55 protein-coding genes (2 of these 55 cut by a window edge) are annotated in these 57,671 nt (G+C 41.3%); 25 read left to right on the top strand and 30 right to left on the bottom strand.

From position 1 onward, the window contains the following. On the top strand, positions 1 to 314 hold the 3' portion of the coding sequence (locus ACQ76V_RS05405; protein ID WP_440999456.1) for a TspO/MBR family protein. The gene continues 157 nt to the left of window position 1, outside the view; 314 of the gene's 471 nt are visible here — the last part of the coding sequence; its start codon lies off the left edge, out of view; its stop codon occupies positions 312 to 314. Positions 315 to 326: 12 nt separating this feature from the next. Next, the gene (locus tag ACQ76V_RS05400; RefSeq protein WP_440999455.1) at positions 327 to 1,490 is read left to right on the top strand and encodes a lycopene cyclase family protein; all 1,164 of its coding nucleotides are present in this window, start codon (positions 327 to 329) and stop codon (positions 1,488 to 1,490) included. Here the strand turns inward: ACQ76V_RS05400 and ACQ76V_RS05395 are convergent. From ACQ76V_RS05395 to ACQ76V_RS05345, 11 genes are all read right to left on the bottom strand, one after another. Next, complete coding sequence (locus ACQ76V_RS05395) at positions 1,487 to 2,572, bottom strand: AI-2E family transporter (protein ID WP_440999454.1); 1,086 nt, start codon at positions 2,570 to 2,572, stop codon at positions 1,487 to 1,489. The two genes, ACQ76V_RS05400 and ACQ76V_RS05395, sit on opposite strands and share 4 nt — an antisense overlap. 26 nt (positions 2,573 to 2,598) lie before the next feature. Next, positions 2,599 to 3,309, bottom strand: coding sequence for a PIG-L deacetylase family protein (locus ACQ76V_RS05390; protein ID WP_440999453.1), 711 nt, complete (start codon positions 3,307 to 3,309; stop codon positions 2,599 to 2,601). Between the two features lie 108 nt (positions 3,310 to 3,417). Next, positions 3,418 to 4,155, bottom strand: a complete 738-nt coding sequence (locus tag ACQ76V_RS05385) for an ABC transporter ATP-binding protein (RefSeq protein WP_440999452.1) — start codon at positions 4,153 to 4,155, stop codon at positions 3,418 to 3,420. Positions 4,156 to 4,162: 7 nt separating this feature from the next. Beyond that, positions 4,163 to 5,542, bottom strand: a complete 1,380-nt coding sequence (locus tag ACQ76V_RS05380; RefSeq protein ID WP_440999451.1) for an efflux RND transporter periplasmic adaptor subunit — start codon at positions 5,540 to 5,542, stop codon at positions 4,163 to 4,165. Between the two features lie 17 nt (positions 5,543 to 5,559). Further along, entirely contained in the window at positions 5,560 to 6,936 is a 1,377-nt protein-coding gene (locus tag ACQ76V_RS05375) for a TolC family protein (protein ID WP_440999450.1), read from the bottom strand. A 109-nt stretch (positions 6,937 to 7,045) separates the two neighbouring features. Beyond that, positions 7,046 to 7,435 (bottom strand): hypothetical protein, encoded by a 390-nt coding sequence (locus ACQ76V_RS05370; protein WP_440999449.1) that lies wholly within the window; start codon positions 7,433 to 7,435, stop codon positions 7,046 to 7,048. A 6-nt stretch (positions 7,436 to 7,441) separates the two neighbouring features. Then, complete coding sequence (locus ACQ76V_RS05365; protein ID WP_440999448.1) at positions 7,442 to 7,879, bottom strand: phage holin family protein; 438 nt, start codon at positions 7,877 to 7,879, stop codon at positions 7,442 to 7,444. A gap of 1 nt (position 7,880) precedes the next feature. Beyond that, a complete protein-coding gene (locus ACQ76V_RS05360) occupies positions 7,881 to 8,093 on the bottom strand; it encodes a hypothetical protein (protein WP_440999447.1) in 213 nt (70 codons plus the stop codon). A gap of 70 nt (positions 8,094 to 8,163) precedes the next feature. Further along, entirely contained in the window at positions 8,164 to 9,417 is a 1,254-nt protein-coding gene (locus ACQ76V_RS05355) for a glycosyltransferase (RefSeq protein ID WP_440999446.1), read from the bottom strand. Between the two features lie 13 nt (positions 9,418 to 9,430). Next, positions 9,431 to 10,654 carry an ABC transporter permease gene (locus tag ACQ76V_RS05350; protein WP_440999445.1) on the bottom strand — a complete coding sequence of 408 codons (1,224 nt, stop codon included), beginning with the start codon at positions 10,652 to 10,654 and terminating at the stop codon, positions 9,431 to 9,433. 1 nt (position 10,655) lies between these two features. After that, the gene (locus tag ACQ76V_RS05345; protein ID WP_440999444.1) at positions 10,656 to 11,897 is read right to left on the bottom strand and encodes an ABC transporter permease; all 1,242 of its coding nucleotides are present in this window, start codon (positions 11,895 to 11,897) and stop codon (positions 10,656 to 10,658) included. A 144-nt stretch (positions 11,898 to 12,041) separates the two neighbouring features. Between ACQ76V_RS05345 and bshB1 the strand changes: the two genes are divergently transcribed. Beyond that, on the top strand, positions 12,042 to 12,785 hold the full coding sequence (bshB1, locus tag ACQ76V_RS05340) for a bacillithiol biosynthesis deacetylase BshB1 (protein ID WP_440999443.1): 744 nt from the start codon (positions 12,042 to 12,044) through the stop codon (positions 12,783 to 12,785). Between the two features lie 45 nt (positions 12,786 to 12,830). Here the strand turns inward: bshB1 and ACQ76V_RS05335 are convergent, their stop codons facing one another. Beyond that, the gene (locus tag ACQ76V_RS05335) at positions 12,831 to 13,655 is read right to left on the bottom strand and encodes an inositol monophosphatase family protein (protein WP_440999442.1); all 825 of its coding nucleotides are present in this window, start codon (positions 13,653 to 13,655) and stop codon (positions 12,831 to 12,833) included. 47 nt (positions 13,656 to 13,702) lie between these two features. After that, on the bottom strand, positions 13,703 to 15,766 hold the full coding sequence (dnaG, locus tag ACQ76V_RS05330; protein ID WP_440999441.1) for a DNA primase: 2,064 nt from the start codon (positions 15,764 to 15,766) through the stop codon (positions 13,703 to 13,705). A 199-nt stretch (positions 15,767 to 15,965) separates the two neighbouring features. Here dnaG and sucD point away from each other — a divergent pair, with 199 nt between their 5' ends. Then, positions 15,966 to 16,841, top strand: a complete 876-nt coding sequence (gene sucD, locus ACQ76V_RS05325; RefSeq protein WP_440999440.1) for a succinate--CoA ligase subunit alpha — start codon at positions 15,966 to 15,968, stop codon at positions 16,839 to 16,841. A gap of 624 nt (positions 16,842 to 17,465) precedes the next feature. On the opposite strand, the gene ACQ76V_RS05320 is transcribed toward sucD, so the two are convergent. Beyond that, the gene (locus ACQ76V_RS05320; RefSeq protein WP_440999439.1) at positions 17,466 to 19,001 is read right to left on the bottom strand and encodes an N-acyl-D-amino-acid deacylase family protein; all 1,536 of its coding nucleotides are present in this window, start codon (positions 18,999 to 19,001) and stop codon (positions 17,466 to 17,468) included. A 161-nt stretch (positions 19,002 to 19,162) separates the two neighbouring features. On the opposite strand from ACQ76V_RS05320, the gene ACQ76V_RS05315 reads away from it, so the two are divergent. From ACQ76V_RS05315 to ACQ76V_RS05295, 5 genes are all read left to right on the top strand, one after another. Beyond that, a complete protein-coding gene (locus ACQ76V_RS05315) occupies positions 19,163 to 19,489 on the top strand; it encodes a hypothetical protein (RefSeq protein WP_440999438.1) in 327 nt (108 codons plus the stop codon). 83 nt (positions 19,490 to 19,572) lie between these two features. After that, complete coding sequence (locus ACQ76V_RS05310) at positions 19,573 to 20,751, top strand: hypothetical protein (RefSeq protein ID WP_440999437.1); 1,179 nt, start codon at positions 19,573 to 19,575, stop codon at positions 20,749 to 20,751. Between the two features lie 40 nt (positions 20,752 to 20,791). Continuing rightward, entirely contained in the window at positions 20,792 to 21,727 is a 936-nt protein-coding gene (locus tag ACQ76V_RS05305) for a metal ABC transporter substrate-binding protein (protein ID WP_440999436.1), read from the top strand. A 116-nt stretch (positions 21,728 to 21,843) separates the two neighbouring features. Further along, the gene (locus ACQ76V_RS05300; RefSeq protein ID WP_440999435.1) at positions 21,844 to 22,662 is read left to right on the top strand and encodes a metal ABC transporter permease; all 819 of its coding nucleotides are present in this window, start codon (positions 21,844 to 21,846) and stop codon (positions 22,660 to 22,662) included. A 172-nt stretch (positions 22,663 to 22,834) separates the two neighbouring features. Continuing rightward, positions 22,835 to 23,404: a DUF4168 domain-containing protein gene (locus ACQ76V_RS05295; protein WP_440999434.1), complete on the top strand. Its 570-nt coding sequence runs from the start codon at positions 22,835 to 22,837 to the stop codon at positions 23,402 to 23,404. A gap of 75 nt (positions 23,405 to 23,479) precedes the next feature. Here the strand turns inward: ACQ76V_RS05295 and ACQ76V_RS05290 are convergent, their stop codons facing one another. From ACQ76V_RS05290 to ACQ76V_RS05275, 4 genes are all read right to left on the bottom strand, one after another. Then, a complete protein-coding gene (locus tag ACQ76V_RS05290; RefSeq protein WP_440999433.1) occupies positions 23,480 to 24,691 on the bottom strand; it encodes a sensor histidine kinase in 1,212 nt (403 codons plus the stop codon). Further along, positions 24,688 to 25,749 carry a cobalamin B12-binding domain-containing protein gene (locus ACQ76V_RS05285; RefSeq protein ID WP_440999432.1) on the bottom strand — a complete coding sequence of 354 codons (1,062 nt, stop codon included), beginning with the start codon at positions 25,747 to 25,749 and terminating at the stop codon, positions 24,688 to 24,690. Before ACQ76V_RS05285 ends, ACQ76V_RS05290 begins: the two co-directional genes overlap by 4 nt. Positions 25,750 to 25,762: 13 nt before the next feature. Beyond that, positions 25,763 to 26,062 carry an antibiotic biosynthesis monooxygenase family protein gene (locus ACQ76V_RS05280; protein ID WP_440999431.1) on the bottom strand — a complete coding sequence of 100 codons (300 nt, stop codon included), beginning with the start codon at positions 26,060 to 26,062 and terminating at the stop codon, positions 25,763 to 25,765. A gap of 165 nt (positions 26,063 to 26,227) precedes the next feature. Beyond that, a complete protein-coding gene (locus ACQ76V_RS05275) occupies positions 26,228 to 26,749 on the bottom strand; it encodes a nuclear transport factor 2 family protein (protein WP_440999430.1) in 522 nt (173 codons plus the stop codon). Positions 26,750 to 26,891: 142 nt separating this feature from the next. Between ACQ76V_RS05275 and ACQ76V_RS05270 the strand changes: the two genes are divergently transcribed. The 7 genes from ACQ76V_RS05270 to ACQ76V_RS05240 all read left to right on the top strand — a co-directional run bounded on the left by ACQ76V_RS05270 (position 26,892) and on the right by ACQ76V_RS05240 (position 33,243). Further along, a complete protein-coding gene (locus tag ACQ76V_RS05270; protein WP_440999477.1) occupies positions 26,892 to 28,067 on the top strand; it encodes an MFS transporter in 1,176 nt (391 codons plus the stop codon). Positions 28,068 to 28,344: 277 nt separating this feature from the next. Beyond that, positions 28,345 to 29,214, top strand: a complete 870-nt coding sequence (locus ACQ76V_RS05265) for an LEA type 2 family protein (protein WP_440999429.1) — start codon at positions 28,345 to 28,347, stop codon at positions 29,212 to 29,214. Between the two features lie 29 nt (positions 29,215 to 29,243). Then, positions 29,244 to 29,714: a methylated-DNA--[protein]-cysteine S-methyltransferase gene (locus ACQ76V_RS05260; RefSeq protein WP_440999428.1), complete on the top strand. Its 471-nt coding sequence runs from the start codon at positions 29,244 to 29,246 to the stop codon at positions 29,712 to 29,714. 138 nt (positions 29,715 to 29,852) lie between these two features. Further along, a complete protein-coding gene (locus tag ACQ76V_RS05255) occupies positions 29,853 to 31,451 on the top strand; it encodes an amidohydrolase family protein (protein ID WP_440999427.1) in 1,599 nt (532 codons plus the stop codon). Positions 31,452 to 31,562: 111 nt separating this feature from the next. Beyond that, on the top strand, positions 31,563 to 32,027 hold the full coding sequence (locus tag ACQ76V_RS05250) for a hypothetical protein (RefSeq protein ID WP_440999426.1): 465 nt from the start codon (positions 31,563 to 31,565) through the stop codon (positions 32,025 to 32,027). Between the two features lie 18 nt (positions 32,028 to 32,045). Continuing rightward, complete coding sequence (locus tag ACQ76V_RS05245) at positions 32,046 to 32,630, top strand: PepSY domain-containing protein (protein WP_440999425.1); 585 nt, start codon at positions 32,046 to 32,048, stop codon at positions 32,628 to 32,630. 256 nt (positions 32,631 to 32,886) lie between these two features. After that, positions 32,887 to 33,243, top strand: a complete 357-nt coding sequence (locus ACQ76V_RS05240; RefSeq protein WP_440999424.1) for a (2Fe-2S) ferredoxin domain-containing protein — start codon at positions 32,887 to 32,889, stop codon at positions 33,241 to 33,243. Between the two features lie 9 nt (positions 33,244 to 33,252). Here the strand turns inward: ACQ76V_RS05240 and ACQ76V_RS05235 are convergent, their stop codons facing one another. The 5 genes from ACQ76V_RS05235 to ACQ76V_RS05215 form a co-directional block, all read right to left on the bottom strand. Further along, the gene (locus ACQ76V_RS05235) at positions 33,253 to 33,609 is read right to left on the bottom strand and encodes a hypothetical protein (protein ID WP_440999423.1); all 357 of its coding nucleotides are present in this window, start codon (positions 33,607 to 33,609) and stop codon (positions 33,253 to 33,255) included. Between the two features lie 20 nt (positions 33,610 to 33,629). Continuing rightward, a complete protein-coding gene (locus ACQ76V_RS05230; RefSeq protein ID WP_440999422.1) occupies positions 33,630 to 36,593 on the bottom strand; it encodes a PAS domain-containing sensor histidine kinase in 2,964 nt (987 codons plus the stop codon). A 20-nt stretch (positions 36,594 to 36,613) separates the two neighbouring features. Further along, a complete protein-coding gene (locus ACQ76V_RS05225) occupies positions 36,614 to 38,050 on the bottom strand; it encodes an ATPase domain-containing protein (protein ID WP_440999421.1) in 1,437 nt (478 codons plus the stop codon). 225 nt (positions 38,051 to 38,275) lie between these two features. Continuing rightward, positions 38,276 to 38,491: a hypothetical protein gene (locus tag ACQ76V_RS05220; RefSeq protein ID WP_440999420.1), complete on the bottom strand. Its 216-nt coding sequence runs from the start codon at positions 38,489 to 38,491 to the stop codon at positions 38,276 to 38,278. Between the two features lie 294 nt (positions 38,492 to 38,785). Continuing rightward, a complete protein-coding gene (locus tag ACQ76V_RS05215; RefSeq protein ID WP_440999419.1) occupies positions 38,786 to 39,424 on the bottom strand; it encodes a LuxR C-terminal-related transcriptional regulator in 639 nt (212 codons plus the stop codon). Between the two features lie 393 nt (positions 39,425 to 39,817). Between ACQ76V_RS05215 and ACQ76V_RS05210 the strand changes: the two genes are divergently transcribed. Next, positions 39,818 to 40,783, top strand: coding sequence for a threonine ammonia-lyase (locus tag ACQ76V_RS05210; RefSeq protein WP_440999418.1), 966 nt, complete (start codon positions 39,818 to 39,820; stop codon positions 40,781 to 40,783). 27 nt (positions 40,784 to 40,810) lie between these two features. Next, complete coding sequence (locus tag ACQ76V_RS05205; RefSeq protein ID WP_440999417.1) at positions 40,811 to 41,989, top strand: FAD-dependent oxidoreductase; 1,179 nt, start codon at positions 40,811 to 40,813, stop codon at positions 41,987 to 41,989. 4 nt (positions 41,990 to 41,993) lie between these two features. Here the strand turns inward: ACQ76V_RS05205 and ACQ76V_RS05200 are convergent, their stop codons facing one another. Together ACQ76V_RS05200 and ACQ76V_RS05195 are read right to left on the bottom strand one after the other, a co-directional pair. Continuing rightward, positions 41,994 to 42,332: a hypothetical protein gene (locus ACQ76V_RS05200; protein WP_440999416.1), complete on the bottom strand. Its 339-nt coding sequence runs from the start codon at positions 42,330 to 42,332 to the stop codon at positions 41,994 to 41,996. Continuing rightward, a complete protein-coding gene (locus ACQ76V_RS05195) occupies positions 42,329 to 42,715 on the bottom strand; it encodes a MerC domain-containing protein (RefSeq protein WP_440999415.1) in 387 nt (128 codons plus the stop codon). The genes ACQ76V_RS05200 and ACQ76V_RS05195 overlap by 4 nt, the downstream gene beginning before the upstream one ends. A 179-nt stretch (positions 42,716 to 42,894) precedes the next feature. Here ACQ76V_RS05195 and ACQ76V_RS05190 point away from each other — a divergent pair, with 179 nt between their 5' ends. Further along, the gene (locus tag ACQ76V_RS05190) at positions 42,895 to 44,772 is read left to right on the top strand and encodes a CocE/NonD family hydrolase (protein ID WP_440999414.1); all 1,878 of its coding nucleotides are present in this window, start codon (positions 42,895 to 42,897) and stop codon (positions 44,770 to 44,772) included. Positions 44,773 to 44,867: 95 nt separating this feature from the next. Here the strand turns inward: ACQ76V_RS05190 and ACQ76V_RS05185 are convergent, their stop codons facing one another. After that, positions 44,868 to 45,350 (bottom strand): hypothetical protein, encoded by a 483-nt coding sequence (locus ACQ76V_RS05185; RefSeq protein ID WP_440999413.1) that lies wholly within the window; start codon positions 45,348 to 45,350, stop codon positions 44,868 to 44,870. Positions 45,351 to 45,529: 179 nt separating this feature from the next. Then, entirely contained in the window at positions 45,530 to 47,494 is a 1,965-nt protein-coding gene (locus ACQ76V_RS05180; protein ID WP_440999412.1) for an aconitate hydratase, read from the bottom strand. Positions 47,495 to 47,728: 234 nt separating this feature from the next. Between ACQ76V_RS05180 and ACQ76V_RS05175 the strand changes: the two genes are divergently transcribed. From ACQ76V_RS05175 to ACQ76V_RS05165, 3 genes are all read left to right on the top strand, one after another. Further along, positions 47,729 to 48,022 (top strand): HU family DNA-binding protein, encoded by a 294-nt coding sequence (locus tag ACQ76V_RS05175; RefSeq protein ID WP_440999411.1) that lies wholly within the window; start codon positions 47,729 to 47,731, stop codon positions 48,020 to 48,022. Then, on the top strand, positions 48,012 to 49,742 hold the full coding sequence (locus ACQ76V_RS05170; protein ID WP_440999410.1) for an HU family DNA-binding protein: 1,731 nt from the start codon (positions 48,012 to 48,014) through the stop codon (positions 49,740 to 49,742). The genes ACQ76V_RS05175 and ACQ76V_RS05170 overlap by 11 nt, the downstream gene beginning before the upstream one ends. A gap of 70 nt (positions 49,743 to 49,812) precedes the next feature. Continuing rightward, the gene (locus tag ACQ76V_RS05165; RefSeq protein ID WP_440999409.1) at positions 49,813 to 50,133 is read left to right on the top strand and encodes a Dabb family protein; all 321 of its coding nucleotides are present in this window, start codon (positions 49,813 to 49,815) and stop codon (positions 50,131 to 50,133) included. 54 nt (positions 50,134 to 50,187) lie between these two features. Here ACQ76V_RS05165 and ACQ76V_RS05160 read toward each other — a convergent pair whose 3' ends face one another. Further along, entirely contained in the window at positions 50,188 to 50,985 is a 798-nt protein-coding gene (locus tag ACQ76V_RS05160; protein WP_440999408.1) for a gamma-glutamyl-gamma-aminobutyrate hydrolase family protein, read from the bottom strand. After that, on the bottom strand, positions 50,978 to 51,976 hold the full coding sequence (locus ACQ76V_RS05155; protein WP_440999407.1) for an amidoligase family protein: 999 nt from the start codon (positions 51,974 to 51,976) through the stop codon (positions 50,978 to 50,980). Before ACQ76V_RS05155 ends, ACQ76V_RS05160 begins: the two co-directional genes overlap by 8 nt. Positions 51,977 to 52,171: 195 nt before the next feature. Between ACQ76V_RS05155 and ACQ76V_RS05150 the strand changes: the two genes are divergently transcribed. Continuing rightward, positions 52,172 to 53,467 carry an amidohydrolase family protein gene (locus ACQ76V_RS05150; protein WP_440999406.1) on the top strand — a complete coding sequence of 432 codons (1,296 nt, stop codon included), beginning with the start codon at positions 52,172 to 52,174 and terminating at the stop codon, positions 53,465 to 53,467. 81 nt (positions 53,468 to 53,548) lie between these two features. Further along, positions 53,549 to 54,760: an amidohydrolase family protein gene (locus tag ACQ76V_RS05145; protein ID WP_440999405.1), complete on the top strand. Its 1,212-nt coding sequence runs from the start codon at positions 53,549 to 53,551 to the stop codon at positions 54,758 to 54,760. A 96-nt stretch (positions 54,761 to 54,856) separates the two neighbouring features. Here the strand turns inward: ACQ76V_RS05145 and add are convergent, their stop codons facing one another. Beyond that, positions 54,857 to 55,846 carry an adenosine deaminase gene (gene add / locus ACQ76V_RS05140; protein ID WP_440999404.1) on the bottom strand — a complete coding sequence of 330 codons (990 nt, stop codon included), beginning with the start codon at positions 55,844 to 55,846 and terminating at the stop codon, positions 54,857 to 54,859. 217 nt (positions 55,847 to 56,063) lie between these two features. On the opposite strand from add, the gene abc-f reads away from it, so the two are divergent. Continuing rightward, on the top strand, positions 56,064 to 57,671 hold the 5' portion of the coding sequence (gene abc-f, locus ACQ76V_RS05135; protein WP_440999403.1) for a ribosomal protection-like ABC-F family protein. Its footprint extends 285 nt past the window's final position; the window shows 1,608 of its 1,893 coding nt (coding positions 1–1,608); its start codon is at positions 56,064 to 56,066; its stop codon lies off the right edge, out of view.

Genomic DNA, 57,671 nt, shown 5'->3' with positions numbered 1-57,671 from the left:
GGCCAATCCTGTATGTAATGATGGGGACGTCAGCCTGGCTTGTTTGGCGAAAGGATTCAGTTTCCTTATTAGATTATGAATTCAAATGGTTTTTTGTGCAACTCATCCTAAATGCATTATGGTCTTGGCTATTTTTTGGGAAACACTATATTTCAACGGGCTTGGCTGAAATTTTACTCCTTTGGGTAGCCATTGCTTTCACCCTTCTTCTCTTCTGGAGAAAAAGCCAACTGGCAGGGCTGTTACTTGTACCCTATTTACTTTGGATTAGTTATGCTTCAGCCCTGAATTTTGCAATCTGGCAACTTAATTAATCACCGGATTTTATGCAGTCGTATGACTACATCATAGCAGGTGCAGGTGCATCAGGGCTCTCTCTTGCCTGGAAAATGCTGCATTCACCGTTGTCAGAAAAAAATATGCTCATCATTGATCAATCGCTAACCCCGACTAATGATAAAACCTGGTGTTTTTGGGATGCCACTGATCCTCCCTTTGCTGAGTTGATTTATCGGAAATGGAATAAAGCAGAGGTAAATACTTTTGACAGCCGAACTATCGAATTGCTAAATACATACACTTACTACTGCCTGCGAAGTATTGATTTTGGGAGACATATTTTGAGCAAATTGAAAAATCATCCCAATTTCGATCTGCTCGAAGGCTCAATTACAGACTTATCATTCAACGAGAGAAATCCCATCCTGCACACGGATTCCGACTCATTTAAAGCAGAGTATATTTTTCAAAGTTGTTTTGATCCATGGAATAATACTGGTGATCAGCCCCGACATCCGCTTTTGCAACACTTCGTAGGCTGGGAGATTAGCACATCAAAACCAGTCTTTGATGAAGATGTCTTTACCTTAATGGATTTTGACCAAACGTTTGAAGATGGCATAGCTTTCATCTATCTGTTGCCCTGGTCTCAAACATCTGCGCTTATTGAATACACCATTTTTTCGGATACATTGCTTGATAAAAAGAAATACGAGGAGAAGATATCTTTATATTTAAATAACCGATTTAATCTGAAACCGGTTGATTATACTATCGAACGAAAGGAATTCGGAAAAATCCCGATGGCAGATCGCCCACATAAACCGTGGTATAAACCAAATATTTTAAATCTCGGTACGGTTGGAGGGGTCACCAAGCCTTCTACCGGTTACACATTCAAGCGTATCCAACAACAAACTGACGCAATTGTCAAGGATTTGTTATCCTCTCGCGAAATTCGACCTCAGCCTATTTCCCGAAAGCGATTTCGAGCGTACGATCTCTGGCTGCTACAAATCATTGATCGACATCCCAAGGATGCATTGAGGGTTTTTAATCACCTATTTCAAAATAATTCACTGGACAAGGTGTTCCAATTTCTTGCCGAGGAATCTTCTATAAAAAACGATTTAAAAATAATGAGCAGTGTTCCCAATATCCCTTTCTTGAGAGCCATTTGGGAAACCTCCAATCGACTTAAAGAAATTTAATCGCCCTTGCTCTCCGTTTTTATTTCAGCAGTTTGATATTCAGTGCGATTGCCCAGCAAATACCCATATGGTTTCAATCCATCAACCTGATCAAAAACACATTTCAAAATTCCCAATAGCGGTACAAAAAGTATCATCCCTGAAATACCCCACAGCTGTCCCCCAATTATAAGCGCAATTAATGCCATGAAGGGATTAATACTTACTTTTGAACCAATAACATTGGGCGTAATAAAATTTCCTTCCAAAAATTGAACAACAGCAAATACTGCTACCACCCCTATAGGATTCAGTAATGAGTCAGTGAATAAAAGTGCAAAAACAATGGCAGGAAGGCTTCCCAAGATAATTCCTATGTATGGAATAACTGCAAGAATTGCCGCAAAGGCCGCAAAAAATAGTATATGATCGATGCCAACAATCCATAATCCTATTACATTTAAAATCGCCAAAATGGTGACTACGGTAATCATGCCTACTATATAATTCTGTGTCACACTTTGGATGTTGTCAATTACAGAATCAATGGCATCATTATTTCCCTCAACAGCAGAGTGTAAAAATGTGCGATACATTTTCTTGTAATACATCATGAAAAACACAAAAAATGGTAACAGTCCTACGGTCGTGAACACACTTGTTGTAGCACCCAATACCGTGCTGATATATTCTCCACTTTTATTGATAGCCGTTTCGAGTCCCCGTTCTAAAAATTGTACTTGCCGGTCGGGTGATAGACTAAATGTGGATTCAAAAAACTGTATCAGATCATTACTCAATGTCTGTAGCTTGGCATTGGCTTCGGGAAGGCGATCGGCGAACTGAATAAATTGTATCGAAAGCAGCGACATAATACCGCCCAAGATCACTGCGATTAATATAATACTGGTTATGATGGCCAGAACACGATTAAATTTATAACGCTCCAGCCATGCACTTATAGGCTCTAACATCATAGCTATAAGAGCCGCAAATGCGAGAGGCATTAAAATAAATTTTCCATATGAGAGAACAACGAACAACAAGATGATCCCAAGTACTATTGTTGTCCCTTTCAACCAGATTGGAAAATCTCTTTTCATCAGTCGCTTAACATCAGCAATTAGTATTATGCATCTAAGTGATCTCCTAAATCAGTAAGCGGCGGGTCAAAATCTTCTTGAAAAATTTCGAAGGGAACCCGATACCCTACCTCTTCTTTTACATTGCTATCTTCAATCACCTTTTGATACGTTTCGTAGCAATCAAGAGCTGATAAAAACTTTTGATAGTCTTCTTCATTAGCTTCAATCCAGCAATCAATGTCGCCCTGTTTTGATGAGGTTAGGTTAAACTTCCCTTCTCCTACATCTTCGCTGTAATGGGTGAAAAAAGCCAGTCTTTTGGGATAGTCAAAGCCCTCTCGTTTCAAATCACAATACACACTCTTTACGACCGCATGACTTACCAGATGATCGTCGAATCCGCTGATGCCATGAACTGCATAAGTAACCAAAACGTCAGGTTTAATTTTCTGAACCTGTTTTCGTATCACTTCTTCAATATCGGCAGGATCCATCTCTTTTAATCCACTGTCTGGAAGATCAAAAACGGTCATGCCGTTCAAATCGAGCACTTTTTCTACGCATTGCATCTCTTTATAACGGATTTCGCCCATCTCTTTTTTGGTAATACCCAAACGAAATCGCTGCTTCGTTGCCTCTCCCTTTGTCAAGGTAAAAAGATATACTTCGTGACCTTTTCTGCGTTGTGCCGCGATGGCCGGTGCAGGTCCAAATGACTCATCATCCGGATGAGGAAAAACGTAAAGAATTTTCATAGCAGAGTATTTATGATTAAAACATTACTATGATGTTAATCATAATTCTGATGCAACCAAACCTGAATCTTTAAATATGATCCCAGGAACAAAAAATATGCTGAATAATTAGTTCGAGGCAGACTCAATAACAATTTCTTCTTGATCCAAAGCGGGACTCTCTACCTGAATATCACTTTCAATCTGACCATCACGAAGGCGAATAATACGACGAGCATGCTCAGCAATCTCCGGTTCATGGGTAACAACAATAATAGTGTTGCCCATCCGATACAGTTCCTCAAACAGCATCATGATCTCTTCACCAGTTTTGGTGTCGAGATTCCCCGTAGGCTCATCCGCCAGTAAAATAGAGGGATTGTTCACCAAAGCACGGGCAATAGCAACACGCTGTCGCTGTCCACCCGAGAGTTCATTAGGTTTATGATCAATACGATCTCCCAATCCAACTCGTTCCAGTGTTTTAGCCGACCGCCTGTGCCGTTCTGCAGTTTTAACGCCAGAATAGATCAATGGCAGCTCCACATTTGAAAGGCAATCCGTACGCGGTAGCAAATTAAACGTTTGAAATACAAAACCAATCTCCCGATTTCTGGCTTCGGCCAGATCAGCGTCATCAAACTGGCTGACATCCTCACCGTTTAAAATATAGGTCCCGGATGTTGGGGTATCCAGGCAGCCAATAAGATTCATCAACGTAGATTTACCCGATCCGGATGGCCCCATAATGGCAATATATTCGTTTTCCATCACATCAAAGGTTACACCGTCAAGAGCGCGCACCTCTTGCGTCCCCATCTGATAAATTTTCGTTAAGTCGTTTACCTTAATAACCGGTTTTGCCATTATACTCTTAGTTTGATGCCATTCGGCTGAACTTATTATTATTGACGTTCACTTCATCGCCATCAGAAAGCTCCCGAGATAACATGCGATAACTTCCCGTTACAACTTGTTCACCGGCTTCAATTCCCGATAAAACCTGAATATGAGTTTGATCACTAATACCTGTCTTCACTTCTTTTCGCTGCGCTTTTCCATCCTCAACGACAAACACCACTTTACGCATATCCTCTTCAGGGATAATAAGATCTTCATCCACATTGGTAGTATCACTGTCGGTGGTATCATTTTTTGCACGTTTATTTTCATCGGCAAAATCGCGTACCGTTACAGCTTGTATCGGCACTGAAACCACATTACGCACAGTCTGGGTTTGCACATCTACCGTAGCCGACATTCCAGGCTTAAACGAGGGGACAAATACATCCTCAGGCACTTCTTGTGAGGCCTGTTGGACCAGCTCTCTGTCTCCAACCATATCGAGATTGTGAGGGGTAGTCACACGAATTTTTACTTCGTAATTGGTAACCTGTTCGTTCGTTCCCTCTCCCGAAATTTCAGCGGAATTGGCAATTTCTGTCACCACTCCTTTGAAAACACGCTCGGGATAAGCATCAACCTCAATATTAGCGGTATCTCCTGCTGAGACGTTTACAATATCATTTTCATTTACTTGTACCTGAACTTCCATTTGATCCATTTTGGCTATCCGAAGCAATTCTGTCCCTATGGATTGTGTATTCCCCAATACACGTTCACCAACCTCAACAGCCAACTTACTTATCGTTCCATCACGCGGAGACCGGATAATCGTTTTTTGCAGTTCTTCCTTTGCCTGTTCAAGCTGAGCTTCACTGCTTTGTACCTGGTATTTAGCGGCATTGAAGTTAGCCTTTTGAGCCTCGTAATTGGTTTCTGATTTTACATATTCTGTTTTAGAAATGGCACCTTTCTCATAAAGCTGCTTGTTCTGTTCATAAACAGATTCAGCTTCTAACAATGATGCACGTGCTTGTTCAAGACGGGCTTTTTGGGTAAGCAACATAGCATTGGTTTCGTCAATGCGTGCTTGGTAGATATCCGGTTTGATCCGTACCAAAAGCTCTCCTTGCTTTACATAATCGCCTTCTTTTATGGGTAGTTCTATGATCTCACCCGATACTTCCGGCCGAAGAATCACCTCTACCTCTGGCTGTAATTTCCCCGAGGCCGAAACAACTTGCGTTATGGTCTTCAGCTTTGCTTCGGTTGCTTCAACATCTTTGACGGCAGTACCACCACCCATCCATCCCATTGATTTGCCTAATAGTGCGCCTGCTCCCACTAAAACAATGAGACCAATACCAATATATAATAGTTTTTGTGTCGCCGACTTTTTCTTTTTTGACATTTTTAAACTCTACACTCTTAATTTAAAGTCATATTTTGATCGAGTTGCCCCAAATAGTAATCTAACAATTTTCGTTGGAATATTAGATTATATAACGCATTTGCAAGATTAGATTGCGCCTCAGTATATCGTGCACTGGCGTCACTAAGTTCAATTAGTGTGCTGGAACCAACCTCGTAACGTTGTTTCTGTGTTTCATAACTCCGTTCTGCTGCCTGTAGTGCTTTTTGTGATGATTCAAGTCGCTGTATATAGGAGCGGTAATCGTTATAAGCCTGCCGTACCTCTTCTCGAACACCATATTCCTGATCTTTTAGATCAAGCTTTGCATTTTTATAATTTACTTTTGCCTGCTGGATACTTAACCGTTGATCCCAATTGTTAAAAATGGGAATACTCACGGAAAATCCAGCAAAACGAGATACCCGTTGATCAAAAAACTGATCGCTAAAGCTTACCGAAGCTGGTTGACCGGTTTGCGGATCAAAAACACGGTATAAATCCTGATAGGCTGTTGAAATGCCCGCACTTGCTGTAACACTCGGATACAATGCATATTTATTCTGCTTTAAATCATTTTTTAGCGTTTCAATCAACAATTCTTGAGACTTAAGATCTTTTCTATTCGTCAGTGCACGTTTTGTCAGATCCTGCAAATCAAGTTCTGTTTTATTTACATCTTCAACTCCAACTTCTGGAGTTGCAAACTCATAAGTTTTTAGAGGATCAAGCTGCAAGTTTCTGATTAACTGGGTTCGACTGATCTCCAGTGCATTTTCACGGTTGATTAACTCCAATTCATTACTTGCTACCTGAGATTCTTGATCATACAAATCAACAGTGGGACGTGATCCTACTTCAACTTGCGCTTCTACCTGTTTCAATTGTTGTCTTGAAGCTTCAAGATTTTCACGGGTAATTCCAACCAGTTGTTTATCAAGCAGTACCTGCAAAAAACTACTTGCGGCATTAAAAATAACTCTTTCCCTGGTACGTTCTAACGAATTTTTTTGCCGACTAACATCTTTGCGACTATTTCTAAGTGTTAAAATATTTCTAAATCCTTGAAAGATAGGCACGCTGGCATTAACTGATCCACTAATGGAGTTACTTGTTACCTCCTCAAAGCTAACCTCACTTTCAATAAACTGACGTCCCACATTTTGACGTCCGTTCAATGAAGCATTTACAGAGGGCAAAAAGTTAGCTTTAGCACTAAATTTTTGCTCCTCAGCAAGGTCTAAATCATTAGCTGATTTTTGCAAATCAATACTATTTTCGAGAGCAATATCAATAGCTTCTTGCAACGAAATTTTTTGAGGTTGCATATCCTGAGCATGGCCACCAACACTCAAAATTAATACACTAAATAATAAACAGATACCTTTGCGCATATCGATAATTTATTTTTTTGGGTTACAAGTCGCAAGGTTACACGAACTATGATACGAATTGTTACGAAGGGAAAAGGTTTTTTTACGTTAAAAATATTAAAAACCTTTATTAACTATCCTCTTCTCCATTAGTTGACTGCAGATGCTCTTCGGCCTTTGCTTCAAGGATACTTTCAACATAATCGGTCGCAAAATTTATAGCTTTGCGACTTGCAAGTCTTTTTAATTCCGATAAGAGTGTCCCACTAAAATCCCCACCTTTATCAGATGAGACTGTTGATGACCTTCTATTTTTATGACCCAGCAAAAACCCCAACAGAGCTGAAGCTCCAACAATAGGCAAAGGATACTTTCGAATAACATTTTTGGGATTTATACTACTGCTCACATCTTCGCGAACCTGGTCAATAGAATTATCCAGCTCTCCTTGTATTTTATTTAGTTCATCTTCCAGCTCCTGCTTCTTTTTTTCAAGCTCATCGATTTTCTCTTGTGCCATAATAACTTATCCTTCTTTGGAATTTGATGGTGCTTCTTTTTCAATCTTTAAAGGCTCTTCAATTGCCTTTCCATTATGATCAATTGATTTTACAACTTCATTTTCGAACCTGGTTTGCAGCTGTTTAAATACACTTTTGGGTTTTAAAAACATAAACAATCCCCCAACCAGTAACAGCGGTAACGAAACGATCACATAGCCCAAACTTCGGCTGTTCAACAGATCACCGAGATAAATAGCCAGAGCAAACAGTAGGAAACATACCCCGCCCAAAAGCAGGAAAACGCCTATTCCACGCTGTACAGAAGCAGCCATTAATCCAGAAACAGCTTCTCCTACATTGAGCATTGCAAGCTCAATACGTTTTTCAAGATATAATTTGAGGTCGGCCGTAATTATCCTCAAACGTTTTCCAAGTTTGTCGGATCTTTTTTCGCTACTCATATTAATCTTCGGAGCTCAGAAGTTTTCCTACAAGAAATCCAATTAGCAATCCACCGGCAACACTCTTTACCGGATGTTTCCGTACCAGCTTCTCGGCACGTAATTTCAATTCCTCAATACGCTTGACCAGTTCTTCATTCTCAACGACTTTGCGTCCACGATCAAGGGCGCTGTCAAGCTCCTCATTTAAGTTTTCTAAAATTTCTTCGTCCATGGTTTCAGAATCTTGTTAAGTTCATATGCGACATCCGCTTAATTATAAGGAAATATGTCGACATTAAATATTATGGATTTCTATTTTTGACTTCAATCCACCGGCTCATATACTTTGAACTGGCGGCAGTATGATGCATCAACATTTGTCCGGTAAAGTTTTGGCACCGGTGTTGATCAAGATTCATTTGAATAGCTCTTAATTTTTCAAAAAAGCCATTCTTGAAATCTCTGTCAGCAAAACGCTCATTTATTATCCGCGCACCCTGCTCCTGAGCCTCTTTCCACAGATCCTCGTTTGAATATAATTGAGCCGAAATATTTGCAAATTCTTCGGCATCATTAGCAATTCCACCACTCCATTGAAGTTTCCCTTGAATACCTTCCGCTCCAATATTTGTGGTGACGCTCGGAGTACCAGACTGCATTGCTTCAATCAATTTACCTTTAAGTCCAGCACCAAAACGAAGCGGAGCTAACATCAATTTTGCTTCCGAAACAACCTTAATGGCATCATCTGCCCTTCCCCTAATGATAAATCCGGTTTCCGGATCGTGCATCTGTTCGGCTTCCTGTGATACGTACGCCCCATAAATATGCAATTGAGCATCGGGTAACTGCTTTCTAATCAAGGGCCATACTTTCTTCTTTAAATATCGAACGGCATCCATATTTGGATCATGGCGAAAGTTTCCTATCGTCATAAAGTTCGTTCGCTGATTATATTCAGGCCAACTCGATATGGTAGATTCATCGATCGGATCTAATAAAAAAGGAAAATATTGCAGCAGATTTTCGGGGATTCCAAACGTATTGTCGAGCAATTCTTTTTCAGCATCCGAGATAATTAGGGATAAATCGGATCTGTAAATACTGGCTATCTCCCGCTTCGCATCTTTCGAAGATAATAGATCTTCGTTTTTATATGCTCGATTTTCTTTATTTGCCTTTTTTCGTTCTCTCCGTAAAAAATGCAAATCCTCGGTATCCAGTATCCGCACGGCCTTGGGGCAATGCTCGGCAACACGCCATCCAAACTGTTCTTCTACCACAAAACGATCAAAAATAACAATGGTGGGATCAAGCTCTTTGACAAATTCATCAAATGTTGAGCTATTGATCTTTATGGAAGAAGTATAAACGCCCATCGCTTTCAAATCGACCGTATGTTCAGTTTTGGCCGCTGAACTTGCAAAGGTTACGTTCCACCCCTTAGCTCTAAACAGGTCAATGAGTTCAAGCATGCGCTTGCCGGCCGCTGAAGAGTTGGGCTCGGGCCATACAAAACCTATTATCAATACATGTTGGTGATTATCTTCCATCATATAATGAAGAATACTATTCGTAGCGGAGGCTTTCGATGGGATCTAAGCGAGCTGCTTTATAAGCGGGGTATACTCCAAATAAAAGAGCAATAATAAACATCCCGAAAAAGCCTGTTAGCACGGCCCAGATCGGGATAACCGGCTCGGTTTCAATCCAAATAGCCATGCCATTGCCCGCCAGTATCCCAAGCACAATTCCTATGAGACCACCCAGCTGACATATAAAAATTGTTTCAGTAAGAAACTGCGACACTATGGCTTTTTTCGTTGCGCCCACCGCTTTACGCAACCCAATTTCGCGCGTACGTTCGGATACAGAAACCAACATGATATTCATGACCCCAATCCCTGCTCCAAATAGCGTAATTCCTCCAATTACAAATCCCACGGCATACAAAATAAAGGTAAACTGATCGAAGGTACCGGCCAGCGAATCGTTAGTTTCAATTTCAAAATCATTTTCAGCACCCGGAGCCACTTTACGAATAATCCGCATAATCCCCGTAATTTCATCCATGGCTGATTCTATAAAATCCATAGCCGGAGCTTTCACCTGAATATCAATATTGCGGTCACCGCCATAAATCATAAGGCCAGCGGTATAAGGAATCAGTACAAACTCATCCTGTGATTGGCCAAAAACACTCCCTTTCTCATCCAACACTCCAATAATTCTGTAACGTTGTCCCGCCACTCGAATATTTTTTCCGATGGGGTTAACATTTTGAAATAGTTCTTGCTGAATATCATATCCAATAATGGTAAATAAGCGGCCATATTGAATATCCTCAGAACTAAAATTGCGTCCCTCACTCAATTCATACGCATTATTACCAATGTAATATTGATTGCTCCCAATCACCCTCACCGTGGGATCAGTCTCCTGATCCCCATAAGTAACCTTGGTACGATCAAAGGTTTCATCCGGGCTTACATTCTCTGCCAGTTGTAACATCTCTTGCAAACGTTCAGCTGTTTCAAACGTAATGTCTTGACGATTTCTAACATTTTCCGCACGACCTCCCATACGAACAGACGGTGTCTTTGAAACATTAATTACATCTCCTCCCATAATGCTCATGGTATTCTGAAAAAAGTTATCCAAAACAGCCACAGCAGTTGTAGATACGATCACTGAAAATACCCCCACAACAAGAGCCAACAATGTTAGTGAAGATCGTAATTTATTAGCCCAGAGAGAATCAAAAGCCTGCTTAAAAATTTCCTTAATATTCATCTTATTCGTACCTCAAAGATTCTATAGGATCTGATTTTGCAGCTCGATAAGCCGGGATGAATCCAAAAATTAATCCAACAATTGAACAGAGCACAATAGCTGCAATAACAACACTGATATCAATACTGGCAACAAATATCTGGTTTAGTAAGATACTCAAAGGGTAGGAAAGCAAGAGTCCTATGACCCCTCCCAATAGACACATAATAACAGCCTCAATCAAAAACTGATACAATATTTCCCAGGCCTTGGCCCCTACAGCCTTGCGAATTCCTATCTCTTTGGTACGCTCACGGACTGAAACAAACATGATGTTCATGACGCCAATTCCGCCAATAATCAGCGATAGTGCCGTAAGTCCGCCTCCAACCAAATAGAGTCCTGCCTTAAATGATGATAGCTGCGCTTCAAATGCCTGTGGTTTGTTTAATTCAAAATCGTTTTTCTCGGTAGCATCAAGTCCTCGGATACGCCGCATAAGACCTTCTATTTCGTACTCTCCCTCTTCCAAGGTTTTTTCATCAGGAAATTTAACCGCTATCTGAACATTGCCCCTGATACTAAAAATTTGTCCATAGGCCTTTATAGGAGTAATTGCACGTCGATCCATATCCGCCAACCCCAAAAACTTGCCCTGTTTTTCGAGTAGCCCGATTACCCTAAACCGCTGGCCGCCAATACGAACCATCTTGCCCATGGGATTTTCATTATCAAATAGATTATTGGCCAGTGTCGCTCCCAATACTGTTACTTTTGCTCCCCGTTGAATTTCTTCCGGAGTAAAAGCACGCCCTTCTTCAATATTCAATCCAGCAGTAGCAAAATATTGGTTAGTAACGCCAGCAATAAAAATACCATCGGCACTCACATCTTTATATCTGATGGAGGTCCCCCTTGATGCCGATGCCGAAACCGCTGAGGCAAGTCTACTCGATGCCCGGATATCTTCCACATATTCCAATTTTATGTCGCGCCGGCTGCGGTATTCCCACCACTTATAATCAGGGCCCCGATTCCACGGTTGTTTTTCAACATATACCACATTTTGTCCCAGCATAGCAATGCTCTTGTCAAATTCGGTATCCATGCCATTACTGACGGCATTCATCAGCGTAACCATGACAATACCAATGATGATGCAAAGCGTGGTGAGAAAAGCACGGGTTTTGTTAATTCCCAATGCACTGAGAGAAATTTTGAGTCCTTCCCAGCTGCTATTGATAAATCGACTTATCTTAGACATGCCCTTATTTCAGGTTTAAATTTTGTAACGTCTCCAATACGAACTAAAATACGAATCGTTTCAAAAAAATTAAGAATTTCATTTTTTTAGCGATCCCTCAAAATTCAGCTATATTATACGGTAAAATTGAAGAAATCACATGACATGAAACTGGATATTTTAGCATTGTCTTCTCATCCTGATGATACAGAACTTTGTTGCGGAGGTACGCTGGCGGCACTCGTTAATCAGGATAAAAAAGTAGGGGTAATTGACTTTACACGTGGCGAAATGGGTAGCCGTGGCACACCCGAACAGCGACTGACCGAAGCCCAAAATGCGTCTGAGATTATTGGACTCGAAGTACGCGAAAATTTGGGATTGCCTGATACCAAGCTTAAAAGTACACGGGATGATCAGAAAAAAATCATACAGAAAATTCGGAAATACCGACCACATATTTGCCTTGTTGGAGCGCCTTCCGATAGGCATCCCGATCATAGAAATGGTACGCAACTGGCATTAGACGCCATCTTTTTTAGCGGATTGACCAAGATCGAAACTTTTGACGATCAGGGAACTCCCCAAGAGCGGTGGCGCCCCTCTCATGTGCTCCACTTTATGCAGGATCGCCCTTTTAAACCGGATATCGTTTTTGATATTTCGGATACATTTGAAACCAAAAAAGAGGCTATTCTGGCGTTTGATTCACAGTTTAATGTTCAAGATCCAGGCGATGAACCCGAAACCTATATCTCAAATAATCAATTTTTTGAGGGTATTGAAGCTCGTGCCCGCCATTATGGCCATTTGATTGGCGCTACCTATGGTGAGCCTTTTAAATACCACAACGGCCCTGTGCCGTTAGCATCATTCGATGCTTTTTTTGAGACAGAACCCATGAGATAGCAGAATCAAAACAACAGCAGTAACCGCATTCCATGTCGCGACCTTCTAACCTTTTCTATTTTCCTTTAACTGATTCTCATCAAAGAAATTTGCTATCTCCTCTACCAAAAATGTATGCACCGCAGGATTTCCTGCTACAATCCGTTTGCCAAACAACCAGTCATTGCCACCGCCCCAGTCGGTTACTTTACCCCCGGCCTCTTGCACAATAAGAGCCGCTGCTCCAACATCCCATGGATTTAATGCATATTCATAAAAGCCTTCGAAACGACCACAGGCCACGCAACATAAATCATACGAAGCCGCTCCGGGACGACGCATCCCCTGAACGGTCGTCATCAACATGCGGAAAAACCGTAAATAATTATCAATCAGGCTCAAATCATTATAAGGAAAACCGGTTCCTATTAGCGCATTTGATGGGTTATCCTGTTTTGAAACCGTTATCGGATTGCCATTCAAAAAAGCACCCTTTTCCTTAATAGCTGTAAAGCATTCGCCGCTTGACACCTCCAGCACTAATCCCATTTTGGGCTCACGATCTTCCCACAATCCAATAGAGACGCAGTAAACTGGAAATCCGTGTGCAAAGTTTGTGGTCCCGTCAATGGGATCAATGAGCCAGGTGCGACCATCAGGCATCTCTTGTTTGTTGGATGATTCCTCCGCCATAATATAATCATTCGGAAACTCTTTCTTTATTATAGAAAGAATCTCCTCTTCTGCTTTCACATCTGCTTCGGTAACCAGATCATTTTTACCTTTAAATTCAACTGAAAAGTTCCGGTCTTTTCGATACTTCCTGATAATTTTAGCCGCAGATTCCGCAGCTTTTTTCGCAATATTCAGTTCAATTGTGAAATCTGACATTTATATACCTAATAGATTAACTCTTTCAGTTTAAGAGTTATAATACACTATTGACCGGATTCCCGTTCATGCTTCATCTTATACTCAAATACTTTATCTGATACTTTCTTGGCCGCATCAGAATCCGGATCAGGAAACAGTTCATCAATGGGAGATTCCTGCAACAGGGTCCGCTGACGCCCGGCCTCTTTCATGGCCTTCATCACCTTTTTGCGTTCCTCCTCTTCTTCGGATGAATTATAACGCTTGTACAAATTAACTTGTAGGCGTTCAAGATAATGAATCTTTAACGCTTTAAGTGCTCCTTTGGCCGTACGATATGGGTTTTTGTCCTTCTTGTACTGCACGCCAATTTTTTCGTGATGGCGTTCACTCACGGTATGTTCTTCAAGCACAATCTCTCCCACTAACTTCGGATACGGATGCTCTCGTTCAGCGTACGTTTCAACCGAAACTTCTTTTTCATCTTTATAACGCTCGATAATATCTTCGTAAAACTTCCGGAGTTGCTTATCCTCAAATTGTCGGTCATTGCACTGCGAGCCAATATAATCAATCATATCACGGTCATACATCAGCATCAAACGTATCAGCTCTTTTTCATAATTGGGTCGCTTTTTGGGAGGTTCAGGCTGATTCTTCTTGGATGGCCGGGATGCCTCTTGGTCATTAAATCCAACCGAATGTGGGGTAGGAGCTTGTGGCCGCTGATCCCCATCATTTTGCTGCTCCTCCCTGCGACGTGCTTCCCGTTTTTTTCGGCGCTTTTCGCGCTGACGAGCTTTTTTACGTTCATCCTTCAAGTGCTTCCGAATCTTTCCCAATTCATCAAAAAGCGCACGATCACCAATTTTTGCCTTACTATTTAAGTGCTGCACATAAGTTTCGCGGGATACCTGGTCCGGCATATGGGCTATGCTTTCCAAAATCTCAGAAATTACTTTTTTCTTTTCGGCCGGCTCCTCCCATCGACCTTCATCTTTTGCTTTGTGGATCTGATAGCTCAAAAAATCTTCCGACTCTTCCCGCTTTAATTCCAGGAAGGAGTCCTTTCCGAATTGACGAATAAAGGAATCTGGATCTTCCCCTTCAGGTAATTCTAAGAGCTTCACATCCATCCCTTCGCGCAATGCTATATTAATGCCCCGTTTCATCGCTCGCTGTCCGGCAGAATCCGAATCATAGATCATCGTAATCGTATCACCATAGCGATGCAATAGCTTCATTTGATCGGGTGTCAGCGATGTTCCGCTTGATGCCGCTACGTTTTTAATCCCGTATTGCTGCAGCGAGATCACATCCGTGTATCCCTCCACCAAGACAACCTCATCCTGCTTCCTTATTTCATTCTTGGCAAAATTGATCCCGTATAAAACTTTGCTCTTGTTATAAACTTTGGTCTGTGGAGAGTTGATGTATTTAGCTGTTTTCTCATTTCCCAGAACACGCCCGGCATAAGCAATAACCTTACCCGATGGATTAAAAATCGGGAACATCAAACGACCGCGGAACGCATCGTAATAACCGTCCCCCCTATTGCTCGGTTTTATCAGTCCCGCCTCAAGCAAATATTCCTCATTCAAACCGGAATCCAAGGCAGTTTTGTAGAGCTTTTCTCCATCCGAAGGAGCATAGCCAAGTCCGTATTTTTTAATGATGCTACGATCATATCCACGCTCTTGCAGATAGTCACGGGCTTTCTGTGCTTCTTTGGTTTCCATCAAATGACGAAAAAAGAAAACACCGGCATATTTAAGAGCATGATAAATGCCCTCGCGGAGATTATGTTCCTCATCAAACTCCTCGGCGTCTTCTTCGGGTAGCGAAACGCCATAGCGGTCGGCCAGTGAACGCATCGCTTCCACAAAGCCCACACCTTCCATCTCCATCACAAAATTAAATACATCACCCGATTCGCCACAGCCAAAACATTTATAGATGCCCAGATCAGGCGTAACATGAAAAGAAGGGGTTTTTTCATCGTGAAAAGGACAAAGACCTTTCCAACTTCGGCCTGATCGCTTGAGTTTTACATAGTCTTCGACCACTTCGACGATATCCGCCGCGTCGCGTACTTCTTCTTTTTTTTCATCGGGAATCATGGTAGCCATAGAAAGGAAATAATAACAGAATTACGGATGAGAATCATCCTTTTATCATAAGAATTACAGAAACCAATCATCAGATCAATCCATTCATTATTTTGATTCTACATTCTCAACTCAACATTCTTATCTTTTGCCAAATCACGATGATGTCGGTATATTCCGACCGACTTAAAGAAACTATTTAACCTAATCCACAAAGTTCATGAGCGTACTTGTAGGTAACGACACTCGATTAGTTGTACAAGGAATTACTGGTAGTGAAGGAAGCTTTCACGCCGAACAAATGATTGAATACGGCACCAATGTAGTAGCTGGTGTAACACCCGGAAAAGGTGGAAAAAAACATCACAACTTGCCGGTATATAATACCGTAGCCGATGCTGTTAAAGAAGAAGATGCCAACACTTCGGTTATTTTTGTACCGCCTGCTTTTGCCGGTGATGCCATTTCCGAGGCTGCTTTTGCAGGAATTGAAACGATCATCTGTATCACAGAAGGCATTCCTGTTAAGGATATGATTACCGCCAAGCAGATTGTTAATAGTCACGGTGCTACGCTCATTGGTCCGAACTGCCCCGGTGTAATTACGCCCGGCGAAGCCAAAATCGGAATTATGCCCGGCAATATTTTTACGCCCGGTAAAGTAGGATTAATCTCCCGATCAGGAACACTTACCTACGAAGCTGTTGACCAGCTTACCAAGGCCGATCTTGGACAAAGTACCGCTATCGGTATTGGTGGTGACCCCGTTATCGGAACCACGCACACCGATGCAGTGAAACTTTTTGAAGCTGATGATGATACTGAAGCTATTGTGCTGATTGGCGAAATTGGCGGTACTGCTGAAGAGGAAGCAGCTGCATATATCGAAGAAAATGTAGATAAACCGGTTGTGGCATTTATTGCAGGCAGCACAGCCCCTCCCGGTCGACGTATGGGACATGCCGGTGCTATTATTTCGGGTGGAGAAGGCGGAGCCGATGCCAAGAAAAAGGCACTCCGCGATGCCGGTGTAACTGTTGTTGACAGTCCTGCGGAAATTGGTGTTGCTCTTAAAAAGCTTTTAGAAACCGCATAAAATTAAAGCACTCTTTTTTAAGCCTTCTTTCCTTTTTAGGAAGGGAGGCTTTTTTTAATTAGTAGCCACAAAGAGTAATCATTCATTGGTGAAATTAGCCAAACTTGTATTGAGATCAATAGTACTGTATTATTGCTGTTCTTCTTTGACAAACTGCCCAGACGCTGACTTCGCACAATTTCCTCGAACTGTTTTTCCATCATGGGAACTATACAATTGATCAGAATATAGATACCCTTGTTTAACAGGGATAATAAAAAAGCACTGCCCGACTTATTCGGCAAAGAAGCAGTTAATCATCAGATAACTGGTTAAAGGGAAATAGTAGCCATTAAAACCAATTCCATTTTGAATATTGGGATAAAAAATCTTCTCAATAGTAACATAATTTGTTCATTCCGCAACAGTAATACTTTTCAAATTAATAGTAACTATCAGTATGACCTACTTCATATTTGGATTCGCAGTTGGTGCATTTGTCAGTGGATTAATAGAAAAGTATCATAAAAACAAACAAACGAACTGGATAAAACCGTTTTACCTTTTCCTGCTCAGCAGCATATTAATGTTAATTTTTATCTATATAGAACGGTTTACGCTCCAGAAGGTTTTTGAAAATCTATTTTACTGATTGCTTCCATTCAGCAATACTCTTCCCGTTCTTTTCTCACTAAACACCCCCTCCTTTCGTACAACTGTTCCATTTATCATAATCCAATCAAATCCCTCGGCTAATTTATGGGGATGCTCAAACGTTGCGCGATCCTGTATTTCAGTTGGTTCAAAGATTAGCAAATCGGCTTTCATCCCCTCCTGAACTAATCCCCGATCTTCTAATCCAATGGTTTTAGCCGGTAAGCCACTCATTTTATAAATAGCCTCTTCAAGACTCAGCAATTCTTTTTCATTCACATAATACCGGACCATCTTAGCAAAGCTCCCGTATCCGCGCGGATGACGCATCGTCGGGCTTCCGTCCGAACTTACCATTATTTTTTCTCCCAGCATGAGCCGATCCTGCAGCTGCTGATCCATCACAAAATGAGCCGCCGAAGCCGCCTGTGGCCCCATCTTCATTAACAAATCAATTGCAGACTGGTTCTCCTGCTCTGCAGCTTCTTGAAGTGTTAATCCGGAAAATTCTCCTGATCCAAATAGAATGGCATCGGCACCATTGCGTTGAGCCACTTTATTCTTCAAAAATTGACGGAGAACTTCGGGTCGTTCCTCCAAAGCATTTTGCCATTCCGCCTTGGTTTTGGCCCAATCAGGAAAAACAATACCAATACCGGTATAACTGGCAGAATAGGGATAAATATCAGCTGTTATGTGAATCCCCTGAGAGCGAAAATATTCAATATAATCCAATATTTCCTCTGCCCGAACGATGCCCTTGCCATATACTACTTTCAGGTGCGAAGCATGAACAGCAGTATATTCACCCTGCATAGCGAGTTCATCCAACGAGGTTTCGATTTCAGAATTATCCTCACTTCGCATATGACTCATAATCAATCCATTCTCATTGCCAACAACTTCCGCAAGCAGTTCCAACTCTTCTTCATCGGCATACATACCAGGCACGTATTCCAGACCCGTGCTCATTCCAAATGCTCCAGCATTTAAATCAGATCGCAGCAGTTTTTGCATTTTTTGAAGCTCCTTGTTCGTAGGTTTCTGCTTGCCAATATCCACTTTGGAACGAATGCTGCCATGTCCGGATAGAAGAGCAATATTTACCGCTGGATTTACAGCTTCAACTTCTTCGAACCAACTGCTAAGCTCACCAACAGCGGGTGAGGAACCATCCTGCCCCAATACAATACTGGTTACCCCCATCCCCAGAAAGTTCTGAAACTGTGGTGTTTCCAATGGAACTCCGTGAGCATGAGAATCAATAAAACCGGGTGAAACCACTTTGTCGGTAGCATCTACAAAATGTTCAGATTGAATGGTATCGGCATTTACATTTCCGATATAGCCTATGGAATCATCGCGAACCAAGATATCAGCCCGGTAGGCAGCTTTTCCCGTCCCATCTACAATGGTACCTCCAGAAATATGCCAATCCCACCTTTGCTGAGCAAAAGATGCACTAATACAAAAAAATCCAAGTATAAATAGACATACTGATATTTTTAAAATTTTCTCTGAAGACATACTGTATTCTTTTCTAAACTTTGTGTAATTATTTGATCACAACCAGTTGATGTGCTAAAACACAATTATATATCTTTTTAGAAGGCAATTGAAAAAATGAGTAAAAAAATAAATAATAATTTTGCACTCTCATTGCTCGGCAGTTACTTTCAGTTTAGCAAATGAATAGGTCAAAGCTAAATATCATTCTGGGGATTTTAGTTACATCAATTATTGGTGTAACGCTTATCTTTTCTACGCTCCACTCCCACCACAATTTAGAACTGCATAATTCCTCAGCATTTGCTGATAATGGTGGACAATGCCTTACAGCTGATAACACGCTTTGCCCTATATGTGCTCATCTTGTTGAGGCTGATCTCCCTTCTTTTTTTGATAGTCAAGAAGTTTCATTTGCGACAGATGAAATTGTTATCGAACAAAGTTTCGATGTAATAAAACAATCTTACAAGGTATTTCACGGCCGGTCTCCTCCCTCCTTTGCATAACTTTTACTGCTTTTTAAAATAAAACCTTAATAACCCCATTGCTTTATTAAAATGTCTAATGGGACCATTGGTTGCTATACGTTATGCAAAACTATAAATCTATTTTTCGTTTTCTATTACTATCTGTATCAATTCCGATAATATCCATTAACATAGCTTATGCCCAACAAGACAGTACGGCCTCTGATTCTATCTCTGTTGAAGATATAAGACGACAACTTCAACAGGAGGAGCGTGAACAAGGTCAACAGAATGAGTCCTTATCTGCCAGCCAGAGAACACGAACTACAGCGACCTCACGTAATCCGGAAATCAGTGCTATCGGAGATTTTCGAAGCCTGTATACTGATGCCGGAGATCGCAACTGGGATGCCTATGTCCAAGGCATTGAGCTCAACTTCAGCTCGGCCATTGATCCCTATGCCAAGGCCGAATTTTATCCGGTTTTTGAAGGAGAAGGCGGTGAACTCAACGCAAAAATTGAGGAAGTCTATTTACAGACCCTAAGTTTACCACTAAACCTACAGCTAAAAGCCGGTAAGTTTCGACAAGCATTCGGCCGGATAAATACCGTTCATCGCCATGCCCTACCTGTCATTGATGTGCCTATTGCTTATGAGAGCTTCTTTGGAGAAGCGCTCATCGATCAGGGGGCATCCCTAAGTTGGCTGATCCCAAACCCCAAATTTTACCAAGAACTTATCATCGATGTCACGCGCGGTGCCGAAGAAAGCCCCCTTTTTGCCTACAGTGATAACAATCAACCACAGCTTATGGGGCACCTGAAAAATTTTTGGGATTTGAGTGAAAACTCAACATTGGAACTCGGAGTCAGCGGGGCTCTCGGCGACAATGAATTAGGTGAGAAAACAAGGATTGGAGGCGTTGATCTCACCTATAAATGGAAACCAATCCAGTTCAATACCTACCAATCCTTCGAGTGGCAAACGGAATTTTATTTCAGCGAATATGAAGAATTACCTACCCAGCAAATCAATGCCTGGGGTATGTATTCGTGGATGCAATATCAACTTAGCAAACGATGGTTTGTCACCGGAATGTACAGCTATTCTGAGAAACCGGCTGATCGTACATTTGAGGAACAAGCTATTTCGGCCACTTTTGGATGGTATGGCACCGAATTTCAAAAGCTGGAAATTGGACCCAAAATTCGTGGTGGCACCGGCTTTTCCAATGCTACCTTCAGTGGACTTTTCCGATGGGTTTTTGTCATCGGTTCTCACGGTGCCCACCAATATTAAAACGACCTAACTGTTTTTTAAATACCAAATAACGATCGTTATGAAATTTGTCAACATCTATAAAAAAGCACATCCTGCGTTCCTCATTTTATTGTTAGGGTTAAGCAGTATCGTCTCAGCTCAAATTAAGGTTGTAACTACCCTGCCCGATTTAGCCAGTATTACTCGTTATGTAGGCGGCGATCAGGTAGAAGTTTTTTCCATTGCCAAGGGATATCAAAATCCACACTTTGTTGATCCCAAACCCAGTTATATCGTAAAACTGTCTCGTGCCGATATGTTTGTTACCGTGGGATTAGATCTGGAAAAGGGCTGGGCCCCACAACTCGTTGAAAGTTCCAGGAACAGTGATATCCAACAAGGATCAGCCGGTTATGTTGATGCATCGGAGGGCATATCATTATTACAGGTTCCACAGAATATAAATCCCGAAGAGGGGGACATTCATATCTACGGGAATCCACACTATTGGCTGGACCCACTCAGAGGAAAGCAAGTTGCCGAAAACATCCACAAACATCTTATAGATATTGCCCCCGAACATCGAAAGCAATTCACACAAAACCTGGACCAATTCAAAAAAAGGATTGACGAGAAAATGACGCAATGGCAGGAAAAGATGAAGCCATACAAAGGTACTTCTATCATCGCTTATCACAATGAGTGGGTCTATTTCGAAAAACGCTTTGGACTGGAAATTGTAGATTTTTTAGAACCCAAACCGGGTATTCCGCCAACGCCTTCTCAGCTGGTCAATGTGATTAAAAAAGTAGAATCACAAAATATTCCTGTCTTGATTAATTCTCCTTATTTCAGTTCAAAATCCCCAAAGGTAGTAGCACGAAATACCGGTATTGAACTGGTGAAGCTCTCTACCATGACGGGGGGGTATGACGAAATTGAAAACTACATTGATCTTTTTGATTACAACATCAACACGCTGATTGAAGCTCTTGAGAATCAACAGTCGAAATAAAGAAGAACACACAAACCAAATAACGGTTCAGGTTTTTAGGAAAAGATGCGTAAAAATTAGAGATAAATTTTCACCAAAATAATGTTCTTATGTTTGAGATGTTTCAACTGAGTTTTATGACTCAAGCTTTTGTTGCGGCTATTATTATCGGGCTCCTACTTTCTTATTTGGGCGTCCATGTTGTCAGGCGTGGCATTGTATTTGTCGATTTGGCACTTGGTCAAATTTCATCCCTCGGTGTTGCCATTGCAGCCTATCTGGGAACGGAAAGTGCTTGGATTCCCATAGCTGCAACCCTGATCGGAGCTTTCTTACTATCCCTCATAAAAATTGAAGATAACCGGTTAAAGCAAGAGGCCATCATCGGTATTATCTATGCCATAGCCTCTGCAGCCACTGTACTACTTATTTCAAAATCAGCACACGGGGATTCTGACATTCAGGAAGTACTGTTTGGAAACATTCTGGCCGTAAGCTGGAGCCAAATTACCACCCTCGCTATTGTCTTTGGTGGATTAGGACTCCTTCATTTTATTTTCAGGAAAAAGTTTTTCGCACTCACAGAGCGGTTCGAAAATAACCAGGGCGATGAAGTTGGCGTATTTAACTTTTGGAACTTTATCTTTTATATCTCCATCGGGCTGGCCATTGTATTCGCTGTTGAAATAGGCGGAGTTATTCCGATTTTTGCCTATCTTATTATTCCCGGCGTTTGCGGAATTATGATCTCTAAATCAAAATCAGTTGTTATCCTTTCAGCTATAGGCCTAAGCATACTCGGTGGATTTTTTGGCCTCAATATGTCATTCAATTATGATTTCCCGGCAGGATCCTCTATTGTAGCCATGCTGGGAATTCTATTTGCCCTTGTATCGATATACAATCTTTTGAGCAGTTCCCAAAAAATGGAGGAAGGCTCTGTCCAAACCACTTAATCTCAATAAATGGTGTTTTTACAGCTCTTAAATAAAAAAGTTCTAAAATTGTGGTAGGTTTGGACACAAAATTACCAAACCTTATTATAGGTGTATTAATTTTTAGGGAACAAATTTTACTTACTCTCGTTCAGCAAAGTGACTAACCCATAAAAAATTCTTAACTAATATAATGACTAATACTCTTAAATATCTTTCTACCATTCTATTGGCAATCGCACTTATTGGATGCCAAAACAACGGTTCGGATGATACCACCGGACAAAAATCTCAACAACAACAGCGCAACCAAATGGGGCCAATGCAACAGCAACAAGCTCCTGATGTGGACGTATCTGATGAAGAGGCTGCCACCTTTGCCGATGCTGCCATGAATGCCCAGCAAGTACAGATGCAGGCACAGAAGAAAATGATGGGCATTATCCAGGAAGAGGGGCTTAATATTCAGACCTATCAAAAAATTGCTCAATCCCAGCAAATGGGACAAGGTGATTCTACGCAATTCAGTGAAGACCAAATGAAAAAATTTGATGCGGCCACCTCTTCTATTCAAGAACTGCAGGCTGAAATCCGAGATAGTGTAACAAAAGCTATTGAAGATGCCGGAATGGACATGCAGCGTTTTCAAGACATTAGCCGCGCTGCCCAGCAAGATTCGGCACTACAAATGCAAATTCAGAAGCAGATTCAAGAACAGATGGGTGGGCAAATGCAACAAGCACCTCCTTCTTCACAAAACTAACAAGAACTTTTTTGCATTTAGATTTAAAGTCCGCCTTTTAAATATGGCGGACTTTTTTTATTTGTTTGGAAAGTCTCACGGAATATTAACAAAAAAGGTCGTTCCTTCCCCCACTTCACTTTCAACCTCGATTTCACCATCGTGAGCTTCTACAATTTTCTTTGCAATCGCCAACCCCAACCCTGTACTTTTTTCTCCGGCTGTAGGTTTACTACTAATTTTAGCAAATGGTACAAACAGATCTTCCAATTCATCTTTCGGGATGCCCTGTCCTTCATCTTTAACAAAAATTGTTATTGCTGAACTTTCGTTTTGAACCTCAATTCCAACAGTTATCTCCGAGCCCAGCTGGGAATATTTTATACTATTCGAAATTAAATTATCCAAGACCTGCTGAAATTTATGGGCATCGACCTCTTTATTTATTGGCAGATCCGGCAAACTGGTGATAATAGAAATATCTTTTTTTGTGGCCGTGGGGCGATTCAAAGATACAGTCCGCTCAATCAGCTTACCAATATCCTCATCCTTTTTTTCTAAACTAATACTGCCCGATTCAATAGCAGATATATCCAGCATATCCTCAATAATCTGAACCATATACTCACTGGATTCCTTGATCTCTTTCACCAGCTCAAATTGATCGTCGGTAAAAATTTTATTTTCCTCATGATCTTCAATTAAAAACAGAGCATAATTTTGGATTATCGTCAGTGGGTTTCGCAGATCATGAGCTGCCATTCCCAGCATTTTATTCTTGAGCTTGTTCATACGTTCAAGCTCGGCCGTCTTTTTCGTGAGCTTGCGCTGCATGTTGGCCAGCTCGTTGTTAAGGCCACTCATCTGATCATACATCGCCCACTCATCATCTTTTGTTTCGGCAGGCGATTGCTGCTGTTGTTTCATAAACGTCCGCAGCTGATTAACAGACTCGTTATTCATCTCCATCAATCCATTTAAAAACTGCTCGGTATCATCCGGATTGGAGGTCCCTATTATCAAGGTTTCATTTTTAAACCTGATACCTGAAAAGTTAAACAAACTTGTCTCATCATTGTTGCTAACATGCAGCTCCCAGTCATAGGCTACATCATTAGCATTGATACGTGCAATAAACTGATAGCCTTTGGCCACACTGTCGCTGTCCAAAGAATCAACAAAAGATTGCGTTTCATCCGGCTGTGTTGCGTATAATCCATAGGAATCATGAATTATTTTTTGGATGATACCGTCATCATTTACAATAATCGCAATCCCATTTGGAAGCATTTGGCTTTGGTCACTCAATGTTCAATCAATTTATTTGCAGTTTCAATGGCATCGTATGCAGATCCTGCTGAAGCATCGGCTCCAATTTTTTGCCACAGATCGGGTACCACTTTAAAGGGATACCCGCCGACCATAATCTTCAGATGCTCGAACTCATGGTGGTGGCGTAATTTTTTAATGAGATTTTTGGCTTTACTGATATGCAACGGCAACGTAACAGAAATAGCCACGACATCAGGATCGTTTTCTTTGATCGATTCTATCAAATGACTATCCGGAATATTTGCCCCCAGATAATAAGTATCCCATCCTTCCATCTCGAAAAAATCGGTCACCATGCGTATTCCAATTTCGTGGAGGTCTTCAGCTACCGAACAAGCAACCAATCGTTTATCATTTTTTTCCATCGCAAAAATTTTGGGATATAACTGCGACATAATCAACTGGGTAGCAGCCGTACAATAATGCTCATGTGCTACCGTAATTTGGTTCGTCTGCCAAAGTGCGCCCACCTCATATTGCGTCTTTTGGAAAACATGCTCATAAATATCTTTTATCGCGGTTCCCTCATTTACCAACTTCTTAATAAGTTGGGCCGCCTCTTTACGATTCCCCGCAAGTAATAAATCCAAATATTCTCGTGCTTCCCCATACAAGGGATCTCCATCATGCAAAAAAGTAATGTCCTCAACATCAGAATCCCGAAGTGATGAAAGACCATCGCTTACATATTCAACCAAGGCAGACGCCTCAGCTTCCGGCAATATTTTGTTTATCGCTTCTCGTAAGATTACAACATTATCAACCAAATCATTATTAGGAATATCACGCTCTTTGAGCATCGTTCGTGCCCAGCCCAAATAGTTATTAAATAATTCTCTGCTATCAACACGAACGGCCTGCTCTAAATAATCGAGATGATATATAGCATCCTCATAATACTTCTTTCTCCCTTCTTCTCCATAGCGTCTATCCAGTTCCGGATGACGTTCAAAATGCATCTCGGTAACAAGCTCAGCCAACTCCTCTTTGTGAGCTTTTAATTGTTGTACCACCTCACGATCTGATTCCGGCATAGCTATTCTCTCTTTAAAATATTGAGCGATTAAAATAATTAAGCGAAAAACCACGCTTTACAAGTTTTGACCCCTTGGGAATATTTTGGTGCAACTCGCTGCGGTGATTATCATGCCAGTAATAAAAAGATTCTTCATCCTCCCAATTGGTAATTAGCCAAAACTCTGCAGGAATATCTTTCGGAAAAGTTACATTGAGAGCTAAAAAATCATCGGCATCTTCAAACAGTTTGGGACCATTCCTAAATGCCTCTCTTACTGCATTTTCTATATAATTACGCACTTCAAACTTTCTAATAGCCGCAAATCCCATATTATTCGCAGATGATTTTAATACCGACTTTTCCTAAATACTTCGTACCTAAAGATGATTTTTCTTAGAACCATTAATTAATATAACATTAATAAATTCTAATATTAAAATAGTTTGCCAATTATCTCATCCACAAATCGTAACACATAAATCAAAATTTACCTCCTATAAAGTATCTTTTAACAGCGTCTGAGGAATTTTGTTATCCTCGCGTTCATTATTCCACGTAATATTGGTGATCCACCAGCAGTTTTGGTCGTATACCAACTGTACCGTATTTACTCCGCGACGTGTTACTTCCCCATCCTCGGCTGTTTTAATCTTATAGGAAGTCTGAACCGTAGCAATTTCTCCGAATTGGAATACCTCCCGAGCTATCTCCTCTTCCCAGAACCCATTCTTTTTAAAGTACTCATCATTGCTCTCGATATACTGAACAGGCGTCATTGATACATAATGTAAGGTACCATCCTTGGCCTCACTTATTGTCCCCATCGTTGCCCCTTCTTTAAATAACGAAGAAAAACGATCCCAATCACGTTGGCCAGCCGGACCGGATATCACATCGTACAAAGCAGTAATAACACTGTCAATGCTTCCCACATCATCCGTGTTAATCTGCTGAGCATACGTGACACCGCTAAAGGTAAATAGAAAAACAAAGATTGCTCGGTAAAATACGTTCATGATATTTTCTGATTTTTGGGTTAATGATGACCTTTACTAACAGTCTGTGAATAAGGTACATCTAAATTTTATTTTATCGGAACGCATTATCTACTCATTTTATTTATATGCCATAAACTAATTCGTTAACCAATACAGCAACATAATTTCTACCAACAACCGGCAGTCTCTCCTTTCAGATTTAAACCTATACCTTATTTTCGGCATCACCCTCTCGGCTGTAATGGGAGTATCAAGCATCGCCCCCGCGCTGCCCAAAATGGCCAAGGTACTCGATGTTTCAAACGAGCGCATCGGGCTTTTGATTACCGCTTTTACTATTCCCGGCATGTTTTTGACGCCTTTTTTAGGGGTTATTGCTGATCGTGTAGGACGTAAAAGTATACTGGTGCCTTCCTTGTTTATTTTTGGAATTGCGGGCACCGCCTGCGCTTTTGCTACCGATTTTACCTGGTTGCTCATTCTTCGATTTCTCCAAGGTATCGGCGGGGCTTCGCTCGGAGCGCTTAATGTTACACTAATAGGTGATCTCTATGAGGGAAACCGTCGAGCAACGGCCATGGGATATAACGGCAGCGTGCTCAGTGTGGGTACGGCAGCTTACCCGGCCATTGGCGGCGGCCTGGCTCTGTTGGGATGGTTCTATCCTTTCTTTCTTACGCTGTTAGCTATACCGGTTGGCTTATTGGTCTTGAGCAAACTGGATAACCCCGAACCTGACAACCATCGCAATATCAAGTCGTATCTGGGGGATATCCTCAATGCCATCAAGTCAAAAACAGTAATCGGGCTTTTCGCTGCTAACTTTCTCACTTTTATCATTCTCTACGGCGGTTACTTGACCTATTTTCCGATCCTGCTGGATCATCAGTTCAATAAATCATCGCTGATAATTGGGATTATGCTCTCGGGTTCCTCGCTGATCACAGCTTTCGCTTCCTCACAATTGGGCAATTTAACCAAACGGTTCCCCGAATCTACCCTTATCATTACAGCAGCAATCTTGTATCTCGGCGTTTTTTTAAGTATTCCCTTTATTCACAATATTTGGCTTTTTGCCCTCCCTATCATCGTTTTTGGATTTGCCCAAGGCATCAACATTCCCAGTATTTTAAATCTTCTAACGCACCAGGCACCCAAAGAATATCGAGCAGCATTTTTATCTGTTAATTGGACGGTAATTCGCAGTGGTCAGGCCGTAGGTCCTTTTCTTTTGGGGTTGGTGTACGGGCTTATCGGTCTCAGCGGAACGTTTTGGGTATCGGCACTGGCAGCATTTTGTTTAATAGCGGTAGGCTTTTTTATGATCCGAAATTAGAAGCATATAAAAAAGGCCCCAGGAGTATCCGTCCTGAGGCCCCGTGCTTTAGGTTTCAGCATTTAGGAGTGACTAGAGTATCTAGTTGGCTAACTAGATGGGGTCTAGAGAGACAATAATAGTGCTTTCTGTTTTCAAGAGTATGACACCCCCTTTTTGTTACAAAAAAATTATATTACAAAATGTACTTTATATTTAAGCATTTGGAACAAATCATTTAGCCTGCAATATCAGTTATCTCAACAATTCATCAATAACCTCTAAACGGCCGCTATTAATGACCTTTCCAAAGTTTAGATCTGTAATCCTATTAACGTGTGCACTTTTTTTGCTGGATGGATGTACGACGCTTGAAGATTTGTCTAAATCCATCCAAAAACCTCAGCTTTCGGTAGAAAATGTACGCGTCAGCGATTTCAATTTTAATGAGATGGAACTCACCTATGATATAAAAGTTGACAATCCCAATGCGCTGTCGGTACAAATGTTGTCCTACGACTACAATCTTGATATTAACGACAATACACTCATCTCCGGTGACCAGCCGAAAAAGCTCGCTATCGAGGCCTCGGGAACCAGTACATTCCAAGTTCCAATGCGACTTAATTTTACAGATGTATATCGAAGCATACAAAACCTGAGGAATTCTGATGAGGCTGCTTATAGTTTTTTAAGCAACCTTACGTTTGACCTGCCTGTACTTGGACAAACAAAAGTGCCGGTTAGCAAAAAAGGAAGTATTCCGCTGCTGAAAACACCCAAAATTAGTCTTGAAGATTTTGAAGTTACCGGAATTAATTTGAACAGTGCTGCTATCAATCTTAAGCTGCGTTTCGATAACCCCAATAGTTTTGGAATTGATGTTAATGCCCTTAATTATGACTTAATGATTAATGGTGAACATTGGGCCAACGGAACAGCACTTAAAGGTACGTCCATCAAAGAAAAAGGTGTGACAATACTCGATATCCCGATATCACTAAATATTTCAAGAATAGGAATGTCAGCCTATCGTCTGCTAACGGGAGGTGATACCTTTGAATACCAAATAAAGGGTGATTTTGATCTCAATGCACGGCACGAGCTGCTGGGCCAAACCACTTTTGATTTTTTACGCTCCGGAAATTTATCACTGCCATCAAATTAAATATTTATTTCTAACAAAAACTCACATCATTGGCTGAAGGTTATACCACATACGTTCAATCCCCCTTAGGTACACTTCAAATCATAGCCGAAGATCAAGGGCTGACTACCATAAATTATCAGGAGGAAAAAGCGCCGGGCTCACCAGATCAGCACCCAATACTTGCAAAGACAGTTGATCAGTTACATGAATATTTTGATCGTAAACGAAAATCTTTTGATATCCCGCTTGTATTAAAGGGAACTGATTTTCAACAGAAAGTCTGGAAGCAGCTGCAACAGATTCCCTATGGACAGACCATAACCTACAGTGCGTTGGGAAAGCGGCTCGGGGATCCCCAAAAAGCTCGGGCCGTGGCCGGTGCCAATGGCTTAAATCCCATTCCCATCATTATTCCATGTCATCGCGTTATCGGTACCGATAATAAACTAACGGGATACAGCGGCGGTATCGCCCGAAAGGAGTATCTCCTACAGCTCGAGGGAGCTCTGCTTATATAAGCTTGTAAAAATGATATAAAACCTTTTCGAAACATACCCGAAGTCATAATTTCATTTATATAATTTAAAATCTTTTACTGTCATCCCCTGTCTTTGATTATTACATTCCAACAAATCTTAATAATTATCATAAGATCCATGACCAAATACGCAGCTCTGGCAGCATCACTTCTTTTAATATTTCTTATCGGAATCGGCAGTGCCAAGGCCCAGATACAAGAAGCACCTGACCGAACACAAGGCGAAGGCCCGTTCGATCGACTAATCATCCGAGGCGTCACCCTTGTTGACGGTACCGGTTCTCCACCCCAAGGCCCTGTTGATGTTGTAGTGGAAGGTAACCGAATTGTGTCCGTAGAGTCAGTAGGATATCCCGGGGTACCCATTAATGAAGATCGGCGTCCTAAAGCTGATGCGGATACTCGAGAAATCGAGGCCAAAGGTATGTACCTACTGCCCGGCTTCATTGATATGCATGCCCATACCGGCGGTGAAGCCCAGGGAACACCAGCTGAATATGTCTATAAACTCTGGCTGGCACACGGCATTACCACCGTTCGCGAACCCGGCTCATTTAATGGAATGGATTGGACGCTTCGTCAGCGTAATCAAAGTGCCGAAAACAAAATTGCAGCTCCTCGAATCTTTCCATACATCGGTTTTGGGATGGGTAATGATGGAGAAATACCATCCCCCGAAAAAGCCCGTGAATGGGTACAAATGATTGCCGATGAAGGAGCGGAAGGCATAAAATTTTTCGGGACTTCGCGTCCTATTTATAAAGCTGCGATTGAAGAAGCAAACAGGCTTGGGCTGGGTACAATGACCCATCATGCCCAAACACGCGTTGTTTATAACAACGCCTTGGAATCAGCTCGACTTGGACTCACCAGCATTACCCACTGGTACGGTATTCCCGAAGCGTTATTTACCGATCAACAAATCCAGAATTATCCTGCTGATTATAATTATAATAATGAACAACACCGCTTTGAAGAAGCCGGTAAGCTATGGAAACAGGCCGCCGAACCATACAGCGACAAGTGGAACAGCATAATGAATGAGATGTTAGAACTGGATGTAACGTTGAATCCCACATTTACCATCTACGAAGCCAGCCGCGATTTAAGTGCTCAACGTCGCGCCGAGTGGCACGAAAAATATACCCTTCCCTCCCTGTGGGAATTCTATAAACCCAGCCGCATCTCTCACGGCTCCTATTGGATCAACTGGGGTACTGAACAGGAAATTGCATGGAAAGAGAATTTTGATCTCTGGTTCGAATTTGTCAATGAGTTTAAAAATCGCGGGGGACGCGTTACGCTGGGTTCCGATGCGGGATATATCTACAAGCTTTACGGTTTTGGATACATCCAGGAGATGGAAATGATGCGGGAGGCCGGTTTCCATCCGTTAGAAATTTTTCAGTCAGCTTCGTTAAAAGCAGCAGAAGTACTGAATATGGATGATCAGCTCGGAACCATTGAAGTGGGCAAGCTGGCCGATATGGTACTTGTGGATGCCAATCCCCTTAAAAACCTGAAAACGCTCTATGGCACCGGAGCAGTTCACGTCAATGAGGATAACCAGCCAGAACGAATTGGCGGCATTGAATACACTATTAAAGATGGTATTATTTATGATGCCAAACAGCTTCTTAAGGACGTTGAAGAGATGGTGCAAAAATCAAAACAAGAAAAAGATTATAACATCACCCAGCCGGGATTGAATTATTAATTCATTTTATTATGACATAACCATTGTAAGGAAATAGATTCGGATTTATATTTAATCTTATAAAATCTTCAAGTTGTCCGTTCAAATTAAACTGCTAACCATATTTAAATCATGAAAAAATCATTACTCGCTTTTTTGTTTTGCGGATTATTATTCGTTTCAAGCCAAACAACCCATGCCCAAGATTCAAATCTTGGAGTAGGTGCCGTTATAAACAATCCTACCGGTCTTAGCGCAAAATACTGGGTCAGTGACGATATAGCAGTGGATGCCGCTTTTACATTTTCTCTGGCCGACAATTTCTCACAATTTTATCTGCACTCCGATTTTTTAAAACATACCGATACCATTGACTCCGAAGCGCTAAAACTCTACTACGGAATGGGCTTAAGACTTCTTTGGGGAGACTTTTATAATGATGTAAATGCCGGGCTCCGCTGGCCGCTCGGCACCGAATATACCATTGAGAATACTAAGATAAAGAGCTTTATCGAATTGGCTCCAACATTAGACTTTTCTCCTGACGCCAGCTTTTTCTTTGGAGGGGCTGTAGGGATACGTTATTATTTTGAATAACCATTCTTTCCAATTCCTATGAACATCAATCTGCGAAAGGATTCCCGGAAACTACATCGCTGGGGCTCAATTCTTATTGCACTTCCATTTTTGATTGTCTTGTTATCCGGAATTTTTCTACAAGTCAAAAAAGAGTTCGACTGGATTCAACCGTCCTCACAAACTGGCTCATCAGTCGGAGCTTCTGTTTCTTTTGACAATGTTCTAACCATTGCCCAATCAATTCCGGAACTTGACGCAGATAAGTGGACAGATATTGACCGACTGGATGTGCGCCCGGATGATGGTATTATTAAAATTAGGGGTACAAATGGCTGGGAGGCCCAAATTGATTCTCATACCGGCGAAGTTTTGCAAGTCGCCCAGCGTCGATCCGATATAATTGAAGCTATCCACGATGGGTCTTGGTTTCATGACAAGGCCAAGCTATGGATTTTTCTGCCCTCGGCAGTCGTTGTAGCTATCCTTTGGTTGACAGGCATCTATTTATTCTTTTACCCCTATTTTGCCAAGTGGCAAAATCGAAAAAAATTAAAGGAGCGAAAATTGAAACGTCGTAAGAAGAAAAAACAGCAGAAAAAAGAATTGGTGAATTCTGATTAGCAAAAAAACTCCCAAGTAGTATAAACAATACAAGTAGCTTAAAGAGCTTTCATTTTTTGTATATCAAATTTAATTTGTCTTTCCAGTCATAAAAATTGCCGTTTTATTGCTAACCAATTTTTTAATACCCCTACTGATAAACTGCTAATTTATTCTTTGACAAGTCTTCAATAACAAAATTGATATTTTACTACTCTTGGTGGTATAAATTTCAATTTTTTAGCGCTCTACATTCCAATACCATTTATACTTTTTCATGAACAAACGGGTTAAAAAGAAAGCAAAAGAGCTGCACGTTAATAAAATTAAGCGCCATATTTTCCTTTGTGCTGATCAAACCACTCCCAAATGCTGCAAAAAAGAAATCGGGCTTGAGGCTTGGGAATATCTAAAGAAAAGGCTTCATGAACTTAATCTCGATGGGAATGGCGGGATCTATCGCACCAAAGCCAACTGCCTGCGCATCTGTAAAAGAGGACCCATTGCGGTTGTTTATCCCGAGGGAACCTGGTACCACTCTTGTACACCAGACGTGCTCGAGCGCATCATTCAGGAGCATCTCATTGACGGAAATCCCGTTGAAGAGTATATGTTTGTAGAACAGCCGCTGTAATAAAAGTTCTCAGTTAAAGACTTTTATAGAGCGAGCTAACATTGCCTCTTTATTTTTATAAATGATAGGGCATTCAACCATTAGTGTTACAAAACTACTCCCATCCGATGCCCTGTGGATAGATAGCTGTTTTAGAAGTTCTGATTCTGACTCACCCGGAAAATCTGCCGGTATATTTTCTCCAATAAAATCATCATGGAACAGATGATTAAATTCAAGTCTGGAATATCCATACGCATCAACGGCAGAGTCATTTACTTCCAAAATTTGTTTACCCGACTTTGCATAAATCCACATGGGAATCGGGTTACTCCAAAAAAATACGTCTGATAAGTTATCTTCGTAAAGACCTTTCTTTTGATTCATAATATTTAGCCCCCATAATTTTAAATCAGTGTACTGGACGAACCTTTTATTTCTTTCTTTTTAAAGGAAAAAGTAAATGACAAACCATTCTTATCCTCCACTTTCCGTTCGGCTTCCAGCTGCTTAATGAGTGTTTCAATGATAGTAATACCAATCGAATTTGATTTTCTAATTTCAAAATCACTTGGCAGGCCCCGGCCATTATCTTGAATATTAATCACAATTTTTTCATCGATCTTTTGTAGTAAAACCTTTATCACACCACTTTCCTGTTCAGTAAAAGCATGTTCAAATGCATTCGCTGCTACCTCGTTAATAATGAGTGCACAAGGGACAGCCTGGTTGACATTTAGATTAAATGAATCATATTCCAGTTCCACTTTGATTTTCTTATTTGTAGCTGAAACACCTTTAATATTCTCAAGCAGATCTTCCACATAGGAACCGAAGTCAATTTTAGAGAGCGACGAAGACTGATAAAGTTTTTCATGAATCAGCGCCATAGTTTTAATTCGATTTTTGCTGTCGGTCAGCAACCGTCTAACTTCTTCATTCTCAGTGCTAAAGGTCTGCAGGTCCATCATGCCTGAAACAACCGCCAGATTATTTTTTACCCGGTGATGGATTTCCTGTAGCAGGGTTTCCTTCTCTTTAAGCGATTCTTTTAATTCTCGCTCATATTCTATTTGATCGCTTACATCCTGCCCCACTATTTGAATTGCTTGCTTATTGCCCTCGTAGGTGATCGCGGTTGACTGCGTATTAACGTAGTGAACCTTACCATCCAATGATTTGACTTTGTGAATAACAGGCCCAACAGAATCACCTTCCATTAATTTTTTCTCCCGCTCCTCGACAAGATCCATATTCTCGGGTAAAACAACATCATTTAAATATTCTCCCATTATTTGCTCAGGAGAACTGGCTCCCAATATCTGAGCCCCGGCCTGATTTATGAATTTGATCTCCCGGTCCACTAAAATCATGATGAGATTGGGATCATTCTTAACCAGTTTTTCCCAACGGTTTTTACTTTCCTTAAGCTTTTGACCAGAAATAATGCGCTCTATCTGCGAAGAAAGCGTATCCACTACACTATCAAGTAACTGTCGTTCTTCATTCAGGAACGGCCCTTCGTCAGCCGTCGGCTTCTCTTTGAGATACGCTATATCTATTCTTAACATCTTACCTTCTATGCGATCACTTTCGGCAGACAACTGCCAAGCAGTTTCACAATAGTCATCAGTTTTATACACTTCATCCCCAAACGTAATTGCCGCTTCCGCAATATCAGGATACTGCAGCCCTTCCAAAAGATAGCTTATTGTATTTTGCAACAGGCCTTCGATAGTACTTTCCTGCTGCGGTAGACTTGAAATATTATAGAGGCACCGCTGTTCTTTAATCCGTTCCTGTAGCTTATTTGTAGCCTGTTTAAGGTCTGTAATATCAGTAGAAATACCGCACATACAGTTTTCAAAACCGGGCACTCCTTTTAACGGATACTTTATAGTATGATAAAAGCGACTATCATTTTTATTTGACCGAACTTCTTCAACTTCAGAAATTTCCTGACTTTCTAATACTTTGTAATCGGTTTCTCTGACCCTCCCTATCTGAGAACCGTGTACTTCCTGATCTGTTTTACCTATAATTTCATCACGTTTCAAGTCATAAAATTCTAAATAACTGTCGTTAACCAGTCGATATTTTCTATCACTATCTTTTAAATAAATAAGAGACTTTGTCTGATTGATTATAGCATCCAACAATTGACGATGCTGTTCCAACTCATACTGGGTCTCTTTTATCTCAGATAGATTAATCCCCGTTCCAACAATAAAATTTTTTTCTCCCCTTGAAAACCGACGCGCTGTAACAAGATGTGGAATCAGCCCTCCACTTTTGGATTTAATTTTCACTTCAATTTCGACAAAACCGACTTCAAAAACTTCTTGGATCTTTTTGGTAATAAATTCATGGTCTTCCTCGCGAAATAAATCAACAGGATGTATATTCTGCATTTCTTGATCCGAATATCCCAAGACCCGTTCGATATTATTCCATTTTATGAAATTTTGATCCTCATCAATCATATAGAAGAGCTCGGGCAGACTTTGGATGGCTTTATCTATAAAAGCTTTCTCTTCTTTTAGTTTTTGCTCAAACTCTTTACGCTCTGATATATCCCGGGTACTGGCCTGTATCTCAATTACTTCGCACGTTTCTTCATCAACGATGGGGCGCATAATACTTTCCACCCACTTGAAATCACCATTGATTGTTCCTTTTCGAAAACTGAATCGCTTTACCTCTTTATCCGCAAAGAGTTCTTCGGGATTTTCAAATATATTTCGATCCCGGGGATGAATATTATCAAACGGCTTATACCCAACCAGATCTTCAGGCTCGTATCCAGTTAATTCTTTGCATGCCGGAGAAACATAAAGATAAGTTCCATCCGGAGCATGACGCGAAATCATATCCGAGGAATTTTCGGTAATCAGCTGGTACTTACGCTTTTCCTCAGCAAGTTCCTCATTTTTTTCTTCCAGCTGGCGGTTTTTCTCTTTCAGCTTCAGGGAGTATTCTCGTTGTTTCAAAAGTATATTGATACGCGACTGCAACAACTTGGGAGAAGCCGGAATATAGACCACATCATCAGCAAATTCTAAAATGGTATTACTGGTTCGGACTGTCTTCCGATCCGGTGATAACAGCAAAAAAGGCAGGAAAATTGGCGCTTCCTGTTTTTTTAACTCCAGTAGTTTCTTTTTGTTGGCCTCGAACGATTGACGATCCAGAATGCATAGGTCGAATGAATGATTTGCAATGCCATTTGCACTCATCTCAATCGTAAAGAAATTGGGCAAAAACTTTTTAAAAAGCTTTCGATCCGTTGCATTATAAACCGACAGCAACAGCTCGGGTTGCTTATTCTGAATCGATTCCTCAGCACCAAATGTAGAATCTATGGTATTCATGAATTCATTGTTGTGCAAAATTAAGTTCCCACTTCAGGAACACCCGATAAAATGCCCCGCATTTTATCAAGCGTTTGACCTACTTTCACACCTTCAGATGTGATTTCAAATTCACGAATAGATTTTTCAAATCCACTTAGCCGTTTCTTTAGTATTCCAATGGCTTTCTGTATTTGTCCGCTTACTTCCAGGTAGCGTAAAAAAATGATATTATCTGCCAAATAGCTGGCATTCATATTTGTAGTAGTAAACTGACCTGTCACATTTTTTGTTTCGTTGAGCAAAAATGTGGTGACACCCATGTTCTGCAGATATACCGTAAGTGAATGAAGCCGTTCAAGCATATCTTCACCACGAACAGCCATCCTGTATCCTCCTATAGCATCAATCACTACAATTTGCGTATCGTTTTCTTCGACATCACGCCGCACAATCTTTGCAAATTCATCAGGGGAATACGAAAGCGGTTCTACAGGTACAATATTCAAATAACCGGCATCAATCATATCATTTATGGGAGTATTGATATTTTCTGACCGACGAACAATCAGCTCTTTAGACTCTTCAAAGGTATAAACAGCCGACCGCTCGTTGCGTAAAGCAGCCTCTTTGGCAAATTGAAGCCCCAGATTAGTTTTACCAACGCCAGTAGGTCCAATAATCAGGCTTGTTGTACCTTTTTCAATGCCCCCATTAAGCATCTTATCAACCCCATTAATCCCCGAAGATATTGTCCCTTTTGTGAACTTTCGGTTATAGTTATTAGGACGAAGTCGAGGAAAAACCGTAATACCATTTCCGGTTATTTTAAAAGCATGATTCCCGCTTAAATAATCTGACCCCCTGAATTTGGGGACTTTTAAATTTCTCCAATCAGCATCATTTTCCAATTCTATAATACAATCAACCCAATATGCGGCATCATCTTCAGAGGTCATTGTCAACGATTCAGAAGTCATCATCAGGGTGGCATCATGTTTCGTTATGTAATTCACCAGCGAAAGCGTCAGCTTCCTCATCTGATAGGGATCCTGATTCAACAACCGCAGCATGGTAAAGGAATCAAACAACACACGGCTGGGTGAATGTTTTTCTACAGCTTGTATAACCGATTCCATAATGGGACCTTGTTCCACTTCGGCCGAAGAAAAAACATTATACTGCCCTGAATTTTCGGTCACATCGTCCTGAGGACTTAAATCAAGAGCGGCAACCTCGGAAAGATCTATCCCAAATCGGGAAGCATTTTGATAAATACTATCCTTCGATTCCACCATCGTAACACAAAGAGCATTTTCGCCATTATCTATGGCTTGTCTCAAAAAATGAAACCCCAGTGTTGATTTACCGGAACCCGGGCCGCCTTGAACCAGATAAGCCTTCCGGGGAATTAATCCGCCTTGTAAAATTTCATCTAAACCTTCTAAGCCTGTTGAAATTTTGTCAATATCGTTCATCAGATAATATTCTATATTTTTGTATGACCTTTTCAGAAAGAGCCTGAAAAAATGACAACCCAATCCTTTTGATTTATTACATTTTAAAAATAATAGACTCCACATAGAATTTGTTGACGTAAAAGGCCTATTTTGGGAAATAGGTATTTACACTTACCGGAGGAAGTTTATAAAAGAAAGGCTTAGTTATTTTCCACTATACGCTATAGCTGATATTGAATATAGTTATGAATGATTCAACCGTGAGATAAATTTAAGTAGCTCTTCCGGTTCGGGATCAATAGAAAAACAGTAATAGGCACCCGTATCAATCAATGCCTCTTTTATTTTAATATTCCCTACGTCATGGATTGCAATAAGATGCTTAGAGATTGTTTTCTCGTTTATATCCCGCACATATTCAACGAGTGTTTCAGGGATAGAAATCAAATCAACAATCAAAATGAGATATTCTGAGTTTATGAATGTCCCGTCTTAAAGTTCTACATATGACATATGCAAAATCTCTCGGTCAAACTCTGAGGTGAGTATCGATTTGACAGCATTAATATATATTGAATGATCTCCTATTAATAATATTCGCATAAAAAAGGAAGTTATCGTTTCCCCTCTTCATATAACGATTACCATTAAAGGAAAGCCTGTAAGTCAGCCGAAGATCATATCAGAATAGGCAATTATATCTTGATTATAGTAAGACGTAAAAATCAAAGTAAAACAAGAAATTATCTTACTTTACTTTAGACTAACCAAATCATTTTTAATTGCAAATTTTACCAGCCCAACCGTATTTTTAGCTCCCGTTTTTTGTAACAGGTTACGACGGTGAGCATCTACCGTACGCACACTAATGCCAAGTTCCTCGGCAATTTCACGGTTGATGTATTCTCGGCATATTAATTGAAGTACCTCAAGTTCTCGTTTAGTAAGGTTAGCAACTCGCTCACTAGTAGAATAAACATGATCCCCTTTAATTAATACCCCTACACTTTCGTCACAAAGATATTGATTGTCGGCATAAACCTCTTTAACAGCTTTAATAAGTTCCTTAGCCCCCCGTTTTTTTAAGATATAGCCCGAAGCCCCGGCCTGCATTACACCTTTTATCTGTTGTGGTTCTTTCTCATCACTTATAGCCAGAAGAGAAGTATTGGAATGATCTTTCAGGATCTTTTTTAGGGTGTCCAACGAATCCAAGCCAGGAATATCCAGATCGATCACCACTACATCAATCTTGTTACCTCTAATATCATAGCCACATAATTCTTCCCTGTTTTGGGCCGTGCCAACTACCGAAATATCGGGATCTTCGGTTAAGATCTTCGTAATGCCATCTCTGACAATCTTGTAACGTAAGGCGATTAGGATATTCACAATAGGCTCTAAAGTCGTTTAATACAATGATATTATTACAGGACAGGCACACTTGTTATAAATTGCAAAGCACAGTTAGATGTTTCGCCCCAATCCTTTTTATGCAGACCTGCTTTTTTAGAAATCTAAGTAAATTATGTTCCGCAGGGTTTTTAAAAGCTATTATTAAAGTTAAATATTTCCAGAACAAGGATACTTTTTTTAAGGCAGGATGTATATAGGCCAAATCACTTAATTTATTAATAGGTGAAAACCACAAGTACTTTTACTTAATTCTCTATCAATAATATTTCCAGGCATCCATTTAACATGTTTGCTAAATCAGTTTTTAAATAGTGGAATAAAATTTTTACTCTCTGTATCCTATTTCAATCTGAGAATTAAATAGCCACCATGCCAAACAATTACCCGGTATCTACTCCAACTTTTGAAAACGTACAAAAAGCCTATTTAAAAATACGTAACAAAGTTCATCGTACACCAGTCATCAAAAGTAAAAAGGTGAATGAACATGCCGGCGGAGAGCTTTTTTTTAAATGTGAAAACTTCCAAAAGGTAGGTGCTTTTAAATTTCGAGGTGCCACCCATGCTGTGGGAGAGCTGCCTGATGAAAAAGCAAAAAGTGGGGTTGCTACGCACTCCTCGGGCAACCATGCACAAGCCGTAGCATTGGCCGCCAAGCAGCGCGGTATCCCGGCACATATTGTGATGCCCGAAAATGCCCCAAAGGTAAAAGTAAATGCTGTGCGGGATTATGGAGCCCATATCACCTTTTGTGAGTCTACACAGCAGGCACGAGAGTCAACTTTGGAGACCATTGTTGAAGAAACCGGAGCTACTTTTATTCATCCCTATGATAATCCCGATATAATTATGGGACAAGGAAGTGCGGCCATTGAACTGCTGGAAGATCAGCCTGAGCTGGATATTATCTTGGCGCCCGTGGGAGGAGGCGGATTAATAAGCGGAACAGCTATTGCCACCTCAGGGTTTTCTCCCAATACAAAAGTGATTGGTACTGAGCCGGAAGTAGCCAACGATGCCTATCTCTCATTTAAAACGGGTGAACGCCACCCAGTGCAAAGTACCGATACCGTAGCTGACGGGCTGAGAACCTCCCTTAGTGAGCTAACCTTTAGCTGTATTCAAAAACACGTAGATGAAATGGTGACTGTTACGGAGCAGGAAATTATTGATGCCATGCGATTCATCTGGGAACGGATGAAAATTATTATCGAACCTTCGAGCGCAGTACCGGCTGCGGCAGTGTTTAACGGTAAAATTAATATTGAAAACAAAAAAGCCGGTATTATTATCAGCGGTGGAAATATGGATCTTGAATTTCTGCCCTGGCAATAAATATTTAGAATTAGGAATTAGTGTATTATGTCAGACAAGATTGTTGTGATTGGCAGCGGAGTTTCAGGGATTACTACGGCAGTTGCATTGCAACTTTTGGGATACGAAACTGAAATTATAACGGATAAAAAACCTTCTGATATTGCGGAAAAAAATGCCCATCCCGAATTTGCCAGCCTCTTTCCCTCGGCTTCGGTTATACCACACTCGGTCTATTCTGATCGGCTTGAGGAGCTCTTCAAACGGTCACAATCTTTTTTCTACGAACTCCACAAATACGTATTTCCCGGCATAACAACCCACAAACATTTTGAGGTTTTTGAGTTTAAAACTAAGCAACCGCATTACTGCAACTGGATGCCAAATTTCAGGACCATTGATAATTTTCCTGAAAACGAAATCCCCCGGAGATTTAACGAGCAACCGCTTTATGGCTGGCTGTTTGATTGCATCTTCGCTGATTGGTCGCTCTACTTTCCTGCTCTCATTGCTCTTTATCTACAAAGCGGTGGAACTGTAAGAACACAGAAACTGGAGAAAAAAGATCTCGGAACCCTGAAATCAGACGTTGTAATCAATTGCAGCGGTACCGGTGCCCCCTATTTGTTTGATGACCCCAGTGATAATCAGCTTATTATGCGTGGGCACTTACTTCATAAAGCCAAGGCGCCATTACTTACAACGAATGCAGACGAAATCATCTCCTACAACTATACCCCTCAACCTGATGTGTATTCTGATGCCGATGGAAATGCCTGCGATGTGTATTGCTATCCCCGAAAAGATGGATGGATACTCGGTGGCAGTCGTCAGGTAGGGCAACTGAACAAGCAGAATGACTGGGAAAATATTAATGAAATATCTACATACACTATTGAGGATATCCGATTTCCACAGGAAATCATCACCCTGAATAACGAGATTCTAAATCAGACTTATTCTCAATCTATTGAGATATCTGATGATATCAATCCGCTGGTTGGTTATCGATACATCCGCAATCGTAAGAATGGCTTGCGGCTTGAAAAAGAAAATGTATCAGGTAAGACAGTCTATCACAACTACGGTCATGGCGGGGCAGGCGTCACGCTTTCATGGGGATGTGCTCTCGAGATTGCTCATGAAATTGCAGCCCAAGATCCTAATGAAATACAAGCTGATCTGCTATATAAGATCAGCGAAATAGATATGGATAAACGATCCTAAACGATTAGTTATAGATTTGCTTTTCGGCACAATCCGGGCAATCAAGCCAATTTTCTGATGGCATCTTGGGCAGTGCTTTGGGACTACTTCCCTTCTCAAAAACAGGTCGATAGAGCACGTCACCTTTGTCGTGAGACTCTCCACAACTGTGACAACTTTCCTGCCCATCTAACTCTTTAGGCGTATAACCGGCTATAACCCAGCCCTCGTGCCCGGCATGCACGGCAAGACTTTCCAGTGCGGCACGAACAGTCTGAGATTTATTGCCCCCGTAATATTTGCCGGAAAGTTCTTCGAGCAATTTTACGGTATCGTCATCGAGTGTAAAATTCAGTCGTTTCATACTTCACAACCTGATTTATGTTTCGTTTGATGAAATCGGTAGTTAAACCAGTGTCCGGCAACCAATAAGGCACTCCCTGCCATTGTTACCGCAGACTCTCCCCACAATCCTAACCACTCATGAAAAATCCACGCCACTGCTACCACTACTAATCCCAAATATAATAAAACGGGGATTCGTTGAGGCAGATTATCATTGCGTAATGCAAAAATTACAGTAGGAACAATCAGCAAAAACAGAAGCGGATGAGTCCAAAAGTGAATTGATTCAGCTACCGGCCAAAGGGGTAACAACGCGATGGCAACCGGAAAAAATAAGCAGTGTATAGCACACAACCCTGAAAGGCTGATACCTACCCGATCCCAAAAAGAATTAGAAAACAAAGGATAGTTAAATTGATTGCATTTTTAATGTGTATTAAGATACACACTAATCGCAATTCTCACAAGTATTAGTTCCATTAGAAGCTCAAAATTATTTACAAATAATTTCAAAACTCGGTTTCATAATTTCTGTAGGCTTTTATTTTAAGAGTAATAAATCTTTAATCAACGGTATCATAATGTTAAACAGTAAAAAAATTTTTACTCTGCTGGGAATTGCCTTTTTAACACTTTATTTGGCGATTCCATCCTTTGCTCAACAGAATAATTTTTCCAGCAAAGATTACGAGAAATCTCAGTACGATATTGAAATGCGTGACGGGATCAAATTACATGCTGTCGTGTATGCTCCAAAAGACACTACGCAGGACTATCCCATCCTGATGAAACGGACACCTTATAGTTGTCGACCGTATGAAGAAGGAAGAGTACCGGAACAGATCATGCATAATCCACACTTGCAAAAGGAGGGATTTATTTTTGTCTGCCAGGATGTACGTGGTCGGTGGATGTCGGAAGGCGACTACACTACGATGACTCCAAACCGTGAAGATCCCGATAAAATTGACGAAAGTTCTGATACCTACGATACAGTAGAATGGCTTATTAATAACATTCCAAATAATAACGGTAAAGTGGGTCAATGGGGCATTTCCTATCCTGGATTTTATACTACCGCCGGGCTGCCTGATGCACATCCTGCCATGGCTGCATCGTCGCCGCAAGCCCCTATTTCGGATTTCTTTTTTGATGATTTCCATCATCATGGTGCTTACTTTCTAAGTTACTGGTATGTTACCCCGCTTTTTGGCATACAGCAAGACGCACCAACCGATACTTCATGGTATAATTTTGCGGATACCGGTACTAATGATGGATACAAATTCTACAAATCAATTACACCGCTATCTAAGGCGGACCACTATTATGGTAAGGATAATTTCTTCTGGCAGGAACTCAAGAACCATCCCAATTATGACGAATTCTGGCAGGCACGGAACATTCTTCCTCATCTGAAAGATATTGATCACCCTGTTATGACCGTTGGGGGCTGGTTTGATGCCGAAGACCTATACGGACCGCTTAATACTTATCGATCTGTTGAGGATAAGAACCCGAATACTGAAAATACTATTGTAATGGGACCATGGAGCCATGGGCAATGGGCCAGCGGCAATCCTCATCAGTCTGTGGGAGAAATTTACTTTGGAGAAGGGATTTCAGCATTTTACCAAAAAGAGATTGAATATCCTTTTTTCATGAAGCACTTAAAAGGGGTCGAAGTTAAAGATTTACCTGAAGCCTATATGTTTGATACCGGTAAAAAGTCATGGAGCACTTTTAACCACTGGCCGCCTAAAAACATAGTACAAAAATCATGGTATCTCCACAGTAATGGAAGTTTGAATGATGATAAACCGGGCAAAACCGAAAAGAAATATACCGAGTACAAAAGCGACATTGACAATCCCGTTCCCTATAAAGAAGAGAGTGAGCTCGTCTTTATACCACAGGACTACATGACCGACGACCAGCGGTTTGCTGCGCGTCGCCCGGATGTGGTAACTTTTGAAACAAATGTACTTAAAGAAGATGTAACTCTTTCCGGCGATATGCTTGCTAATCTCTTTGTCTCAACTTCCAGTACAGCTTCGGATTGGGTTGTTAAATTGGTAGATGTGTATCCTCCCAGCGTTGAAGAAAACGAACATACTCCAGAGGGGGTAGAGCTTGATAACTATCACCAGATGGTGCGGAGCGAAGTTATTCGTGGTCGGTTTCGGGACAGTTATGAAAATCCCAAGCCTTTCAAACCCAACAAGGTAACCAACATCGATCTCCCACTTCAGGATGTGTATCACACCTTCAAAAAAGGTCACAAGATACAGATCCAAATTCAGAGCACCTGGTTTCCACTTGTAGATTTAAACCCACAAAAATATGTGCCCAACATTTTCAAAGCTAAGGAAGGTGATTTCCAGGACGCCATGCAGCGGATTTATCACAGCTCCAAATATCCTACTTCTATCGAAGTAAAAGTGTTACAAACTAATTAAGGTAACCTAAAAGATGGGGTGACATATTGGTTGTTACTTAGAATATAAAAGGTCCCGATATGGGGCCTTTTATATTTTTTAAATAATCTTTGGTCCTATCCGGATTCCCGGGCAAACCAAATTTTACCATCGGGGTACTTTAGTGCAATGCCCATCATTACTTTCCATGCGGGATTATAAGCACTATTTTTCTTTTTAATCCTGTTTTTAACGTCTGGTTTAGCTCCGCCATATTCCTTGCGGTACTGAAACTGTGGAACCTCAACCAATCCCGAAAGTTCTACGACAGCACTACTATCAGTTTTTATAACTGATGAAGTGAACCATACCTTAATTTCATTATACTTTTGGGCATTTGTTTCAATTGTGAGCTCATTTTCATTGGCCAGCTTAATACTAAACCCCTCCTTTCTTAAAATTTCATCCATCTTGGAGAATGACTCATCCACAGAATCCGAGGTTTCAATGAGTATGAGATTGGCATTTTTCATTGGAGTAGTATCCGGACCGGTGGTGCCGGAATTTATCGTAGAACAACTGATGAATAGAAGCAAAAAAAAGAACGAAGTGTATTTCATTTTTGAATATTGGAATGCAGTTATAATTGCTTGAATAAAACACAACCACATTAAAAATTGCAAGCTTATTCTCACAATTTTAACGGCACGAATTAATGTTTTGCCGTGCTTTCATTGACAAAATAAAAAAGGCCCCGATAACCATCGGAGCCTTTTCATTAAATACAGCTAAGAAAACGTTATCCAGCCTTCTTTTTCGCCTTAAAGCGATTAATAACACCACCATGTAGTACAGCTTCTTTCTGCCGCTGACTAAAGGTGTGCTTTACGGTGTATTTCTTGCCTTTGGTCTTGTTGTGTATAACAACCTCGTTACCATTTTCAATGGCCTCACGAATATTATTCACTTCAAGGATATCTCCCTGGTCGATATCTTCGTAATCCGCATCATGCTCAAACTCCAATGGCGGAATTCCAAAGTTAATCAGGTTTTGCCAGCCAATACGAGCATAGCTTTTAGCAATTACGGCCTTCATACCAAGGTACCGCGGGGCAATAGCTGCATGCTCACGACTGGAACCCTGTGCATAATTTTCGCCAGCAATAACTACATGTCCGCCATGTTCCTCTTTGGCTTCCATGGCACGGTCGTGGAAGTTTTTATCCACAACATCGAGCGTAAACTTACTGATTTCAGGAATGTTACTACGGTACGGTAGCACTTCGGCACCGGCACGCAGAATTTCATCCGTAGAAATATCATCGCCCATTTTAAGGAGCACAGGCACATCAAAATCTTTGAGCTCGTCAAAATCAGGCATCGTAGAAATATTTGGCCCTTTCTTGATTTCGCCACGCTCTTCCTTCGGCTTTGGCGGGGTTAACATCTCAGTATTGATGTGAATCTCTTTAGGATGTTCAAACTTGGGATATCTCATATTATATAGATCCTCGAGATCACGCGGATCAGTAATCTTGCCTGTCAGCGCAGAAGCTGCCGCTGTTTCAGGGCTTACCAAGAATACCGAGTCTTCGGGTGTCCCCGAACGATCCGGGAAGTTACGAGGTACAGTTCGCAAGCTATTCTGACCTGATGCCGGCGCCTGCCCCATTCCAATACAACCATTACATCCAGCCTGGTGAATACGTGCTCCGGACTGAACAAGGTTAAACATCACATCATTTTTGACCATATTTTCAATGATCTGGCGTGATGTAGGATTAATATCCCAAGAAACATTATCATTAACCGTTTTATCTTTTACAATCTCAGATGCCATCCAGAAGTCGCGGTATCCCGGGTTCGCAGAAGATCCTACGTATGACTGATAGATATCCTGACCTTCAACTTCACGAACCGGTACAACATTACCGGGACTGCTTGGCAGTGCAATTAGTGGTTCAACATCATCGAGCACCAACTCTTCATATTTATCATATTCAGCACCTTCATCAGCCTTCAGCTCAACAAATTCATTACCACGCTCTTGGGATTCCATAAAGCGACGTACTTCACCGTCAGCAGGAAATACGGTACTGGTAGCTCCCATCTCGGTGCCCATGTTTGCAATTACGTGACGATCCATCGTAGAAAGATTTTTCAATCCTTCACCAAAATATTCGATCACATAACCGGTAGCTCCATCAACATCATAGCGACGCAACATTTCGAGCACAACATCTTTGGCACTAACCCAATCAGGTAGATTCCCTTTAATCTCAACACCCAACACTTTAGGCATCTTGATGTAGAGAGGTTCACCGGCGATAGCAAAAGCAACATCCAGCCCCCCCGATCCAATGGCAAGCATACCCATACACCCGGCTGCGGGAGTGTGGCTATCTGATCCAGCCAGCGTTTTACCCGGAATCCCAAATCGTTCTGTTTCAATCGGATGACTTACGCCATTACCCGGGCGACTAAACCACATGCCAAATCGTTCTGCAGCAGATTTTAGAAACACATGGTCATCAGGATTTTTAAAATCTGTTTGTATCAAGTTGTGATCGACATATTGGCACGACAATTCGGTTTGTGCCTCATCCAGTTCCATTGCCTCAAGCTCAAGCATCACCATAGTACCAGTGGCATCTTGCGTGAGGGTCTGGTCGATTTTAAGACCTATCTCCTGGCCCGGAACCATTTCACCATCAACAAGGTGACTTTTAATTAATTTCTCAGTGACATTAAGTGGTTTACTCATAAATAATTTTTGATTTATTTCCGCTGTATTGTTGTTGTAACTAACGTATATCTGCTTAAAATTCGTTTCATAAAATACCAGACATACCGCCTACTCTTCAAGTAAATGCACAAAAAATAATTATTTATACATATTCTAAGCTAAGGGTGGAAATATATACTTAGTTTTTAAAGTTTTTTTTCTTAATTAAAGGTACTTCTGCAGCTGTCAAAATAATTAGAATGTAACATTTGTATGAATACGAGCGATGTAGTAGCAATGCTTGCCGAAAATTGGAACATGACGCAAGCAGAAGCACGAAAATTTTTGGATGTTATTACGCAAACATTTAACGAAAATATTGCTTCCGGAAATTCTTTTTCGATACCCGAACTGGGCACGTTTGGTGCTGCTACACGAAAAGAGCGAACTTCTTACAATCCCCACTATGAGCAATATATGAAGCTGCCCCCAAAACGGGTGGTTGATTTTACTCCCAGCAAGGGACTCAAAGAAGACTTAAAACAAGTTGACATAGATGATGAGTGAAAAAGTAACATTCGGAGAACTTATAGAGTCGATTGCTGAGGAAACAGAACATTCCAAGCAGTTTACTCATGACTTTCTCAAGGATTTTGTGGATATAATCAACAGCGGGCTTGAAGAAGATGGTAAGGTTAATATTGCCGGTTTTGGAAAGTTTAAACTCCGCCGGGTAGATGAGCGTGAGGGATATAATCCCCAAACTAAAGAGAAGATTACTATTCCTGCACATAATAAAATAGTGTTTAAACCCTACAAAGATTTAAGGGAACTTGTTAATGCTCCCTATGCACATATGGAACCCCAACTAATAGAAGAAGAGCAGAGCTCATCAGTCCAAACAGAATCCACCACCGATCAGAGTCAAACTAACGGAATCGATACCAACGATTCTGCTGACATTGACGACCATAAAAAAGATGAAGAAGCCGGAAAAGATGCTGATCCATTTGGAAATAAAGTAGAAAGCGGCGATAGCACGGAAGAACCGGAACAAAACGAAGATGACTTTATCCCCACAGCTCCTCCCACCTCTTTTGAGCAAGAAAGAAATGATAAAGCGAAGCCAGAGGAGCAAGAAAAAAAGAAACAAGACGTTCCTTTTAATTTTGAAGATGAACAAGATTCCGAAGAAAAAAATACACAAGACTTAACTCCAAAAAGTTCTGATGAACTTATAAAAGATGAGGACGATAACGGAGATATTGTTGAATTTCGTACTGATCAATCAAACGAAGAAGATGAATCCGAAGACAAACTCCTAAACCAATTTATAGACTCAGAAGATTATGATCGGCAAGCAACTTCTTCTGAAGATTTACCGACTGAAGAAGCAATTGATCCTGAAATAAACGAAACGCAGGAGAACGAAGAGGAATCCACTAAAAGAACCTCAAAGGAAGAAAACGATGACGAAAAAGAAGCACCCAAAACTGAAGAAGAAGTTCTTGAAGAAGAACTCAGTAACCTTGAAAAAGCTGCCAAAGAGTTAAAACATGATCATTCAGATCAGGCTGACCAGAAAGATAAAAAGTCAACCCAGCACACCACACCAAAAAGTCGCCCTGCCGACCGAAACTCTTCCTTTGTATATGTAGCAGCCGCTACCGTCATTTTATTGCTTATTGCAGGAGGAGCATGGTATTACAGCACAGTATCTACTAATGAAACTACTTTAATTTCTTCATCTCAAGAAACAACAGCCCCGGTAAATGCCAGCGATCAACAAAATGACAACAATCAGCAGCCAATGGCAGACCAACAAGAAACTGGAGATGCTCAGCAAACAACACCGAATCAGTCACAATCTGCCACGCAGGCTACTTCTGCTACACAGCCAACAACAAATGCAAAACCTAACAATCAAGATGTGGAGATAGAAGATGGGCAAACGTTGTGGAGTCTTGCCGAGGAGCGCTACGGCAATCCTCGTTTGTGGCCTTGGATTTACGGTAATAATGGTTCGCTCGATAATCCCGATCTTATTTATGCTGGCAGTTCACTTTCTGTTCCACTGCCATCGGGACCACAAAATTCCCTGAATGGCAGAGATTCAGTGGGTGTTGCCAAAGGATTTATCGCCACTTATAAATGGTATAAAAGCAATGAGCAATCCAAAGCCAAAAGTCACCTTTGGGCTGCCAAGTTGTATCATAATAATTTACAGCAGCTTGCTGATATACCCATCGATAAAACAGATCTTTCTTATGCCAACAGAGCCCGTTAACGGTTAAATTGGCAACCCTTAAGACCTCTTAAATAAAAAATTGTAATAAAAGCACACCATAGGAGTAAATATGATTCGTCACGTAGTAATGTGGAAGTTAAAAGAAGAAGCGGAAGGTGCCACCAAGGAAAAGAATGCCGAAAAAATGAAACTTATCCTGGAGGGACTTAAAGTAAATATTGATGAAATTAAAAACGTCGAAGTTGGAATAAATATTTCTGATGATGACGATGAAGCGGGCTCACCATACGATGTAGTGCTAATCTCGGATTTTGAAACCGAGCTGGACTATACCATGTACACCCGTGATGAAAACCACAAAAAGGCCGTAAAATTCATTAATTCAGTGATCAAAGAACGCCACTTTGTTGATTATAAGGTGGATACCTAAAGAACGATAATCGTATTCAATTTAGCAGGGGTTTTATTACACAAGCCCCTGCTTTTAATTTTTCATCGTTTGTTTGGCTTTTGCTACAAGCTGTTTGAAAATCCTACGCTGTGCAGGAATCTGCGGCATATATTCGGGATGCCACTGCACACCCAATATAAATTCCCTGTTAGGATGTTCAATGGCCTGCACAATGCCATTATCTTCGCGGGCAACAATAGCTAATTGTTTTCCTAATTCATCTACGGCTTGATGATGCAACGCATTCACCCATACTTTTTGATACGTCAAAATTTCGTATAACATGCTGTTCTCATCCACCGCTACCCTCTTTTTGGGCCATACACTATGAACTCCGGGTACTTCGGTATAATAGCTCGAAATATCCTGATGCAGGGTGCCCCCAAAATGAATATTTAACAACTGGGCTCCTCGACATATTCCCAAAATGGGGATATTATTATCTACTGCCTGCTTGATCAGCTCAAACTCAAGCTCATCACGATTATTATCAACATCCTCTGATGGAGCAGAAAAAATCTTTCGGATTAGATAAATGAATGGAAAAAATAAGACGGTCAATAAATAGGTAAAAAACTTGCGCCAGCTCGACGCTTTTTCATCCTTCGAAAACAGGTCTCGAATTTCTTCTGCCCCATATCTTTGCGGATTTATATCAGCACCTCCTCCTATAATAAGCCCGTGAATATCTTTATCAGGCAACCCTTTTTTGGGTTGGATACGAATAGCACGCCCCCCATGTAAAAACACGGCAAACCAGGTAAACCACCAAGCTGCGCGGCCGCCCCTATCGGGTCCCGTTACCCCAATATTTGGTCTATATTCAGTCATCCAGATCCAGTAAAATTCCAAGAGTTTTTGCCCATTGTTTACGAAATGAGATTACCGTCTGATCACGATGCAGGAGATATAACCGACTTAACTTATCAAGCATTTCATTATCCGCAGCAAGTCTTTCCACGACTATCCAGTGATTCCATTCATCGGCAAAACGCCATTCGGGGTTATCAATTCTGCTGTTCGGCAAGCGGTAATGAAAGGTGGGACGAGGAGCGTTCTTCTCCCCTTCCATGACGGGGGCAATGAGATCTTTATTCAACATCCCAAAAATAGGCATCATATCCACCGGGCGGTTTCGGGTAGGGTTAAACTCAACATAATCTTCAATGAATTGATCAGCTTCAGGTGCATAGTCAGGATCTAAAATCTTCTTTACATATTTTTCCGGAAAGGGATCCACAAAGGGAGAAATTCGCCGTGTCATATCAATTTTAAGGACGACGAGCAGCCATGGGTACACAATGACAAAAGCACGCAAATAATTCAGCAAAGTAGAAATTTTTAAATCCGGAGATTCAATATTCAAGTGCATACCAAAGGCGTGCACCATCGAAGCATAGGTACCCTTTGCCTTATTTTGCTGAAGCGCTTGACGCAGTTGCTCCAACTGCTCCAAATCCTGAATGGCAACCGGCGGCATAACAATTTCCAGCGGCACCACTGATCGCGCCATTTTATCTACTACATCTTCTATAGATTTTCGGATAGAATCCTCCTCGAGAGTTATCCCCAGCCTATCGAAAATATTTTCCTCAGCCATTTTACGCAGAATACGTGCATCCAGCTCCACCCTGAAATTACCCAGCCTGCTATTGATTATATTAATATGATACCGGTGTTCTTCAATGATTTCACCGCCAAATACGGATGTTATTATTTGTGCCGCCTTCATGGGTTCTATACCGGCAAACTCAAGTTCAAGCCCAACTTTTCTGGGGTTCCCCTCTTTGTTATTTGTAATCGGAGGCGATAAAAAAGACATTTACTGTCAGAAATTGGTGTTAAAAAGGTTTAGAAGCGACGGTCAAATCTAAGTAACTGTTGCAATACAGAAAATTAGCGAAGTTGTAAAAGCTTGCAAATGAGCTCTTTGATAATTTGCCAACTTATCAGCTTCTTAGCATAATCAAGTTTTAAACGACTGCAAAATATCATTAATAAAATTCAGGGAAAATTTATGAAACGACTCATTCGGCTAAGTCTACTGCTAATCTTTTTCTTGCCTATCGTGTCGGCAGCTCAATCAACAAAAGTTTTTAAAGGAGCTAAAATCATTCCCATAAGTGGCGAACCCATTGATAACGGTGTATTGATCACTAAGGGTGATAAAATCGTTGCTGTCGGGTCTGAAGGAGAAGTTGATATACCCTCTAATGCCAGAGAATTCGATGTGTCGGGTAAAGTGATAATGCCCGGATTGGTAGACTCTCACTCCCATATCGGCGATGGTGATGGCGGCGACCGCTCTTCCGCCCTTCATCCCGATGCGCGTATTATCGATAGTATCGATCCGCACAGCGAAACATTTAAAAAAGCATTAGCCGGAGGCGTAACAACAGTCAATGTGATGCCAGGATCGGGTCACTTAATGAGTGGACAAACAGTTTATCTCAAACTGCGCAAAGCAGATAAAATTGAAGACATGCTTTTTGTCGATGATCCGGGAACCCAAATAGCCGGCGGCCTTAAAATGGCGAACGGCACCAATTCTATAGGGAATCCGCCTTTCCCGGGAACACGAGCTAAATCAGCTTCGATAGTTCGAGAACTGTTTATAAAAGCACAGGATTATAAAGAAAAAGTTGAAAACGCTGACGGTGACCCGGAAAAAATGCCCAAACGCGATATAGGTATGGAGGCACTGGTTGAGGTGCTGAACGGCGAACGTATTGTCCATTTCCATACCCATCGTCATTATGATATTCTCACTGCTATTCGTCTGTCCAAAGAGTTTGATTTTCGGTTGGTCTTGCATCACGTAAGTGAAGCCTGGAAAATCGCCGACGAAATTGCAGAAGCTGAGGTACCGGCTTCCATTATTGTACTCGATTCCCCCGGGGGAAAACCTGAAGCCTCCGAAATAAAATATGAGAACGGGGCACTCTTGGAAAAAGCAGGTGTTACCGTAGGATATCATACCGATGCTTCAATCACCGATACACGGTTATTCTTACGGTCCGGGGCATTTGGCGTACGTGCAGGGATGAGTCGGGAGGCAGCTCTCAAAGCTTTGACTATACAAAATGCAAAAATGATGGATCTACAAGATCGTGTGGGAACACTTGAAGCTGGTAAAGATGCCGATTTTGTGGTTTTATCGGGTGATCCGATGAGCGTCTATACACACGTAGAACAAACATGGATTGAGGGAATTAAGCGATTTGATTACTCGAATCCCAAAGACCGAAAATATTCTACCGGTGGATATGAAGTATTTAGAGGTTCGGCCCACAATCATCATGGGAGTAAATAGTTCACTGCTCTGCCAAATATAAACTCCATATTGGATATCACTCAACTACTTCAAGAATTTAAGTCTTTAAATATTAGCACTATGAAAAAACGAATCACATTTTTTGTTTTTGCCTTATTGATTGGATTAAATACCGTTACACATGCTCAACGGGCTGTCCAAGCCGACACGCTTTACACTATGGAAGATGATAAAATTGTAAATGGTGTCGTTTTAATTAATAATGATAAAATTGAGGCGGTAGGTTCTGCTTCAGATATCGACATCCCCTCCAACTACGAAAGACATCAGGCATCGGTTGTTACTCCGGGATTAGTGGATGCGCACAGCGTTGTAGGGTTGGCCGGAATCTATAACCGTGACGATGACCAAAACCAGCTGGAAACTTCAGATCCTATCCAGCCCGAACTGCGGGCTTTCGATGCCTACAATGCCCGCGAACAGCTGGTAAAATTTGTGCTCGATAAAGGTGTTACCACCACTCATACCGGACACGGACCCGGAGCCTTGGCCAGCGGCCAAACAATGATTGCCAAGACCCCCTATAATACTGTTGAAGAGGCCCTTGTGGATTCTGCAACCACCGTTGCTTTTACGCTTGGTTCAACTGTTGGACGTAACTTTGACAGTCCCGGTACCAATGCCAAAGGGATTGCCATGCTCCGACAAAAGTTTATCGATGCACAGGAATATCTCGAAAAACGTCAGGCCAATGATCCAGATAAACGACCCGCAAAAAATTTAAAAATGGAAGCACTGGCTGATGTACTGAACGGAGAACTCACAGCTTTAATAACCGCTCAGCGCTCTAATGATATTATGTCGGCTCTGCGGCTGCAAGAAGAATTCGGGTTTAATATGATTCTGGATGGTGCAGCTGAAGCATATTTGTTAATCGATGAAATCAAAGAAGCCGGTGTTCCAGTCATCATACACCCCACGATGGTACGTACTTATGGCGATACCCAAAATGCCAGCTTTACCACGGCAAGTAAATTGGCTAAAGCAGGTATCCCCTTTGCTTTTCAAAGTGGATTTGAAGGTTACGTGCCGAAAACAAGAATTATTCTTTATGAAGCAGCCATTGCCACTAGCTACGGGTTGGATCGGGAAAAAGCGTTACAGGCCTTGACAAAAGCCCCCGCCGAAATACTGGGAATAAACAATCGGGTGGGATCACTGGCAGCAGGCAAAGATGCTGATCTTGTCTTATTTGATGGCGACCCGCTCGAATACACTACCCATATTAGCTCTGTGATTGTAGATGGAAAAGTAGTTAAAGAGAAGAAATAAAATTTATTGTACCCTTCAGGATTTGAATAGCTGAATCTTTCTTAAAAAGATTGATAGCTTCGTAAAATCCTGAGGGTATGATCCCAAAATTTGAAATCAGGTATAAGCTTCGCGGATTATTCTGCGGAGCTTTTCTTTGGTCTTATTATCAGTAAAGGCGTGGCCAATAGCCTCAAGATTACAGCGTTGAAAATGACCTGAATCCCAGTCAAAAACATCAGCCAACGTTTGGTATTCTTCTTTCAGCGTCACGTTTGAGATCGTACGAGTATCTGTATTTACACTTAACGAAACCCCCTTTTTGTAGAGACAATTGATAGAATGGTCAGCAATAGTATCAAAGACATTGGTCTGCAAGTTGCTTGTAGGACAAACTTCCAGATGAATGTCGTGATCTTTTAAATAATTCATTAGCTCGGGATCTTCTGCACTTCGGACACCGTGGCCTATTCGAGAAGGTTTAAACTTTTGCAGGGTCTCCCAAACGCTCTCAGCACCACAGGCTTCCCCGGCATGCGCGGTACAATTCAATCCTTTTTCATGGGCATATTCAAAGGCTGAAATATGATTATCGATTGGAAAGCCTGCCTCATCTGCAGCGATATCAAATCCTACCACTTTGCTGTGGGCTGCAAATTTTTCGACCAGCTTTACCGTATCTATGCTTTGGGCTTCAGAATAATGCCGCAGGGTACATAAAATGATACCCGCTTCTATTCCCGTTTCTTCTATTTGCTCCTCAACAGCTTCATTAACTGCCTCAACAACCTCCTCAGCTGTTAAGTCTCTTTGAGTATGTAATAGCGGAGCAAAGCGTATTTCAGCATAAATAACATTATCATCTTGAAGCTGATCAAAAAGATCCTTGGTAACCAACTGCAGTGCTTCGCGATCTTGCATAAGGGCTACCGCACTTTCAGATCGGCTGATATAATCAGCTAAATCTCGGCATTTGGATGGAGCAACAAATTTTTTAAGATATTCTTGCTCACTTATGTCGCGATTTAGTTGTTGTACTACCTCAAAACTAAGCGAACAGTCCAAATGTAGGTGCAGCTCAACTTTGGGAAACGAAGAAAATGACATATCAACCTACAATTATGTATTTGAAATAAAACCATTGAAAATCGTGATTTTTTCAGAAAGCACAAATAGGCTTCATGAAATGACCTTAGAAAATCCCAAATATTGATTGGCTTAAGTTGGCATGATGAACGTTTCTAAGTGGCGAGTGGGTTCCTTATTTTGAATAGCAATAAAAATGAAGCTATCAATTCATCTGCTTTAGCATTAACAATTATTCATGACGTATCTTTCTACCGAAAACCTTTCAAAAAATTACGGCCACAAGGTATTATTTGAAGGACTTACTTTTGGGATTTCCGAAGGAGACAAAACAGCTCTTATTGCTGAAAATGGCACCGGTAAATCTACACTGCTTCATATTTTAGCTGGTAAAGAAACACCGGACCAAGGTAAGGTTATGATCCAAAATGACATCAGCATAGGATTTTTGGAACAAGATCCCCGGCTCGATGAGCAGTTAACAATTAGGGACTATATCTCACAGAGCAATAATAAAATGGTGCAGCTAATTCAGCAATATGAACGCGCCGCCGAAGCACAGGCCCGAGATTACAACGAAGAAACGCAAGAAGATTTTCAAAAAGCAGCATCTAAAATGGATGCTGCCAACGCCTGGGATTACGAGCAGCGCATGGAGCAGATCCTCGGAAAACTCAATATTCACGACCTGGACCAGTCTATTGCTACCCTGTCCGGAGGGCAACGCAAGCGGGTAGCTCTGGCGTTTGTTCTTTTGGGTGATCCCGATATGCTCATTCTCGATGAGCCGACCAATCACCTGGATGTTGAGATGATTGAATGGCTGGAAGATTACCTTAAATCGACGAATAAAACACTGCTGATGGTCACTCACGATCGCTATTTCCTGGATCGCGTATGTGATCACATAATTGAGTTGGAACATGGCAAGCTCTATCATCACCAGGGAAATTACCAGTACTTTTTGCAAAAACGTGCCGAACGACGTGAAATTGAGCGCAAGCGAGCGCACAAAGCAAACCAGCTGTATAAGCAAGAGCTCGAGTGGATGCGTCGATCACCCAAAGCGCGCACCAGTAAATCAAAATCACGCATTGATGATTTTAAAGAGCTGGAAGATGAGCTCGATACCGGTCCAGACGACCCCAAATTACGCCTCCAGATGGATATGCAGCGCATGGGTGGCAAAATCCTGGAATTACTCAACGTATCCAAGAGTTTCGGGGATGATAAAATTCTGGACAGTTTTTATTACGATTTTAAAAAAGGCGAACGCATCGGCATCATTGGTGAAAACGGAGTCGGCAAAAGCACCTTTCTAAAAATACTTACTGGTGAAGAACCTTTCGATTCGGGGAAACGCCGCGTAGGCGAAACCATCTTCTTTGGTCATTATCGCCAAGAGGGATTTAACTTTGATGAAAACCAGCGCGTCATTGATGTCATCGAGGATGTACGAAAAGTTGTTGAGCTTGCTGATGGCTCTAAAATTTCGGCATCACAATTCCTCAAGCATTTCATGTTCACCTCTGAGATGCAATATACTCCGGTTGAGAAGCTCAGCGGTGGCGAAAAACGTCGGCTGAGCCTAATGATGGTACTGCTGGAAAATCCAAATTTCTTGGTTCTTGATGAGCCTACCAACGATCTGGATCTTCTTACCCTTAACAAGCTCGAAGAGTTTTTAATGGGATTTGAGGGCTGCCTGATTATTGCATCCCACGATCGCTTTTTTATGGACAAACTGGTTGATCACTACCTTATTTTTGAAGGTGAAGGAAAGGTGCATGACCACCATGGAACGTACGAAGAATATCGACAGCTAAAAAAAGAGCGCGAGGCTGAG

The organism is Fodinibius sp. SL11, from assembly GCF_052060035.1.
GTDB lineage: Bacteria > Bacteroidota > Rhodothermia > Balneolales > Balneolaceae > Fodinibius.
This window is presented reverse-complemented; position numbering and strand designations above follow the sequence as displayed.

Coding starts and splice junctions, on each gene's coding strand:
- ACQ76V_RS05350 (WP_440999445.1), bottom strand. CDS start 10,654: ATGAATATTAAGGAAATTTTTAAGCAGGCTTTTGATTCTCTCTGGGCT.
- ACQ76V_RS05280 (WP_440999431.1), bottom strand. CDS start 26,062: ATGGGATTTGCGGCTATTAGAAAGTTTGAAGTGCGTAATTATATAGAA.
- ACQ76V_RS05400 (WP_440999455.1), top strand. CDS start 327: ATGCAGTCGTATGACTACATCATAGCAGGTGCAGGTGCATCAGGGCTC.
- dnaG (WP_440999441.1), bottom strand. CDS start 15,766: ATGGCTACCATGATTCCCGATGAAAAAAAAGAAGAAGTACGCGACGCG.
- ACQ76V_RS05240 (WP_440999424.1), top strand. CDS start 32,887: ATGAACAAACGGGTTAAAAAGAAAGCAAAAGAGCTGCACGTTAATAAA.
- ACQ76V_RS05285 (WP_440999432.1), bottom strand. CDS start 25,749: ATGCCGGAATCAGATCGTGAGGTGGTACAACAATTAAAAGCTCACAAA.
- ACQ76V_RS05230 (WP_440999422.1), bottom strand. CDS start 36,593: ATGAATACCATAGATTCTACATTTGGTGCTGAGGAATCGATTCAGAAT.
- ACQ76V_RS05235 (WP_440999423.1), bottom strand. CDS start 33,609: ATGAATCAAAAGAAAGGTCTTTACGAAGATAACTTATCAGACGTATTT.
- ACQ76V_RS05360 (WP_440999447.1), bottom strand. CDS start 8,093: ATGGACGAAGAAATTTTAGAAAACTTAAATGAGGAGCTTGACAGCGCC.
- ACQ76V_RS05225 (WP_440999421.1), bottom strand. CDS start 38,050: ATGAACGATATTGACAAAATTTCAACAGGCTTAGAAGGTTTAGATGAA.
- ACQ76V_RS05355 (WP_440999446.1), bottom strand. CDS start 9,417: ATGATGGAAGATAATCACCAACATGTATTGATAATAGGTTTTGTATGG.
- bshB1 (WP_440999443.1), top strand. CDS start 12,042: ATGAAACTGGATATTTTAGCATTGTCTTCTCATCCTGATGATACAGAA.
- ACQ76V_RS05275 (WP_440999430.1), bottom strand. CDS start 26,749: ATGAACGTATTTTACCGAGCAATCTTTGTTTTTCTATTTACCTTTAGC.
- ACQ76V_RS05210 (WP_440999418.1), top strand. CDS start 39,818: ATGCCAAACAATTACCCGGTATCTACTCCAACTTTTGAAAACGTACAA.
- ACQ76V_RS05395 (WP_440999454.1), bottom strand. CDS start 2,572: ATGAAAAGAGATTTTCCAATCTGGTTGAAAGGGACAACAATAGTACTT.
- ACQ76V_RS05165 (WP_440999409.1), top strand. CDS start 49,813: ATGATTCGTCACGTAGTAATGTGGAAGTTAAAAGAAGAAGCGGAAGGT.
- ACQ76V_RS05345 (WP_440999444.1), bottom strand. CDS start 11,897: ATGTCTAAGATAAGTCGATTTATCAATAGCAGCTGGGAAGGACTCAAA.
- ACQ76V_RS05250 (WP_440999426.1), top strand. CDS start 31,563: ATGAAAAAATCATTACTCGCTTTTTTGTTTTGCGGATTATTATTCGTT.
- add (WP_440999404.1), bottom strand. CDS start 55,846: ATGTCATTTTCTTCGTTTCCCAAAGTTGAGCTGCACCTACATTTGGAC.
- ACQ76V_RS05180 (WP_440999412.1), bottom strand. CDS start 47,494: ATGAGTAAACCACTTAATGTCACTGAGAAATTAATTAAAAGTCACCTT.
- ACQ76V_RS05200 (WP_440999416.1), bottom strand. CDS start 42,332: ATGAAACGACTGAATTTTACACTCGATGACGATACCGTAAAATTGCTC.
- ACQ76V_RS05205 (WP_440999417.1), top strand. CDS start 40,811: ATGTCAGACAAGATTGTTGTGATTGGCAGCGGAGTTTCAGGGATTACT.
- ACQ76V_RS05265 (WP_440999429.1), top strand. CDS start 28,345: ATGACCTTTCCAAAGTTTAGATCTGTAATCCTATTAACGTGTGCACTT.
- ACQ76V_RS05160 (WP_440999408.1), bottom strand. CDS start 50,985: ATGACTGAATATAGACCAAATATTGGGGTAACGGGACCCGATAGGGGC.
- ACQ76V_RS05295 (WP_440999434.1), top strand. CDS start 22,835: ATGACTAATACTCTTAAATATCTTTCTACCATTCTATTGGCAATCGCA.
- ACQ76V_RS05300 (WP_440999435.1), top strand. CDS start 21,844: ATGACTCAAGCTTTTGTTGCGGCTATTATTATCGGGCTCCTACTTTCT.
- ACQ76V_RS05365 (WP_440999448.1), bottom strand. CDS start 7,879: ATGAGTAGCGAAAAAAGATCCGACAAACTTGGAAAACGTTTGAGGATA.
- ACQ76V_RS05375 (WP_440999450.1), bottom strand. CDS start 6,936: ATGCGCAAAGGTATCTGTTTATTATTTAGTGTATTAATTTTGAGTGTT.
- ACQ76V_RS05310 (WP_440999437.1), top strand. CDS start 19,573: ATGCAAAACTATAAATCTATTTTTCGTTTTCTATTACTATCTGTATCA.
- ACQ76V_RS05190 (WP_440999414.1), top strand. CDS start 42,895: ATGTTAAACAGTAAAAAAATTTTTACTCTGCTGGGAATTGCCTTTTTA.
- ACQ76V_RS05155 (WP_440999407.1), bottom strand. CDS start 51,976: ATGTCTTTTTTATCGCCTCCGATTACAAATAACAAAGAGGGGAACCCC.
- ACQ76V_RS05370 (WP_440999449.1), bottom strand. CDS start 7,435: ATGGCACAAGAGAAAATCGATGAGCTTGAAAAAAAGAAGCAGGAGCTG.
- ACQ76V_RS05185 (WP_440999413.1), bottom strand. CDS start 45,350: ATGAAATACACTTCGTTCTTTTTTTTGCTTCTATTCATCAGTTGTTCT.
- ACQ76V_RS05320 (WP_440999439.1), bottom strand. CDS start 19,001: ATGTCTTCAGAGAAAATTTTAAAAATATCAGTATGTCTATTTATACTT.
- ACQ76V_RS05335 (WP_440999442.1), bottom strand. CDS start 13,655: ATGTCAGATTTCACAATTGAACTGAATATTGCGAAAAAAGCTGCGGAA.
- ACQ76V_RS05385 (WP_440999452.1), bottom strand. CDS start 4,155: ATGGCAAAACCGGTTATTAAGGTAAACGACTTAACGAAAATTTATCAG.
- ACQ76V_RS05245 (WP_440999425.1), top strand. CDS start 32,046: ATGAACATCAATCTGCGAAAGGATTCCCGGAAACTACATCGCTGGGGC.
- ACQ76V_RS05170 (WP_440999410.1), top strand. CDS start 48,012: ATGATGAGTGAAAAAGTAACATTCGGAGAACTTATAGAGTCGATTGCT.
- ACQ76V_RS05305 (WP_440999436.1), top strand. CDS start 20,792: ATGAAATTTGTCAACATCTATAAAAAAGCACATCCTGCGTTCCTCATT.
- ACQ76V_RS05175 (WP_440999411.1), top strand. CDS start 47,729: ATGAATACGAGCGATGTAGTAGCAATGCTTGCCGAAAATTGGAACATG.
- ACQ76V_RS05315 (WP_440999438.1), top strand. CDS start 19,163: ATGAATAGGTCAAAGCTAAATATCATTCTGGGGATTTTAGTTACATCA.
- ACQ76V_RS05380 (WP_440999451.1), bottom strand. CDS start 5,542: ATGTCAAAAAAGAAAAAGTCGGCGACACAAAAACTATTATATATTGGT.
- ACQ76V_RS05150 (WP_440999406.1), top strand. CDS start 52,172: ATGAAACGACTCATTCGGCTAAGTCTACTGCTAATCTTTTTCTTGCCT.
- ACQ76V_RS05390 (WP_440999453.1), bottom strand. CDS start 3,309: ATGAAAATTCTTTACGTTTTTCCTCATCCGGATGATGAGTCATTTGGA.
- sucD (WP_440999440.1), top strand. CDS start 15,966: ATGAGCGTACTTGTAGGTAACGACACTCGATTAGTTGTACAAGGAATT.
- ACQ76V_RS05255 (WP_440999427.1), top strand. CDS start 29,853: ATGACCAAATACGCAGCTCTGGCAGCATCACTTCTTTTAATATTTCTT.
- ACQ76V_RS05145 (WP_440999405.1), top strand. CDS start 53,549: ATGAAAAAACGAATCACATTTTTTGTTTTTGCCTTATTGATTGGATTA.